General features: G+C 52.2%; 56 protein-coding genes, 8 tRNA genes and 1 rRNA gene (2 of these 65 only partly in view). 8 read left to right on the top strand and 57 right to left on the bottom strand.

Annotated elements, in window-relative coordinates; translation table 11 throughout:
- From M1D70_RS01045 to M1D70_RS01030, 4 genes are all read right to left on the bottom strand, one after another.
- On the bottom strand, positions 1 to 557 hold the 5' portion of the coding sequence (locus tag M1D70_RS01045; RefSeq protein ID WP_175320787.1) for an ABC transporter permease. 205 nt of this gene lie to the left of the window's left edge; 557 of the gene's 762 nt are visible here — the first part of the coding sequence; the start codon lies at positions 555 to 557; its stop codon lies beyond the left edge, outside the window.
- A gap of 45 nt (positions 558 to 602) precedes the next feature.
- The gene (locus tag M1D70_RS01040; protein WP_009593648.1) at positions 603 to 1,451 is read right to left on the bottom strand and encodes an ABC transporter permease; all 849 of its coding nucleotides are present in this window, start codon (positions 1,449 to 1,451) and stop codon (positions 603 to 605) included.
- Entirely contained in the window at positions 1,448 to 2,419 is a 972-nt protein-coding gene (locus M1D70_RS01035; RefSeq protein WP_009593655.1) for an ABC transporter ATP-binding protein, read from the bottom strand. Before M1D70_RS01035 ends, M1D70_RS01040 begins: the two co-directional genes overlap by 4 nt.
- Positions 2,420 to 2,825: 406 nt before the next feature.
- Entirely contained in the window at positions 2,826 to 3,587 is a 762-nt protein-coding gene (locus M1D70_RS01030; RefSeq protein WP_009593657.1) for an SIMPL domain-containing protein, read from the bottom strand.
- 311 nt (positions 3,588 to 3,898) lie between these two features.
- On the opposite strand from M1D70_RS01030, the gene M1D70_RS01025 reads away from it, so the two are divergent.
- Both M1D70_RS01025 and M1D70_RS01020 read left to right on the top strand, forming a co-directional pair.
- Positions 3,899 to 5,299 (top strand): amino acid ABC transporter substrate-binding protein/permease, encoded by a 1,401-nt coding sequence (locus M1D70_RS01025; protein ID WP_456290374.1) that lies wholly within the window; start codon positions 3,899 to 3,901, stop codon positions 5,297 to 5,299.
- Positions 5,292 to 6,020, top strand: coding sequence for an amino acid ABC transporter ATP-binding protein (locus tag M1D70_RS01020; RefSeq protein ID WP_009593636.1), 729 nt, complete (start codon positions 5,292 to 5,294; stop codon positions 6,018 to 6,020). Before M1D70_RS01025 ends, M1D70_RS01020 begins: the two co-directional genes overlap by 8 nt.
- A 1,185-nt stretch (positions 6,021 to 7,205) precedes the next feature.
- On the opposite strand, the gene M1D70_RS01015 is transcribed toward M1D70_RS01020, so the two are convergent.
- From M1D70_RS01015 to M1D70_RS00980, 8 genes are all read right to left on the bottom strand, one after another.
- The gene (locus tag M1D70_RS01015) at positions 7,206 to 8,285 is read right to left on the bottom strand and encodes a sensor histidine kinase (RefSeq protein ID WP_456288887.1); all 1,080 of its coding nucleotides are present in this window, start codon (positions 8,283 to 8,285) and stop codon (positions 7,206 to 7,208) included.
- Positions 8,285 to 8,965, bottom strand: a complete 681-nt coding sequence (locus tag M1D70_RS01010) for a response regulator transcription factor (protein ID WP_009593667.1) — start codon at positions 8,963 to 8,965, stop codon at positions 8,285 to 8,287. The genes M1D70_RS01015 and M1D70_RS01010 overlap by 1 nt, the downstream gene beginning before the upstream one ends.
- 38 nt (positions 8,966 to 9,003) lie before the next feature.
- Entirely contained in the window at positions 9,004 to 10,800 is a 1,797-nt protein-coding gene (locus tag M1D70_RS01005) for an ABC transporter ATP-binding protein (RefSeq protein ID WP_456288886.1), read from the bottom strand.
- Between the two features lie 327 nt (positions 10,801 to 11,127).
- The gene (locus M1D70_RS01000) at positions 11,128 to 11,397 is read right to left on the bottom strand and encodes an HPr family phosphocarrier protein (protein WP_006207570.1); all 270 of its coding nucleotides are present in this window, start codon (positions 11,395 to 11,397) and stop codon (positions 11,128 to 11,130) included.
- A 101-nt stretch (positions 11,398 to 11,498) separates the two neighbouring features.
- Entirely contained in the window at positions 11,499 to 12,428 is a 930-nt protein-coding gene (whiA, locus tag M1D70_RS00995; RefSeq protein ID WP_009593666.1) for a DNA-binding protein WhiA, read from the bottom strand.
- A gap of 5 nt (positions 12,429 to 12,433) precedes the next feature.
- Positions 12,434 to 13,375, bottom strand: coding sequence for a gluconeogenesis factor YvcK family protein (locus M1D70_RS00990; RefSeq protein WP_175320789.1), 942 nt, complete (start codon positions 13,373 to 13,375; stop codon positions 12,434 to 12,436).
- A 57-nt stretch (positions 13,376 to 13,432) separates the two neighbouring features.
- Positions 13,433 to 14,341, bottom strand: coding sequence for an RNase adapter RapZ (gene rapZ / locus M1D70_RS00985; RefSeq protein ID WP_009593644.1), 909 nt, complete (start codon positions 14,339 to 14,341; stop codon positions 13,433 to 13,435).
- A 51-nt stretch (positions 14,342 to 14,392) separates the two neighbouring features.
- Positions 14,393 to 15,343 carry an ROK family glucokinase gene (locus M1D70_RS00980; protein ID WP_009593637.1) on the bottom strand — a complete coding sequence of 317 codons (951 nt, stop codon included), beginning with the start codon at positions 15,341 to 15,343 and terminating at the stop codon, positions 14,393 to 14,395.
- A 310-nt stretch (positions 15,344 to 15,653) separates the two neighbouring features.
- On the opposite strand from M1D70_RS00980, the gene M1D70_RS00975 reads away from it, so the two are divergent.
- Genes M1D70_RS00975 through M1D70_RS00960 form a run of 4 tightly spaced genes read left to right on the top strand, consistent with a single transcriptional unit; the run spans position 15,654 to position 19,118 of the window.
- Positions 15,654 to 16,577, top strand: a complete 924-nt coding sequence (locus M1D70_RS00975) for an ABC transporter ATP-binding protein (protein ID WP_009593643.1) — start codon at positions 15,654 to 15,656, stop codon at positions 16,575 to 16,577.
- A 2-nt stretch (positions 16,578 to 16,579) separates the two neighbouring features.
- Complete coding sequence (locus M1D70_RS00970; protein WP_009593634.1) at positions 16,580 to 17,326, top strand: ABC transporter permease; 747 nt, start codon at positions 16,580 to 16,582, stop codon at positions 17,324 to 17,326.
- A 21-nt stretch (positions 17,327 to 17,347) separates the two neighbouring features.
- Positions 17,348 to 18,574 carry a sensor histidine kinase gene (locus M1D70_RS00965; protein WP_456288885.1) on the top strand — a complete coding sequence of 409 codons (1,227 nt, stop codon included), beginning with the start codon at positions 17,348 to 17,350 and terminating at the stop codon, positions 18,572 to 18,574.
- Positions 18,507 to 19,118 carry a response regulator transcription factor gene (locus tag M1D70_RS00960; protein WP_012818423.1) on the top strand — a complete coding sequence of 204 codons (612 nt, stop codon included), beginning with the start codon at positions 18,507 to 18,509 and terminating at the stop codon, positions 19,116 to 19,118. The genes M1D70_RS00965 and M1D70_RS00960 overlap by 68 nt, the downstream gene beginning before the upstream one ends.
- A 124-nt stretch (positions 19,119 to 19,242) precedes the next feature.
- Here the strand turns inward: M1D70_RS00960 and M1D70_RS00955 are convergent, their stop codons facing one another.
- The 17 genes from M1D70_RS00955 to M1D70_RS00875 form a co-directional block, all read right to left on the bottom strand.
- Entirely contained in the window at positions 19,243 to 20,256 is a 1,014-nt protein-coding gene (locus M1D70_RS00955; protein ID WP_009593650.1) for a serine hydrolase domain-containing protein, read from the bottom strand.
- Between the two features lie 121 nt (positions 20,257 to 20,377).
- Positions 20,378 to 20,746, bottom strand: coding sequence for a LytR/AlgR family response regulator transcription factor (locus M1D70_RS00950; RefSeq protein WP_009593629.1), 369 nt, complete (start codon positions 20,744 to 20,746; stop codon positions 20,378 to 20,380).
- A gap of 28 nt (positions 20,747 to 20,774) precedes the next feature.
- Entirely contained in the window at positions 20,775 to 23,858 is a 3,084-nt protein-coding gene (locus M1D70_RS00945; protein WP_456288884.1) for a hybrid sensor histidine kinase/response regulator, read from the bottom strand.
- A gap of 219 nt (positions 23,859 to 24,077) precedes the next feature.
- The gene (locus tag M1D70_RS00940; protein ID WP_456288883.1) at positions 24,078 to 24,275 is read right to left on the bottom strand and encodes a hypothetical protein; all 198 of its coding nucleotides are present in this window, start codon (positions 24,273 to 24,275) and stop codon (positions 24,078 to 24,080) included.
- A 308-nt stretch (positions 24,276 to 24,583) separates the two neighbouring features.
- Positions 24,584 to 24,760 (bottom strand): hypothetical protein, encoded by a 177-nt coding sequence (locus tag M1D70_RS00935; RefSeq protein ID WP_009595674.1) that lies wholly within the window; start codon positions 24,758 to 24,760, stop codon positions 24,584 to 24,586.
- Between the two features lie 104 nt (positions 24,761 to 24,864).
- Positions 24,865 to 25,614, bottom strand: a complete 750-nt coding sequence (locus M1D70_RS00930) for a DUF3891 family protein (protein WP_456288882.1) — start codon at positions 25,612 to 25,614, stop codon at positions 24,865 to 24,867.
- Between the two features lie 25 nt (positions 25,615 to 25,639).
- Positions 25,640 to 25,843 (bottom strand): DUF4177 domain-containing protein, encoded by a 204-nt coding sequence (locus M1D70_RS00925; protein ID WP_009595662.1) that lies wholly within the window; start codon positions 25,841 to 25,843, stop codon positions 25,640 to 25,642.
- A 71-nt stretch (positions 25,844 to 25,914) separates the two neighbouring features.
- Entirely contained in the window at positions 25,915 to 26,376 is a 462-nt protein-coding gene (locus M1D70_RS00920) for an NUDIX domain-containing protein (protein ID WP_433937975.1), read from the bottom strand.
- Between the two features lie 188 nt (positions 26,377 to 26,564).
- Positions 26,565 to 27,008: a hypothetical protein gene (locus M1D70_RS00915; RefSeq protein WP_456288881.1), complete on the bottom strand. Its 444-nt coding sequence runs from the start codon at positions 27,006 to 27,008 to the stop codon at positions 26,565 to 26,567.
- A gap of 79 nt (positions 27,009 to 27,087) precedes the next feature.
- Positions 27,088 to 27,774, bottom strand: a complete 687-nt coding sequence (locus tag M1D70_RS00910; RefSeq protein ID WP_456288880.1) for a hypothetical protein — start codon at positions 27,772 to 27,774, stop codon at positions 27,088 to 27,090.
- A 35-nt stretch (positions 27,775 to 27,809) separates the two neighbouring features.
- Positions 27,810 to 28,916 (bottom strand): VanZ family protein, encoded by a 1,107-nt coding sequence (locus M1D70_RS00905; RefSeq protein WP_456290373.1) that lies wholly within the window; start codon positions 28,914 to 28,916, stop codon positions 27,810 to 27,812.
- 296 nt (positions 28,917 to 29,212) lie between these two features.
- Positions 29,213 to 29,626, bottom strand: coding sequence for a hypothetical protein (locus tag M1D70_RS00900; RefSeq protein WP_009595658.1), 414 nt, complete (start codon positions 29,624 to 29,626; stop codon positions 29,213 to 29,215).
- Between the two features lie 92 nt (positions 29,627 to 29,718).
- Complete coding sequence (locus M1D70_RS00895) at positions 29,719 to 29,865, bottom strand: hypothetical protein (RefSeq protein WP_175320826.1); 147 nt, start codon at positions 29,863 to 29,865, stop codon at positions 29,719 to 29,721.
- On the bottom strand, positions 29,862 to 30,431 hold the full coding sequence (locus M1D70_RS00890; RefSeq protein ID WP_456288879.1) for a GNAT family N-acetyltransferase: 570 nt from the start codon (positions 30,429 to 30,431) through the stop codon (positions 29,862 to 29,864). The genes M1D70_RS00895 and M1D70_RS00890 overlap by 4 nt, the downstream gene beginning before the upstream one ends.
- Before the next feature lie 44 nt (positions 30,432 to 30,475).
- Positions 30,476 to 30,970, bottom strand: coding sequence for a GNAT family N-acetyltransferase (locus M1D70_RS00885; RefSeq protein ID WP_009595660.1), 495 nt, complete (start codon positions 30,968 to 30,970; stop codon positions 30,476 to 30,478).
- Between the two features lie 273 nt (positions 30,971 to 31,243).
- On the bottom strand, positions 31,244 to 31,585 hold the full coding sequence (locus M1D70_RS00880) for a DUF2642 domain-containing protein (protein ID WP_456288878.1): 342 nt from the start codon (positions 31,583 to 31,585) through the stop codon (positions 31,244 to 31,246).
- Positions 31,586 to 31,708: 123 nt separating this feature from the next.
- Positions 31,709 to 32,527: a methyltransferase domain-containing protein gene (locus M1D70_RS00875; RefSeq protein WP_456288877.1), complete on the bottom strand. Its 819-nt coding sequence runs from the start codon at positions 32,525 to 32,527 to the stop codon at positions 31,709 to 31,711.
- A 187-nt stretch (positions 32,528 to 32,714) separates the two neighbouring features.
- Between M1D70_RS00875 and M1D70_RS00870 the strand changes: the two genes are divergently transcribed.
- Complete coding sequence (locus M1D70_RS00870) at positions 32,715 to 33,170, top strand: GNAT family N-acetyltransferase (protein WP_456288876.1); 456 nt, start codon at positions 32,715 to 32,717, stop codon at positions 33,168 to 33,170.
- 87 nt (positions 33,171 to 33,257) lie between these two features.
- Positions 33,258 to 33,740: a spore coat protein gene (locus M1D70_RS00865; RefSeq protein ID WP_036674125.1), complete on the top strand. Its 483-nt coding sequence runs from the start codon at positions 33,258 to 33,260 to the stop codon at positions 33,738 to 33,740.
- Between the two features lie 128 nt (positions 33,741 to 33,868).
- On the opposite strand, the gene trxB is transcribed toward M1D70_RS00865, so the two are convergent.
- From trxB to M1D70_RS00725, 28 genes are all read right to left on the bottom strand, one after another.
- Positions 33,869 to 34,822: a thioredoxin-disulfide reductase gene (gene trxB / locus M1D70_RS00860; protein WP_009595659.1), complete on the bottom strand. Its 954-nt coding sequence runs from the start codon at positions 34,820 to 34,822 to the stop codon at positions 33,869 to 33,871.
- 121 nt (positions 34,823 to 34,943) lie between these two features.
- Positions 34,944 to 36,626, bottom strand: coding sequence for a tetratricopeptide repeat protein (locus tag M1D70_RS00855; protein WP_456288875.1), 1,683 nt, complete (start codon positions 36,624 to 36,626; stop codon positions 34,944 to 34,946).
- 143 nt (positions 36,627 to 36,769) lie between these two features.
- On the bottom strand, positions 36,770 to 37,720 hold the full coding sequence (locus M1D70_RS00850) for a ribose-phosphate diphosphokinase (RefSeq protein WP_012818404.1): 951 nt from the start codon (positions 37,718 to 37,720) through the stop codon (positions 36,770 to 36,772).
- A 168-nt stretch (positions 37,721 to 37,888) separates the two neighbouring features.
- Entirely contained in the window at positions 37,889 to 38,728 is an 840-nt protein-coding gene (gene hisJ / locus M1D70_RS00845) for a histidinol-phosphatase HisJ (RefSeq protein WP_009595673.1), read from the bottom strand.
- A gap of 11 nt (positions 38,729 to 38,739) precedes the next feature.
- The gene (gene hisIE, locus M1D70_RS00840) at positions 38,740 to 39,441 is read right to left on the bottom strand and encodes a bifunctional phosphoribosyl-AMP cyclohydrolase/phosphoribosyl-ATP diphosphatase HisIE (RefSeq protein ID WP_456288874.1); all 702 of its coding nucleotides are present in this window, start codon (positions 39,439 to 39,441) and stop codon (positions 38,740 to 38,742) included.
- Positions 39,438 to 40,196, bottom strand: coding sequence for an imidazole glycerol phosphate synthase subunit HisF (gene hisF, locus M1D70_RS00835; RefSeq protein WP_009595653.1), 759 nt, complete (start codon positions 40,194 to 40,196; stop codon positions 39,438 to 39,440). The genes hisIE and hisF overlap by 4 nt, the downstream gene beginning before the upstream one ends.
- Before the next feature lie 70 nt (positions 40,197 to 40,266).
- A complete protein-coding gene (gene hisA, locus M1D70_RS00830; protein WP_175320827.1) occupies positions 40,267 to 40,998 on the bottom strand; it encodes a 1-(5-phosphoribosyl)-5-[(5-phosphoribosylamino)methylideneamino]imidazole-4-carboxamide isomerase in 732 nt (243 codons plus the stop codon).
- Positions 40,999 to 41,035: 37 nt separating this feature from the next.
- The gene (hisH, locus tag M1D70_RS00825) at positions 41,036 to 41,644 is read right to left on the bottom strand and encodes an imidazole glycerol phosphate synthase subunit HisH (protein ID WP_456288872.1); all 609 of its coding nucleotides are present in this window, start codon (positions 41,642 to 41,644) and stop codon (positions 41,036 to 41,038) included.
- A 3-nt stretch (positions 41,645 to 41,647) separates the two neighbouring features.
- Entirely contained in the window at positions 41,648 to 42,253 is a 606-nt protein-coding gene (gene hisB / locus M1D70_RS00820; protein ID WP_009595657.1) for an imidazoleglycerol-phosphate dehydratase HisB, read from the bottom strand.
- 65 nt (positions 42,254 to 42,318) lie between these two features.
- On the bottom strand, positions 42,319 to 43,602 hold the full coding sequence (gene hisD / locus M1D70_RS00815) for a histidinol dehydrogenase (RefSeq protein ID WP_036674134.1): 1,284 nt from the start codon (positions 43,600 to 43,602) through the stop codon (positions 42,319 to 42,321).
- A 113-nt stretch (positions 43,603 to 43,715) separates the two neighbouring features.
- Positions 43,716 to 44,363: an ATP phosphoribosyltransferase gene (gene hisG / locus M1D70_RS00810; RefSeq protein WP_456288870.1), complete on the bottom strand. Its 648-nt coding sequence runs from the start codon at positions 44,361 to 44,363 to the stop codon at positions 43,716 to 43,718.
- Between the two features lie 53 nt (positions 44,364 to 44,416).
- A complete protein-coding gene (locus M1D70_RS00805) occupies positions 44,417 to 45,610 on the bottom strand; it encodes an ATP phosphoribosyltransferase regulatory subunit (RefSeq protein WP_456288869.1) in 1,194 nt (397 codons plus the stop codon).
- A 347-nt stretch (positions 45,611 to 45,957) separates the two neighbouring features.
- The gene (locus tag M1D70_RS00800) at positions 45,958 to 47,184 is read right to left on the bottom strand and encodes an acyltransferase (RefSeq protein WP_009595671.1); all 1,227 of its coding nucleotides are present in this window, start codon (positions 47,182 to 47,184) and stop codon (positions 45,958 to 45,960) included.
- A gap of 180 nt (positions 47,185 to 47,364) precedes the next feature.
- A complete protein-coding gene (locus tag M1D70_RS00795) occupies positions 47,365 to 47,871 on the bottom strand; it encodes an acyltransferase (RefSeq protein WP_009595646.1) in 507 nt (168 codons plus the stop codon).
- Between the two features lie 13 nt (positions 47,872 to 47,884).
- Complete coding sequence (gene ppaX, locus M1D70_RS00790; RefSeq protein ID WP_009595649.1) at positions 47,885 to 48,535, bottom strand: pyrophosphatase PpaX; 651 nt, start codon at positions 48,533 to 48,535, stop codon at positions 47,885 to 47,887.
- Positions 48,536 to 48,542: 7 nt separating this feature from the next.
- Positions 48,543 to 49,682: a prolipoprotein diacylglyceryl transferase gene (gene lgt, locus M1D70_RS00785; protein WP_456290372.1), complete on the bottom strand. Its 1,140-nt coding sequence runs from the start codon at positions 49,680 to 49,682 to the stop codon at positions 48,543 to 48,545.
- 21 nt (positions 49,683 to 49,703) lie between these two features.
- Positions 49,704 to 50,642, bottom strand: coding sequence for an HPr(Ser) kinase/phosphatase (gene hprK, locus M1D70_RS00780; RefSeq protein ID WP_009595669.1), 939 nt, complete (start codon positions 50,640 to 50,642; stop codon positions 49,704 to 49,706).
- A 525-nt stretch (positions 50,643 to 51,167) separates the two neighbouring features.
- Entirely contained in the window at positions 51,168 to 52,292 is a 1,125-nt protein-coding gene (locus M1D70_RS00775; RefSeq protein ID WP_012818391.1) for an ABC transporter ATP-binding protein, read from the bottom strand.
- Between the two features lie 108 nt (positions 52,293 to 52,400).
- Positions 52,401 to 53,615 carry a PucR family transcriptional regulator gene (locus M1D70_RS00770; protein ID WP_456290371.1) on the bottom strand — a complete coding sequence of 405 codons (1,215 nt, stop codon included), beginning with the start codon at positions 53,613 to 53,615 and terminating at the stop codon, positions 52,401 to 52,403.
- Positions 53,616 to 53,767: 152 nt separating this feature from the next.
- Positions 53,768 to 53,840, bottom strand: a tRNA-Lys gene (locus tag M1D70_RS00765).
- A gap of 7 nt (positions 53,841 to 53,847) precedes the next feature.
- A tRNA-Tyr gene (locus M1D70_RS00760) sits at positions 53,848 to 53,933 on the bottom strand.
- A 12-nt stretch (positions 53,934 to 53,945) separates the two neighbouring features.
- Positions 53,946 to 54,018 (bottom strand) — tRNA-Phe (locus M1D70_RS00755).
- A 206-nt stretch (positions 54,019 to 54,224) separates the two neighbouring features.
- Positions 54,225 to 54,301: transfer RNA gene (locus tag M1D70_RS00750), tRNA-Asp, on the bottom strand.
- 13 nt (positions 54,302 to 54,314) lie between these two features.
- Positions 54,315 to 54,390: transfer RNA gene (locus tag M1D70_RS00745), tRNA-Thr, on the bottom strand.
- Positions 54,391 to 54,415: 25 nt separating this feature from the next.
- A tRNA-Val gene (locus M1D70_RS00740) sits at positions 54,416 to 54,491 on the bottom strand.
- A 9-nt stretch (positions 54,492 to 54,500) separates the two neighbouring features.
- Positions 54,501 to 54,577 (bottom strand) — tRNA-Met (locus M1D70_RS00735).
- 32 nt (positions 54,578 to 54,609) lie between these two features.
- Positions 54,610 to 54,701: transfer RNA gene (locus M1D70_RS00730), tRNA-Ser, on the bottom strand.
- A gap of 82 nt (positions 54,702 to 54,783) precedes the next feature.
- A 23S ribosomal RNA gene (locus M1D70_RS00725) occupies positions 54,784 to 57,671 on the bottom strand; it runs 41 nt beyond the window's last position.

The raw sequence follows: 57,671 nt of genomic DNA, 5'->3' as shown, positions 1-57,671 counted from the left end.
TCGTCCAGCGACAGCGTGAAAGCAATCAATGCGCCGGAGATAATGCCCGGTGCAATCTGCGGCAGCGTGACGTGCCGGAATGTTTGCCAAGGCGTGGCGCCCAAATCCTGGGCAGCCTCGTCGAGCTGTTTGCCCATCCCCGACAGTCGGGCCGTTACCACAACATACACATACGACAAGCTGAACGTGATATGGGCGATGATCACCGTTGTCTTGCCAAGCGGCATGTTCAGTTGACTGAACAGCACCAGCAGCGACAGCCCCATAATAATATCCGGGATGATGACCGGCAGATACAGCAGGCCATTCATGCCGCTGCGGCCTTTACGCCCCAAATTCCGAAGCGAGAGCGCCGCTGCGGTCCCGAGCAGGGTGGAAACGATCGTCGAGATGACGGCCACCGTCAAACTGTTCATCAGCGCTTCCATCACGTGCCGATTCTGGAATAGCGACACATACCAATCCATCGTAAAGCCTTCCCAATTGCCGCTAAGCCGCGTATCGTTAAAGGAATAGATGATAATCATGACGATGGGTACATAGATGAAAGCCATCATAAGGAAAGAGTGAATCCCGAGCAGCGGGTGATTCTTCTTTTTCACTTATCTCCCCTCCCCTACGCGTTGATGGCGGGCTTGCATCGCCCGGTTAAAGAGCAGGATCAGCACCAGGGACGTAATCACAAAAATAACCGATAACGCCGCTCCAAAGGGCCAGTTGCGCGCACCCAGGAACTGCTGCTGAATGATATTGCTGATCATGGAGGACTTGGCGCCTCCCAATATATCCGTAACGACAAACATCCCCGAAGTCGATACATAGACCAGAACCGCACCCGTCATGATGCCAGACTTGCTCTGAGGCAAGGTAATATGACGGAATGCCTTCCATCTGGAAGCGCCCAGATCGCTAGCCGCATCCAGCAGACGTTTGTCCATCTGCTCCAAGGCCACGTAAATCGGCAGCACCATGAACGGAATGAAGTTATACACCATCCCGAGCAGTACGGCGCCGTACGTATACAGCATCTGAATCGGCTCGTCGATCCATCCCGCCCACAGCAGCAGGCTGTTTACCACGCCTTGCGTCCGGAGCAGCAGAACCCACGCATAGGTTCGAATCAAAAAGTTGATCCAGAACGGAACCGTGATCAGAATCAATCCCCAGGTTTGGATACGCGGGGAAGCGTTGGCTATATAATAGGCCAAAGGATAGCTGACTAACAAGCAGATCACCGTAGTCAGCAGCGACAGTACCAAGGTATCCCAGTAGATGCCCAAATATAATGGATCAAAAAAAGTCTTGTATCCTTCCAGACTGAAGGAAAACACGACATTCCCGAGCGAATCCCGCGAGAGAAAGGAAATGCCGACCACGATCAGCATCGGAACGATCAGGAACAGGGATAACCACAGCAGCACCGGAGTCAACAGGAACCTTGATTTCCTCATGGTCCGATGATCACCTCATCCTTGGCGTTCCAGTTCACCCCAACCCGTTCGCCAACCTCCCACGGATGGTCATCCGAGATATCGAGGGCAATCGTGACCTTCATCGGCTCATCGTCCAATTGGACCAGCAGCTTATGAACGCTGCCGAGGTACTGCACATCCTCAATCACGCCGCTCTTCTTGGCACCCGATTCCCGCTGGGGAATGAGTTTCTCCGGCCGTACGGCAAAAAGCCCCTCAGGCGAGGAGAAGACGTTATTCTCCCCTACAAACGTGGCGGCAAACAGCGTTTGCGGTCTCGCATAGATCTCGCGCGGCGTGCCGATTTGCTCTACCCGTCCATGGTTCATGATGACGATCCGGTCGGACAGCATCATGGCTTCCTCTTGGTCGTGCGTTACATATACAAACGTTATCCCGAGCGTCCGCTGCAAATGCTTGAGCTCGGACTGCAGGTTCTTCCGCAGCTGCAAATCCAGCGCGCCGAGCGGTTCATCCAGCAGCAGCACCTTCGGCTTGTTGGCGATGGCGCGCGCAATGGCCACGCGCTGCTGCTGTCCGCCGGACAACTGGTGCGGGAAGCGTTCCCGCAAGGCGGTCAGCTGCGTCATCGCGACAGCCTCGTCCACGCGCTCCTTGATGAGCTGACGCGGCATTTTTTTCATTTTCAGTCCAAAAGCGATATTGTCTTCTACGGTCATATGCGGAAACAGAGCATAGTGTTGGAATACCAAATTCAAATCCCGCTTGTTCGCAGGCATATCCGTCACATTCTGACCCGCCAGCCATACCTGTCCTTCGGTCGGCTGCTCGAATCCTGCTATCATTCGGAGAATCGTCGTTTTGCCGCAGCCGCTGGGGCCCAGCAAAGTCAGGAATTCCCCTTCTTTAATGGAGAGCGACAGCGGATGCACGACCGCTTGTCCCTGAAAATGCTTCTCGATCTGGACAAGTTCAATCACATGCATCAACCCCTTCTTCAAAATGTGACCTGTTCGTTCCATGTGTACATCCTATTACCAGTATGCACAAAAACGTTCTCCACTAAGAAGAAACGGTCCTACTGCCTGTTGTGCTCAGGTTGGCAGAATCCGTTTCTTAAGGGTGGAGGCGGTTAGAAGTCTCTACTAAGAAAAAAAAGCCATATCCATGGGTATGGCTTTAAACGTTAGATCAAAGTTCAGTTTTTCGCATATTCACTATACCTCGTTTTCCCCCTATACACAACACTTTTCTGAGTATTTCGACAGGGGAAGGGCCGGATATGGCACCGGAAAATGGTATTTCATTTTTTAAATGACATGCGAAAAAACCGTTCACCCGATAAAGACCGGAATGAACGGTTTTCTCGCATGCTGCGTCGATTACAGCGAACTACTTCAGCTGGTATTGCACGTACAGCTGTGTCGTGATTTTGATCTCGCCCGGCTTCACAGAGGTGTTTGCGCCCGCGTCCGCTGCCGTGGACTGAGCCTCCATTGCCATTTTTTGGAGGCCATAGATGGTATCTACGCCAACGGAACCTTCCACAATGTTCAGCACGATACCGAGCTGACGCTTGGACGCCTTTGCCATCGCTTGTGCCTTCAGGTCTGCATTCGCCATCGCCTTATCAATCACTTGAGCCTCGAACGCATCGCGGTTCTCAACCGAGAAACGGGCGTTGCCAATGGAATTGGCGCCGGCTTCGGATGCTGCATCGAGCAGATCCCCGACCTTGCTCAGATCGCGAAGCGTAACTTCCAGGGAATGATAGGCGGTGTAATTTTTCACTTTACGTCCATTCTCATCGGAGTACGTATAGTTAGGCTGTACGTAGAACTGCTCGGTTTTGATATCCTTGTCGTCGATCTTCCAGGTTTCCTTCAACAGCTTCGTAATCTTATCCATTTTCAGCGCATTGCTCTTCTGTGCGGATTTTGCGGTTTCCGCATATGATTCTGCCCCGATGGAAAGATAAACGATATCTGGCTTCACCGAGATCTCGCCTTTACCAAGTACGGTAAGAAGGTTTTGCTGTGCTGCCTCCGCCGCGTGCACCTCGGTTGCTCCGCTCAACCCGACCCAAGCCGTGCTGCCAGTCAGCAGTGCGCCTGCAATCATGATAGAACCTACTTGTTTGACCCATCTTTTCATCTTTGTCAGCCTCCTTCAATATTGGCATCGCTGCCATGCTTGCCTTACCCTTCTAACGTGAGGGCATTGGTAAATGTTGCATCCGAATCGGAGCGTTTTGATATTTTTCTTGTAATAATTTTTTTACGCCCAATTCATTGGTATTTCTAGGCATGATTGGCTATTTAGCCAAATAAGATACCGAATGAAGCCGGAAGCTGCTGTTTAACATGGAAGCCTTAATGGGTAACTAACTTACACGGTGTTAAGAACAGGAGGTCATTATGAAATCATTGCGTGTATTCTACGTGTTCATGTCACTGCTGCTCCTCATGGCCGTTGGCGTTCCCTATGGGACGGTAAGCGCGGCGGGAGAGCCAGCCTCCGGCAAAACCTATCAGATCGGAACGGACGTTACGTTTGCCCCGTTTGAATTCCAGGATGCGAGCGGCAAATTTGTCGGCATCGATATGGATCTCCTGGATGCGATCGCGAAAGACCAGAACTTCAAATACGAGATCAAGCCGCTCGGCTTCAATGCGGCGGTTCAGGCACTGGAAGCCAATCAGGTCGACGGCGTCATTGCCGGCATGAGTATCACGGATGAACGGAAGCAGAAATTCGATTTTTCCGACCCCTATTTTGATTCGGGCGTTGTCATGGCCATCCGCCAGGACCAGGAATCCATCAAATCCTATGAGGATTTAAAAGGGAAAAAGGTTGCCGTCAAAACCGGTACGGAGGGTTACAGCTTCGCGGAATCCATATCCTCCAAGTACGGCTTCACCATCGTGCCTTTTGACGATTCCGCCCAAATGTATGACGATGTCAAAACCGGCAATTCCGTTGCCTGCTTTGACGATTTTCCCGTCCTCGCTTATGGAGTGGAACAGAACAACGGACTGAAGATCGTTACGGAGATGGAACCCGGTGCCTCCTACGGATTCGCCGTTAGCAAGGGACGGAACCAGGAGCTTCTGGAGAAGTTCAACGCCGGCTTGGTGAATCTGAAGGCAAGTGGAGAGTACGATCGCATTAAGGAAAAATATATCGGGGAGAATGCCGTAAGCGCGGCGAATCAAAGCCGCTGGGGATTGATCGTGGAGTCGCTGCCTTCCCTGCTGAAGGGCCTTGGCAATACGCTGCTGCTGACCATCGTGTCGCTGTTTTTTGCGTTTTTCTTAGGGCTGATCTTCGGTTTCATGAAAGTCGGCCGCAATCGATGGCTCCGGGGCATCGCTACCGTATTCGTAGACATCTTCCGCGGCATACCGCTGCTGGTGCTTGCCTTCTTCATCTACTTCGGCATTCCGCAGGCGTTCGGCTTTACGATGTCGCCGATCGTCGCAGCGGTCCTGACGCTGAGCTTGAATGCCGGCGCTTATGTCACGGAGATTATTCGCGGCGGCATTCAATCCATTGACCCCGGGCAGCTGGAGGCGGCCCGCTCACTCGGACTGCCATACCGCAAAGCCATGATGAAAATCATCATTCCGCAGGCGATCAAAGTGATGATTCCGACCTTTATTAACCAGCTGGTGATCACGCTGAAGGATACGTCCATCCTGTCGGTGATCGGTCTGGTCGAGCTGACCCAATCCGGAAAGATCATCATTGCGAGAACGTTCGCCTCGTTTGATATCTGGCTCGTGGTGGCCATCATGTATCTGGTCGTGATCACAATTCTGACGAAAATTTCGGACCGTCTGGAAAGGAAGGTGCGTCATGGATAAAATCCGCATAGAAGGACTGAAGAAGAGCTTTGGCACGAACGAGGTACTGAAGGGAATCGATATGCAAGTCCAGGAAGGCGAGGTTGTCTGCGTAATCGGGCCATCGGGCTCGGGCAAAAGCACCTTTCTGCGCTGCATCAACCGGCTGGAGGAAATTACGGCTGGCAGGGTCTTCGTCCATGATCAGGATATCAATGACCCTAAAACGAACATCAATAAGGCGCGCGAGAACATCGGCATGGTGTTCCAGCATTTTAATCTCTTTCCGCACTTCAACGTGCTGAAGAACATTACCTTCGCCCCAGTCGAGCTGGGCAAGCAAAACGCCGCCGAGGCACGTGCCACGGCGCTGAAGCTGCTAGACCGAGTAGGCCTCTCCGATAAGGCTGACGCTTTCCCTAGCCAGCTGTCAGGCGGCCAGAAGCAGCGCGTAGCGATCGCCCGGGCTTTGGCGATGAATCCCGACATCATGCTGTTCGACGAGCCGACCTCGGCGCTGGACCCGGAGATGGTCGGCGAGGTGCTCGGCGTCATGAAGGACCTGGCACGCGAGGGCATGACGATGATGATCGTCACGCATGAGATGGGTTTTGCCCGCGAGGTTGCGGACCGGGTCATCTTCATGGACGGCGGGTATATCGTAGAGGAAGGTCCGCCGGAAGAGGTGTTCGGCAGCCCGAAACATGAGCGGACGATCAGCTTTCTGGAGAAGGTGCTGTAACGGTGCAGCTGAACCAGCTTCACCGATCTGTTGCCGTGCGGCTGCATACACCGTGCCTACTACACCTGTGCCGCACGGTGAGTGGCCTCGGAGTGTGCTTGGATGGCTGTCGGCATTTCAAAGAAGCAACCTATGGTCCGGCTGGACCGTTAGAGTGAACCCGCCTGTTATCATCACGGCTACGGCATCTGCATGTTATCGTGTGGCTATGGAATGACATCTGCTTGTTATCGTACACTATGGAATGACATCTGCATGTTATCATTTGGAGCCCACTCGATGGTTATACGATGGCTGCATCCTGCTTTAATGCAGCTAACGGACCGAGAGGACCTTATTCGAGGGAAAATAGGGACTTTTCGAAAATGACCGGACCGAGGATCCGTTATTCCTTCAAAAAGGCGGCATTTGCCTATACAAATTCTTGAATAACGGATCTAGTGTCCGCTATTTCCAAATATGGCCGTGATTTTGGCAAATAAGGTCTATGGTGTCCGATAAATTCCCGAGATTGCCAGGAAAAGCTATATTGCTCTCGTATCATCCCTGTAATGCCTTGGATCACTTGTTGCTTGAGTTGCTTGAGTTGGTTGACTTACTTGTAATGTCTGAATTACTTGTATTACTGGTTTGGCTTATATCGCTTGTTTCTTATATTGCGTGTAATGCTTGTATTGCGTGTACTCCTTATAATGCTTGAGTCACTTTCATTACTTGAATAGCTTGCCCTACCTGTTTTTTTGTATTGCTTGCATTAATTGCTTTTGGTAGGCTTGACTTCCTGTATTCCTATTAATGTTTGAATTGCTCATACGGCTCATATGACTTGTATTGCTACTGCTTGTACGAACGCCTGCTATTTGCACTGTTTTAGCTAATCACATACTCTCCCCGTCAGCGGAAAGCTTGTACATATCGCATCACGTATAACTCAATAAGGAGTAAGGACTTGTTGTCCTTACTCCTTATTGATGGCCTACGACCCGTCCCCTACTAAAAGTGCCCGGATGCCAGCCATATTTCCACGCAGTGACCACCTTTGCTCAGAAAAGACAAATCACTCCCGTTCCATGCCCTCCCCAGTTCCTGAAAGAGAGCAGCAACCATCACCGATTTTCTATGTTATCCAAGCTCGCTCCAGCTGCCTCAAACTTTATATAAATCCAAGCACCAAGCCGCACACGATCACTGCTTCGTTTCACCGGAACTCTTGTATGGCACCACCACGGTAAATGCCGATCCCTTCCCCGGCTCCGATTGGACCGTTATTCTCCCTTGGTGGATATCCACGATCCGCTTCACGATCGACAACCCAAGCCCGCTGCCGCCAGCCGCGCGATTACGCGATTTGTCCGCTTTGTAGAAGCGCTCGAAGATATGCAGCTGATCGGAGTCCGACATCCCGACCCCCGTATCGGTCATGGTAACCTCGGCTCCGTCTTCCCCTGCCTTCAGCACGATGGTGATCATGCCGTCCTCGGGCGTGAACTTGATGCTGTTGTGCAGCAAGTTGGTCCATACTTGACTCAGCAGATCCTCCGTCGCCTCAATCTCGACCTCGGCGAGATCGAGATCCACCTGAATTCGCTTCGCCAGCCACTGCGGCTCATGCGCCAAGACGACCGCGCGCAGCTGCCCGTCGAGCCGGTAACGGGCCCTTTCGAAGGCAGGCTGATCGCCTTCCAGAGACGACAGCTTCAACAGATTGTCACTCAGCTGCGACAAACGGCGGCCCTCTCCCTCGATGATCTCCAGGTAACGGGCTCTCTTCTCCTCGGTGAGACGTGGATTTCGGAGCGCCCTTGCGAACCCCCGAATCGAAGTGAGCGGGGATTGGATTTCATGGGATACGTTGGAAATGAAATCCTGCCGCATCGTCTCCATGCGCCCCAGCTCGCCGGCCATGTCGTTAATGCCGGAAGCAATCATCCTGAACTCCCCGCGCCATTGGTGTTCATCCATCTTCACACTGAAATCCCCTTGGGAGATCCGGCGCATGGCATCCGTTATGGAATTCAGCATGGCCATTTGCCTGTGCTTGAAGAACATCCCTACGACCAGCATGCACAGGAAGAAAATGATGACGCCGACAAACAAGTCGATCAACTGGACAGCATAATCCCATGGCGGCGTTCCCGTCCAGTTGTAAACAAACCGCGTCACGTAGGTCGCCGCCGTCCATGACGCTCCCAAGACCGCGAAGATCAGGATGGTCTGAATCGTTTCCCGAACGATTTTCCACAAGATTTTGAGCGGTCTCCTCATCAGCCCTCACCTGCCTCCAGTCGATACCCCAGGCCGCGTACCGTTCGAATCCTGAACCGGTACTTCTCCTCCGGGAACCGTTCCCGCAGCCGATTCACGTGAACGTCCAGCGTGCGTTCGTTCCCTTCAAAGTCATATCCCCATATCTCTTCGATCAGCCGGTCGCGCGGCAACGTGCTCCCCGGGTAACTGGCCAGCTTGAAGAGCAGCTCGAACTCCTTCAGCGGCAGGGTAAAGACCTCTTCGCCCGCCTTGACCTCATAGGTTCTGCGGTTCATCTGCAGCTTGCCGATGGTCACCGTCTGCGATGCGGCTACCTGATACCGCTTCAGCAGCGCTTTGACGCGAACGACGAGCTCCGCGGGCTCGAAGGGCTTCACCAGATAATCGTCGGTGCCCAGCTCAAAGCCCTTTACGATCTGTCTCGTTTCCCCTTTGGCCGTCAGCATCAGCACCGGAATGCCGGTATTCCTCCGAATCTCCCGGCAGAGCTCCCATCCATCCATATTGGGCATCATGATATCCATCACGACCAGATCGACCGAAACTTGCTCCATCACGGACAGGGCCTCGACGCCATCCGAGGCCTCCATCACCTCTTCCATCCCCGCCTCCTCCAGGAACACCTTGATGAGTTCGCGGATGTTCGGATCGTCGTCCACAACCAATATTTTTGCCATGATGGCCCCCCTTCCTTCTATGGCTCTACATGCTGCTTTTAAGCTTCGATTGCCTCATTCATCTGCAGCTGCTGAACGGCAAACTCCCTGTACATATCATGCTGCCCGATCAATTCATCATGCGTTCCCCGGCCGGTCACCGTTCCTTTTTCTATAAATATGATCTGATCGGCCCCCACCACCGTGGATAACCGGTGCGCGATAATAATCGTCGTCCGTCCAGCCATGAGGTTCTTGAGCGCCTTCTGCACCTCGATCTCGGAACGGCTGTCCAGACTGGAGGTGGCTTCGTCCAGCATCAGGATCTTGGGATCCCGCAGCAGAGCCCTGGCGATGGCAATCCGCTGCCGCTGTCCGCCCGAGAGCTTCACGCCCCGTTCGCCCACATCCGTATCAAAGCCGCTTGGCAGCTCATCAATAAATCCATCGGCATACGCCATTTCTGCCGCTCTTCGGAGCTCAGCGTCACTCACTTCCCGGTCCATTCCGTAACATAAGTTGTCGCGTATGGTTCCGGCAATCATCGGACTTTCCTGCGATACATAGCCGATCAATCCGCGCCAGGAGCGTAAGGAGAAGGTATCTATGGGCGTCTTGCCCAAGCGGATCTGTCCCTTCTGTGGCAGGTAGAAGCGCTCCAGCATGGAGAACAGCGTCGTTTTCCCTCCGCCGCTCGGCCCGACCACGGCCGTGACCGTCCCCGGCTCCATCTGAAAGCTGATATCATGCAGCACAAGCTCATCGGGCTTATACCCGAACGAAAGGTTCTCGATCGACACCCGCTGGTTGGCATCCGCCACCTCGTCACCGGCCGTAATGGATTCTTCGTCTGCATCCAGGGTTTCCAATATTCGCTCCGTCGCTCCCTTCGCCTTCTGCAGCTGGGTAAAAAACGTCGTTAATTGCGTCATCGGCATGACGATCTGAATCAGGTACAGGATGAACGCAACCAGTTCTCCCGCGGTCAGTGCTCCGGTGGATACCTGTAGTCCGCCATACCCGATCACCACCACCAGCAGCATCATCAGCACAAAAGACATCAGCGGTGCGATCCAGGCAGAGACTACGCCTTCCTTGATACCGAAATTCAGCAGGTTGGTGATGCCTTTGTTCCCGTTCTCATACTCTCTATTCTCCGCATTAGAGGCTTTAACCAGCCGAATTTCCGACAGCACCTGGCTGATATTCGCCGTAAACGACGCCGTCTCGTCCTGCATGCCCAGCGATATTTTGTACATCTTCCTGCCGAGCGGGACAAGGATCAGCGCCGCTATCGGAATGACGATAAACATCGTCAGCGTCATTTTCCAGTTTAGATAAAGGAGCACCCCAATGGAACCCACAATGGAGATAATCCCGCTGAAGAATCCGGCCACATGGTCTGATATGAGGCTTTTGATCACTCCTGTATCATTCGTCATCCGGCTGACCGACTCCCCCGACCGGTTATGATCGAAATAGCGGATCGGCAGCACAAGCAGCTTTTTCCACAGCCGCTCCCTCAGGGCAGCCACCATCTTTTGTCCCGTATAGCTTAACAGAAAAATCGAGACCCCGGCAGCAATCGTCTGCACCACAAACGCGATGCCGAGCCCAATGATATGGGACCGATTCATATCCGTCAGCGAGAAGCCATCCACCAGGCTCTTCGTAAACATCGGTATGACAAGCCCGACCAAGGTTGAGATCACATTCAGCAGGATCGCCCCGATCAGCAGCAGCATCGGCGGTTTCGTTTCCTTCAATAACCGGAAGAACGCCTGGGAACCTGCCTTCTTGCTCCCGGCCTGTTCTTCGCGCGTGATTTCCTGTACAGCAGTACCCGTTGAACTCATTGTATTCCCTTCCCTTCCCATCCCTTTATATTGTCTGTAAGAAGAGAATATATCAGCAAGTTAAACTGAAGTTAAACGAAGGCTTACGATTCGGAAAACAACGCAAAATAACCCCACCAAGTGGAGCTTATGCTTCGATGCTTATTCCCAATGCTTTGACGGCGACCCAAAAACGGATTTAAAAAAGGACGGATGTCTCCGCCCCTTCTCTTCCATCCATTCTTATGTACGCGACAAACAGCGAGAATCCAAAGGCAGCGCCTTCGCCTGATAGCAAAAAAAGCCTTGCTGTAACAAGACTTTTCTTAAACTTGAATCACGGTTACCCTATTGGTTCTCGAGTTCCTCTTTGCTCACCAAGTTCACGAGTGAAGTAACCGCTTGCTCAGCGTCAGCTCCCTCAGCACTAATGTAAACTTCCGTTCCTGAGCTGATCGCAAGGCTCATAATTCCCATGATACTTTTGGCATTTACTTTTTTATCATCTTTTTCAACAAAAATTTCAGATGAGTATTTATTCGCTTCCTGAACGAACAGCGCGGCCGGTCTGGCGTGAAGACCCGTCTTTAACCGAACGACTACCGGGTGCTTTGTCATGAAAATTACCCCCTATCTAATAAATCTGCTGCATTGAAAGCGCGATTGACATTTTATAATATTATACCATTTTACCATACAGGACACTAGAAGAAAAAATCTTAAGCATTCCGAATCTTTTCGGCCAATTCATCGATTTTGCGCAGACGGTGATTGACGCCTGATTTGCTGACGGTTCCTTTGAGCAATTCGCCGACTTCCTTCAGGTTCATATCCGGATGAGCCAGCCGAATCTCTGCCACTTCCCGCAGTTTATCGGGCAAATTCTCAAGACCCACTTCTTTTTGGAGCAGCTTGATGTTCTCAATCTGACGGACGGCTGCGCCGATCGTTTTGTTTAGGTTGGCGGTCTCGCAGTTTACGATCCGGTTCACCGAATTGCGCATGTCCCGCATAATCCGGACATCCTCGAACTTGAACAAGGCCTGATGGGCACCGATCAAATTGAGGAATTCGATGATTTTTTCGCCTTCCTTGATGTAGAAGATGAAGCCCTTCTTTCGCTCGATGCAGCGTGCGTTCAGATGAAATTCATTCGCCAGGTCCACCAGGGACTGGCAATGCTCCTCATACATCGAGGCAATTTCCAGATGGTACGAAGACCCCTCCGGGTTGTTCACGGATCCGCCTGCCATGAAGGCACCTCGCAGATAAGCCCGCTTACAGCAATTTTTGCGAACGATCTGCTCGTCGATGCGCGATTGAAACAGAAAGCCTTCGGAAACGATGCGAAGCTCCTTCAGAATCTCCTGAACCTGGGCGGGAATACGAACGATATATACGTTATTCTTCTTCAAACGCATTTTTTTACGCACCAAAAGTTCGGTATGCGCCTGGAAATGCTTCTTAATTAAGGAATAAATACGTCTTGCAATCGCGGCATTTTCCGTCGAAATATCCAGGATTACCTTTTTGTTCGAAAGCTGAACAGAGCCGTTCATCCGAATGAGCGCGGACAGTTCGGCTTTTTCACAGCAGCTCTGGCTTTCGATCATCGTCAGTTCTTTCTTCGTCTGTGCCGCAAAGGACAAGGTACTCACCCCTTTCGTGTAATCCAATCCTGTACCAGCTGAAAAATATGGTTGCTCAGCTTGTCAGCGTCATGCCTTAAGTATGTTCTAAATAGCACAAGCTTATCGGCAATAAGTTTATATCCTCGACTGGTCACCTCATCGCGGTCCAGCAGAACGGGCTTCGCGCCCTTCTGTGCATACTTGTCCTGAACCTGAGGCGGAATCTCACCATCATTAACAATAACATAATCGAACAGATGAAGACCAATATGGTCGTAAACGGCCTGCAAATGATCGCTCACCGTATAATTATCGGTTTCTCCCGGCTGCGTCATCACGTTGCACACAAACATTTTGATCGCTTCGGACGAGACAATGGCTTCGGCAAGCTTGGGAACCAGCAAATTGGGCAAAATACTGGTGTACAGGCTGCCTGGACCGATCAGAATCGCATCGGCCTGTTGAATCGCTTCCAGCGCTTCCGGCAGCGGTTCCACATGTTCCGGCTCCAGGAAGATCCGCTTGATGCGGCGCCCGGCCTCCGGGATTTTGGATTCGCCGGTCACAATCGTGCCGTCCTCCATCTCCGCATGCAGAATGACAGCTTCGCCCGCTGCGGGCAGCACCTGTCCGCGAACAACAAAAACCCGGCTCATCTCCTTGACTGCCGTGACAAAATCACCGTGCAAATCCGTCATGGCAGCCAGGATCAAATTGCCGAGGCTGTGCCCGGCCAGTCCCGAGCCATTCTTGAAACGGTATTTCAATATATCGGATAACAGCGGCTCCACATCCGCGAGTGCCGTCAGTACATTACGAATATCTCCCGGAGGCGGCATCTGCAACTCGCTACGCAGTATGCCGGAGCTACCCCCGTCATCCGCAACGGTGACGATGGCCGTAATATCGAGAGGCTTTTCCTTGAGTCCCCGCAACATGACGGACAGCCCGGTTCCTCCACCCATCACGACGATGCGGGGGCGCTTTCTAGCTTGCACAGCCACATTTATCACTTCCCTTAATTAATGCCGATCCCGCTCAGAATCGCGGTGGCTCACCGATACCGTCTCCGTTTCGCTGACGCCCAGCATTTTGCCGAGATACTCGGCAATCGCTACGGAACGATGCTTCCCGCCGGTACAGCCAATGCCGATGATCACCTGACTCTTGCCTTCCTTGCGGTACTGCGGGATCAAGAAATGCAGCATATCGAGCAGTTTGGTCAGAAAAGCTTGCGTCTCCGGCCATTTCATGACGTATTCGTATACATCGCTGTTTTGGCCGGTATTGGGCCGCAGATGCTCCACATAATGCGGATTGGGCAGAAAACGCACATCAAACACCAGATCGGCGTCAATCGGAATACCGTACTTAAATCCGAAAGACGTAATATTAACCGATAACGTGCTGCTCTCCAAATGCGTGAAGCGAGAGATGATCTTCTCCTTCAAGCGCACAGGCTTCATGTTGCTGGTATCGATGACCTGGGTGGCCGAATTCTTCAGCTCATCCAGCATTTTGCGCTCCAACCTTATACCGTCGAGCGGCATGCCTTCCGGAGCGAGCGGATGGCGGCGACGGCTTTCCTTGTAACGCTGAACAAGCACAGAGTCCGTGGCATCCAGGAACAGAATCTCGCAGTGAATGGTGAAGTGGTCCTTGATGTAATTCAGCGATTCCGATAAAGCGGTGAAAAATTCGCGGCCACGCAGGTCGATGACCAATGCAACCTTGCCGATCTTACCCTTCGATTGATCGATCAGCTCCGCGAATTTCGGAATGAGCACCGGGGGCAGGTTATCAACGCAAAAGAATCCAAGATCCTCCAGACTTTGTACGGCCAAGGTCTTACCTGCTCCCGACATCCCGGTGATGATGATCAGGGTGGCCATGGATGATGTGTTGCTGCCGCGGTCGGCTGCTTCCAGCATCAGCTTTCCCTCCCTTATAAGTTTAGATCAGACGATGTATGGTGAATAATACTACGAACGCAAGTGCAAACCGGCTGCGCCAACAACGCCGGCGTCGTTGCCAAGCTCAGCTGGAACGATCCGTACGCCGCGTTGAAGCGGTTCCGGTGTCAGTTTAGCAAATACGGCACGAACTTCATTAAACAGAATATCCCCGGCTTTGGATACGCCGCCGCCGATGATAAACGCTTCGGGATTTAACACGGCCGCAACGGCTGCCATGGATTTGCCGAGGTAATAAGCTGCGCGATTCACGATGCGAATGGCGACTTCATCGCCCGCTTTCGCAGCATCAAACACTTCCTTCGCCGCAATGCTCTCCACATGCGCAAGGGAAGTGCGATCGCCGCGCTCAACGGCATCCTTCGCCATGCGGATAATACCGGTTGCCGATGAAACCGTCTCCAGGCAGCCCATTTCGCCGCATCCGCATTGAATGGCTTCCAGATCAGGCACGACCGAGATATGCCCAAGCTCGCCGGCCATGCCGCCGAAGCCTTGATAAATTTTGCCGTTTACGATAATACCCCCGCCCACGCCGGTTCCGAGCGTGTAGCATACGCAGTTCTCAACGCCGCGTCCTGCGCCGCTCCAAGCCTCACCCAGGGCAGCCACATTGGCGTCGTTGTCTATTTTGACGGGCTTGCCGAGACGCTCTTCAAGCAGTGCGCGAATCGGTACATCTTTAAATCCTACATTCGGTGCCAGAATGATGATGCCTTCACGTATATTCGTAAACCCGGCGAAACCAGCTCCCACACCAGCAAGTTGATCCCAGCTGTATGGCGATTCTTCCACAATGTGACGCACATATTTCTCAATGTTGTCAATAACCGTGTCAACGCCTTTGGCTGTTTCCGTCGGCCCTTCGTACTTCTGCAGAAGATGCCCTTCTTCGTTACATATTCCAACTTTAATAGCTGTTCCGCCAAGATCGACACCGACGTAGATGTTCTCAGACATGTTTCAAGCCACCTTTTTCCTTCTATATTATAGATTGCTCCTACTGTACCCACTATAATTGAAGGCACTCCTGCGGTCAAGAGAAGACAACCGGACGTGAAACTGGATCCGGCCCTTTAAAATCGCATTTGTAAACGCATACACCATATCCGAAATCGCCCCTGTTTGTTCATAATCTTACTTCCCCTACTCCCCCGAAGAATCCAACATGACAAAAGTCACTCCGAAGTGATGACATCCTTTACTAACGGCAACTCCTTCGCTTTCGTATGATGAGAACAGATCATTTCGATTACGGAGGAGCGATTCCATGACAAACCCAATCCATGAACCTATTGCAGAGCTGCGGCAGGTAACCAAGATGTTCGGGAGCAAAAAAGCCGTCAACCAAGTGTCGTTTACGATAGAAAAAGGATCCATCACAGCCATTCTCGGTCCTAACGGGGCCGGCAAATCAACCGCCATCTCCATGATGCTGGGCCTTAAGGACGCCAGCGAAGGCAAGGTTCTCCTGTTTGGCCAAAGCCCGAAGGACTTGAAGGTCCGAGAGAAAATCGGCGCCATGCTCCAGGAAGTCAGCGTCATGGACGGACTCCGCACACGCGAGATCATCAACCTCATTCGCGGCTATTATCCGAATCCGCTGTCGCTTGACGACATCGCCCTGCTAAGCGGGCTTACTCCCGAGGAGCTTAACAAATGGGCCGTAAAAATGTCCGGCGGCCAAAAACGCAAGCTCAGCTTTGCGCTGGCGATTGCAGGCAATCCCGAGCTGTTATTCTTCGACGAACCGACGGTCGGCCTGGATACCTCGGCACGCCGGTTATTTTGGCAGACGGTGCGCAAGCTGGCCGATCAGGGAAAAACCATCCTGTTCACCACGCACTACCTGCAGGAGGCGGACGATATGGCAGACCGCATTCTGCTGTTCCATCAGGGTCAGGTGGCTGCAGACGGCACGCCGGAAGCGATCAAATCCAAGCTGACCCGAAAGTCTGTCTCCTTTATCGTGGATGCAGACCACCGGCAGGTCAAGGAGCTGCTGCGTGAAGTGCCCGGCGTCACCGATGTGTTTGAGAACAATGGCCGTTTGAACGCCGTCACGGATGATACGGACACGGCGCTGGCTGCCTTGTTCCGAGCCGGGCTCGCCGTACGCGACGTTCGCATCGATCAAGGAAGCCTGGATGAAGCATTCGACCAATTAACGATGGATCAAGGGGAGGCCGTATAATCATGACAACCTGGAAACTGATTACCTTACAATGCAGAATGGAATTGCTTCGGATGGTACGCAATCCGTATTATATTTTCTGGTCGCTGGCGATGCCGATCCTGTTCTATTTCATCTTTACCCGCGTCGTGAATACGGGAGCGGACGATGCCGGACAATGGCAGGCGCATTATCTCATGTCGATGGCATCCTTCAGCGTCATGGGTACCGCCATCATGTCCCTCGGCATACGACTCGTTCAGGAGCGAGTACAGGGCTGGGCCGTATACATGCGTGTAACGCCGCTTCCCGGCAGCGTGTACTTCTTCGGCAAAATGTTCGTGCAGACGGTTATGCATCTGCTCTGCATCATCGTGATTTTCGTAGCCGGCTACCTGATTAACGGCGTCTCCCTCACCTTCGGACAGTGGCTGCTCAGCGGACTATGGATTCTGATCGCATCCGTTCCGTTTCTTGCCATCGGCACCCTGATCGGCTCCATGAAACGGGTCGATACGGCAAGCGGCGTCAGCAACGGCATCTACTTGGGACTGGCCGTTACGGGCGGGATGTGGTTCCCGATCGAAGCGATGCCTTCCATCATGCAGGCCATCGGCAAGTGGATGCCTTCCTACCATTTCGGCGGAGGCGCCTGGTCGATCGTGCGCGGAGAAGCGCCGGGCTTGGACAATTTCATGGTTTTGGCAGGATATTTGGCCGTATTTATGTTACTATCCACCTATATTCGGAAAAAACAACAGGCCGATTAAGGGGATAAGGATGATGGCTTCATGAAAAAATTGAAAGACGCAAAATCCGCAGGGTTCGAGGTGTTTCCAACGCAATTGGGTTTTTTTCCCTACCTATGGCTCATCTATATATCCCTTCCCGTGATCAACATGATGAGCGAGGAAGGCTGGAAGATGGGGATCGGCTTTGCGCTGATCGGCTTGTTTCTTGTCACCTATCGCCAGCTCTACTTCGTCGCGGGCACCCCTCGTTTCTTTGTGTGGCTGGGCATTCAGATGTCCATCATTTTCATTCTCTGCATGTGGTATCACCCGACCTACATGTACATGGGCTTTTTTACGGCCAATTTCATCGGCTGGTATACCGACCGGCGCAAATTCACGATATCCCTTGTGCTGTTTGGCATCATCGAGACGATTCCTTTAATCAAGAACGCAAGCATGCTGGGAAAGGATCTGCTCTTTATGATTCCTTTTTTTCTCATCATGCTGTTTTCGCCCTTCGGCATCCGCTCGCTGAACCGGCGACAGGAGTTGGAGAGGGAGCTCGCCCAGGCTAACGAGCAAATCCGCAATCTGATTAAAGGCGAAGAGCGGATGCGTATTGCCAGGGATCTTCACGACACCTTGGGTCATACCCTGTCTCTCATCACGTTGAAGAGCCAGCTTGTGGAGAAGCTGGCGGCGAAGGATCCCGCGAAGGCCCAACTGGAAGCCCGGGAGATCCAGAATACCTCCCGGGCCGCGCTGCGCCAGGTGCGTGAGCTGGTATCCGATATGCGAACCGCCACCCTACCGGAAGAATTGGTGGAAGCCCAGATCATTCTGGAGAGTGCCGATATCCAGTTCAACTGCACCGGTAATCCGAAGCTGGAAGGCATATCCGACTTGGCCCACAATATCCTGAGCCTCTGCTTGCGAGAGGCCGTAACCAATGTGGTGAAGCACAGCCAGGCAAGCCAGTGCCGGATTGACATTGAATCCCTGGATAATGAATGGCGGCTGTTGGTGGCGGACAACGGAATCGGTCTTAAAGGCAAAGAAGAGGGGCCATCCGGTACCGACAGCAATGGCTTGAAGGGGATGGCGGAACGTCTGTCCCTCATCGGGGGCACCGTTGAGGCCGTCTCCGACCCGCAAGGCACGAAAGTGAGCATTCGCGTTCCGATCATCATCAAGAACCGGAAGGAGGACACCACCCATGAGCATCAAAGTGCTGATAGCCGAGGACCAGCGAATGCTGCGCGGCGCTCTGGCTTCCTTGCTTGATTTTGAAGACGATATCGATGTGATCGGTCAAGCCGGCGACGGCGAGGAGGCCCTATCTCAGATTGCCATCCATCAACCGGATGTTTGCTTGCTGGATATCGAAATGCCTGTGCGCAGCGGCCTTGAGGTGGCGGAGGAAGTAAAGCGGCGCGGGTATGCCAGCCGGGTCATCATCCTGACTACGTTCGCCAGGCCCGGTTATTTCGAGCGAGCCGTACAGGCCGGGGTCCAGGGATACCTGCTCAAAGACGAACCCAGCGAACGGCTGGCGGAAGCCATCCGGAGAGTGATGGGTGGGCGCAGGGAAGTTTCCCCTGAACTCGTATTCGGGACGTTGTCCGGTGCGGGTGCCAACCCGCTTACCGAACGCGAACGGGAAGTGCTGCGGCTGGCCGCAGACGGAAACAGCTCCAATGATATCGCAGCGAAGCTGCACTTGTCCTACGGAACGGTCCGCAACTATATGTCCGAGATTCTAAGCAAGCTGAATGCCAAGAACCGTATCGAGGCCATCTCGTTGGCGGAAGAGAAGGGATGGATATAGGCCGGGGCCCCTGGAGGCATTTGCGAGGCGCGGCCGGTATGGCTTAATACGGTTTGTAAACGACCGTCCCATAGAGAAACAGCCTCGGGCGAGTTCATTGCCCGGGGCTGTTTTTACCACTGTATCAATTGAATAAAGCTTCCTCTATGGTCTGCATCATTTCATAAGCGCCGTCGCTGGCATTGGATGCCACGACCAACGTATGTCCGGTGTCCGGATAATACGCGGATCGGAAATTCACGCCCGGGTCGTAGCCCATAACATGATATTTGTACACATTTCCATTCTTCTCGGTGATCCACACGCCAAGCCCATATTTCAGGTCACTGTCCGGGTCGTGCGAATGGGCAGCCAGCAGCTGCTCCGTCATCGATGCCGAGAGCAGAGTATTGGACAAGAGTCCATTCCATAGCTTTGCCATGTCCGGAGCCGTCACATACGCCCCGCCATCGGCATAACCCTGAATCGGAATGGCATACTGATTCGTTCTCCACGTACCGTCCTCCTCATCGATATACCCGTAAGCCGTATTCGCGGGCAGGCGATCCAGCGGGAAATATCCCGAATCGTTCATGCCGCAAGGCTCAAAAACAAACTGCTGGACATAATTGCGAAACGACAGGCCGGCATGCTGTTCAACGATCAGGCCAAGCAACACAAAGCCTGCATTGTTATAGTGGAATCTCTCGCCGGTTTGAAATTTCATCGGCTCATTCTGGAACAAAGGGAGAAAGTCCCTTCCACTCCGGAGCGTATACATCGGCACGGCCTTCCACAGATCCTCAAAGTCATCCATGACCTCTTCATCAAAGTAATCCGGAATACCCGAGGTGTGGCTCAGTAGATGAAACACCGTAATCTCCGGGCTAACATGGGGCAGGCGAATATCCAGACACTCGCTCAGTTTGCTGTCCAGCGACAGCTTGCCTTGTTCAATAAGCTGGCAAACCGCAATCGCGGTGAACAGCTTGCAGCCTGAAGCGATGCCGAACCTGGTGTCCCCTTGATTCGGGATGCGGTCGGCCCGATTGGAATAGCCGAAGGCGGCATTCCATATGATGTTGCGATTTTGATCCGTTAAGAGCACCGTTCCTGAAAAATGGCTGTTGGCAGCCCATTCCTCCATTTTATGTATCATCGGTTGATCCCATCCTTTATCTAGGATAGGCATATTTTAACATGAATAAGTAAAGGGGATCCCGGTACAAGACCAGTTTAACGAAAAAATACCCTGAATTCCGGAATTGCGTTCCCGCCCATCAGAGGGAACTCCGCTCATGCCTACACTGCTCCAGCTGCGTAACCGTGAGGCTGAAACGTTCCGGATCCACCGGCTTCAATAAATAATGGCGGGCATCCCACTCAGGCGAATCCGCGGCTTCGGCCGTCACATAGACGATACGAACGTTTGGTTCAAGCTGTACCAGTCTTTCACCTGCTTCCAGCCCGGTCATTCCAGGCATATCGATGTCCAAAAATACAACATCCGCCTTGCAGGATCGCCACTGCTCTATTGCATCCTGAGCCCGGGTGAACATACCTGCCACCTGCAGGCGCCCATCACGTTCAATGAGCCGCTGCATATGCATCAGCGCCGGATTCTCATCATCAATCACGATGGCTTTCATGTCGTCAATCCCCCCTATTCGTTGTTCGTTACATCACTTGACGAGAAGGCACTTCAAAGCTTACAGAAGTACCGTCCCCAGGCTGACTCTCGATTTGAAGGCCTTTGCCGTACAGCGTGAGCAATCGGGCGTGTATGTTTCGAAGCCCCACGCCTCCACCCGAATCGGACGCTGCGGAGAGCAAGGCGTTAACCTTCTCCTCGCTCATGCCGACGCCGTTATCCGAAACGGAAATGGTGATCTGCCCTTCGCGTTCATGAATTGAAATATGGACCGTTCCCCCGGATACCCGCTTCGTAATCCCATGCCGCACCGCGTTTTCCACGATCGGCTGTATACTGAGCGGCGGTACCAAGGCATCTAATGGCGCATGAACATCATATTCAACGGTTAAACGATCCTCGAACCGCGCCTGTTCCAGGAACAAGTAGGACTGTAATAAGGCCATTTCCTTCTGCAGCGGGCCAAGCTGGTCGCGGTTCTGGAAGTCAAAGCTGCCACGCAGATAATGGCTCAGCTCGATCAGCAGCCGCGTCGCTTTGTCCGGATCCGTATACAGCACGGCCAGAATGGTATTCAGCGCGTTCGACATGAAATGCGGCTTGATCTGGGCTTGGAGGAAAGCCATCTCCGCCGAAATGGTCTGCCGAACGGACCGCCGGAGCTCCAGCAGATTCCGGACCCTCGCTCGCAGCTCATCGGCTTCCACCGGCTTTCTCAGAAAATCGTTCGCCCCCGCCTGCAGGCCTGTTCGAACATCGTCGGGCAAGCTTCGGGCTGTCAGCATGAGCATGGGCAGCTCGAAGAGCGTGAATTGCTGCCGGACCGTCATGCACAGCTGCAATCCGGACATCCCCGGCATCATCCAGTCCGTGATGACCAAATCGATCCCTTGCCCCGACCGGATGTGCTCCAGTGCCTGGGCTCCGTTACCTGCGCTAATCAAATGGTAATTCTCTGCCGATAGCAGGCTGCGAAGCACCTGCAGATTAACCGGATCATCGTCAACCAGCAGCACGGTAGACCCCTTCGAATGCTGCCCAGGCTCATCCTGCTCGGGAACGCGTTCCTTTGCCGCGGCGACCAGGACTTCCCCCGTTCCTCCGAAGCCGGCCAATGTTGCCTGCGGGGGGATTTGCGTAGACGGCAGCGTAAAATGAAAGGCTGAACCCGCACCAGGCATAGACTCGGCCCAAATTTCACCTCCGCCCAGCTCTACCAGTTTTTTCGTAATGCTCAGTCCGATGCCCGTGCCGCTATATTCCCGATCGGATGCATATCCTATCTGATCGTAGGATTTGAACACATCGATCAGCCGCTCCGGTGAGATGCCGATCCCCGTATCCGTCACCGATACCCGCACATGACCGTTCAGCGCATGAGCGGTTACCTGTACCGTTCCCGTCTCCGTGAATTTCACCGCATTCCCAAGCAGGTTATACAGAATTTGCCGCAATCGATCCTCATCGGTATCCAGCCATGGCAGATTGTCCGGCCATTCCTGCTTCAGGGAGAGCGGTTTGCCCGCGGCAAGGTGCGTCACCACTTCGAGCACGGATTGGGTAACGGCTTTCAGGTCGACCGGCTGCCGCTTAAGCACAATCTCCCCATTTTTCAGTTTGCTAAAATCGAGAATATCATTCACGAGCGTGGATAACCGCTTGCCGGTGGACACAATCATGGACAGCTCCCTGGACTGTCGATCGCTTACGGAGCCTGAACTTCCGTCCATCAGGGACTGGGCAATATTCACGATGCCATGCAGAGGGGTTCGAAGTTCATGCGATGTATTCGCCATAAATTCGTCCTTCAAACCATCCAAGGTCAGTAATCTTCGGGAAAGCTGGTCTACGTCGGTAAACGCCCTGGAGAAGCGCTGAGCAAGCAGCATCGCCTGCGTTACCACAAACAGCAGCATCTCAAGCGGAACGATGGCCAGGCTGTTGTAAACTCCCATTAAGCTGAGCACATGGACGGCAATCACCACCATAATGCTCAGAATGCCGATCACCATAAATTCCGTATCCGCAGACCTTCGCCAAATTCCCCTTCCCATCACGAACGTGATATAACCAATGATAAATACCGAGAACATATAAATGACCGGCTCCATTTTCGAGAAGACAACCGTCGGCAATGCAAGCCCAATTCCAACGGCTATCATCGTTGCCGCATTGCTTAAACGCAGGGCCCATCGGTGAATAAGGCCCTGAACGGCTTCCGCTATATAACGCAGCAAAAAGTAATAAACGAAGGCGGAAAAAACCAGCTGAATCCGGATGAACCATTCATATGAAAGATCGGGCCATACCGAAGACAACAGCTTCTGGCCGTGCGTAGCCACGTAGATCATCGAGGACAGACAGAAGAGCCCCAGATACAGGAGCGATTTCTCGTTCCGCTGCATTCGATACAGCAGCAAGAAATACATAGCAGGAATCAGGAAGCCCGCGAGGGTCATCAGATCGACAAACACGGCGGTTTCACGGCTCTTCATCACCGATTTCATGTCGCCAAATATCAGCGGAGAGAAGATGCCCCCTGAAGAATAAATATAGTTGGTTACCTGCACGATGATTTCAACTTCGTTCCCGTTAACCTGGGCATAACCGACGTATGGAATATTATTGGGGGTGCTCCCCTCTCCGGACATTCCGGGGGAGCCGCTGGCCCCGATTTCCTGACCGCTCATAAAGATCCGGTTAGCCGTCCGTATGTTGCCGGTATGAAGGCCATAGATGCCTTCCTTTTCCTTTAATCGAACAACCAGCCTAAACGTTCCGACACCCTCAGGCCCGGACTCGCCGTTCTCCGTAACATAACGGTTCCACTTGCCTGGTATCGATACGACGCTTGTGGGAGACGGCTTCTTCTCATTCGGTGTTCCGGGTCCAAAGCTCTCCGGGGTTAACAGCTGTCCCCGATAGAACTCCCACTCCCCGTTGAGCGGGACTCCGCCTTCCTTCGAAAAGTCCCACGCTGTTAAATCAAGTCTTCCTTGGAAAGCTTCAGGACTTACATTCGGGGTCGCGATAAACCGAACGATAAACCATATGGGCAAGAGTATAACCAATGCCAACCCCGTAAACATCACGCGCCGTTTTTTGTTCATGACTGTCCTACTTCTCTATATAGAGTTTAGGATTCTGCCAACATAGAGCTGCAAAGCTACCCAATATATCGGCATTTGGAACCAAGATTGAAGAATCCCCTATAAACTATTCTCTGCAAGCATGAAAAAAACCCTCTCGCCAACCGTGCCGAATTCATCATTTATGAATCCCGATCACGACTTGCTAGAAGGGCTGACTTATACAATTTATATATTGGACTAATATTTCGCCCACATCGTCAGCAGAATCACCGGTACCGCAAAAATAAGTAAACCGACCCCGATCATTGCGGCGACCTGCAGCATAAAGGCTTGTTTGGATGGACCGTACGGCTGCGGTATTCCGCATTGAACGCAACGATTGGAGGCAGCATATACCTTACCGCCGCAGCTGACACAAATCCCATGATTCCTCATGAATAACGCTCCTTTACTTGTTAAAACAACATCGACATCAAGACATTTCTATATCGGTTAACATGCTGTGATGAATAGAAGCCCGGCCAACCGCCATAAAAGCAATCATGGATGCCGGATTATATTTGTGAATATTATCACATAAATACGGTCACAAGTAAAGGCATGAATCGTTCATGATCCATGTTATCGGAATCCCCTTCTGCGGAAAAAATCAAAACCTGGAACCGGCACAAAACCAGGAAGCCTGCGGCTCCCTGATGTATGCTTCTTTCCTGAAATCTAATCGGGACCACCCTGCGAAGGGGTTATTTGTTCTTGGCATGCAATACCAAGTTTCCTACTCCACCAATCGCAAACAACAAGGAAACGATTCCGAATCCCCATTGCCATGAGCTTCGATCCGTTATGAAAACAACCACCAAGAACGCTATCGCGGCCAAAAAATTAAGCAGTGCCACGATCAAAAATTCCTTTTTCTTCATTGTTCATCCTCTACATTCCTACAGAATCAAGTCTGTCCAGTCTACGTGCTGCTGTCGTGATCATATCATATTTTGGGCTGCGAAGTATGATTGCTTATTCAGGCTCACCGTATAAATGTTATCGTCTGCTCGGTCCACGGCGCACCATCAAAAGCCTTCGCCACTCCCTGAGCATCAATCTCCGCCTTCAGCACGTATTTCCATTTCACCGTAGCCGACCATGCTCCTTCGAACAGAAACGGACTCAATCTGATCTCATGTTCGCTGGCCCAGGCCGCCACGACTCTTTCCCCATCGATCGTCATATCGAAACCCTCTTTGAACCATGGATGCTCCTGATCCTTGGAAACACCCGGGGCATTCATGTTCACATAGAGCGAGATGTCATCGCACAGCTGCAGCAGCCCAAACTGCCTGTGAATCACGGCTTCGCCCGGAAACGAATAATGATCACGCAGCCGTTTTTGCCGATCCAGCTCATCATGATAGAATTCCACCAGCGGCGCTTCGGTGGCGTTTTTCATAAATGAAGCGAAATGAAGGCTGCAAAGATACCCTGCATAAGGACTCATCGCTTCGATCTCATCAACGCCCTTGGTATACATTAGCATCTTCGGCATGACCGGATAATCGATAAAAGTGAACGGAGTCCGGCTTGCATCATTCCAGATCGGCGTATCATCCATTCGAAGCCAGGCGCGGTCATGCTCGGTTATAGCCAGCAGCACTTCTTCCCTTACCGTCTCATCCATAAACAGCTCTCTCCGAAAGCCCCGGGCCACATCGCCCGAGAAGCGGCCATGGTCGTCCTGGGTCGTCATCACAAAAGCATCTTCCGTCTCGCGAATGATCATCCGATCATCTCCCCTCGATTCGTCCTTACCCCAGATACGCTTTTCGTTTCATCACGGCAATGATATCTCTGGACTGGCCTTGATGTACGCTCGTATCGAAGCACGAGATCAATTCCCAGCCGTCAATCCCGTAGCTGTTAAGTAAATCCTCGAATTCCTCCTCGTTCACTTTACCCCCAAGGAATCCTCCGGTTTTGTATTTCAGCGTTTTGTATTCCCATTGATCCATAAGTCGGCATCCCCCATCATCCCATTGATTTTGACAACAAACCTCGAGACCTTCCAACCGGCAGACATCAATCAGTTCGTATCTCCGACATAACAAACCGCTGAGCGTCCCGCTTTATCCATAAGCGGCTTGACCAGCGAGCGGGGGTAGATTCGAATCCCATCCAATGAAGACAAATCGATCCATTCTACGCCCACCTGATATTCATCCGGGTTATGTCCTTGAAACAGATCCCCCTCATCCGCCAAACGGCACTCAAAGTAAAACTCCACTTGGTGCACGTCGGAATCCCATTCCGCGAACTCGTGGTTGGACCCTATGTATTCACGGACATGCAGCAGATCTTCAACTTCCACCCTGCGCCCGATTTCCTCCAGGCACTCTCTAACCACGGCTTGCACCAAGGTTTCGCCCTTCTCTTGCCCGCCGCCTGGGAACAGATAGAAGTCCCCCCATTGGTCTACATTCTTCGTTAAAAGAATTTGGTCATCTCGGACAATCATCGCTTTGGCCGAGTTTCGAATCGGTTTCATGAGCAATCTCCTTATCGTAACGTTTCTTTCTATTTTCTATTGTAGCAAAAATAAATCCTCTATAGGCGAACCCACTATCTGCATATTGGTAGAAACCGATAACAAGCCGGTATACCATGAGCATGCTCAAAGAATACCGGCTTGTTTGCGCTTGAAGCATAACTCTCGGTCTGGCTCTTTTTGCTTTGCTAGCGCCTATATGAGCCATCCTTCCGCTTCTTTAATACGACGACCGCCACGCACCCAACGATCAACAGGATCAGCCCTGCGGCAATCCAATCCTTGAACATCCACGAAACACGGGCACCCCCGTACTCGCCCTCATAATGAGCCATAAGATAGCCGGCCTGCGTCTCAACCGCTATGGCGGTTTCGGGGGCGATTCCCTGGACCGCATAGTATTTCGTTCCCTTCGGGTACACATTGGAGAAGTTACCGCCGTAAGACCCTTCCCGATCCGTATGGTAGGTGACCTTTCCCACCACGTCTCCAAGCGCAGACGCTTCAACGGGATTTTCCGACATGACATAGATCTTCCCGTCATTCACGACAAACGAATATGCCCATGAGGCAAGCGCAACGGGCGATGAACACATAACCAACAGCAGAAGCGTAATCAGCGGTATTTTCAAATACCTTTCCGTGCGATGAAAATTCGGCATGGTCCACCTCGGATATCAGCGTCATGTACCTTTCGTTCGTAACGGGAGGCTATTTCACCTGCTTGCTCCTGCCATCGACGATCAGCTCGATGTTCGGCTTGTTCGTCCCTCCCGACATACTGTAGGAAGGGTCCGGCCGGTCCAAGAAACCCTCAAAGGATTCATGGACCTGGACCTTCCCTCGCGGCCGAACCGCAACCACCTTTGACTCGAAATCAATCACCCTTCCGCCAACATCCACGCTTAGCGGGCGTACCGTAACCTGCCGCTCGGTGCCGTAACTGTAAATTTGAATCTGGCAGCGTGCCAGAATAACCTCGTTCTCTGTACGATATTCGCAGTTGCTGTCTTTTTTGGAATAGGCGACGGTGGATATGCCGCTCGAATTGAAATTGGCCACAAACATGACGGACTCCGATACGAAGGGAAAAACGACGATCCATGCAACACAACCGATCATCACCCGGCTCATGATCTTCGGATAAAGCGGGCGATAAATGCTCGTTACCCGCAGAATGCCGATCGTCAATAAGATAAGACCTGCGATAACGGGCAGATGAAGACCATAGTTGCCTTGCTTAGTCCATGGCGGGATCCCTGCCCAGCGGAACAGATCATCCCCGAATGAATAGCCCAGATGCTGATTGGAAATGAAGAACAAACCCAGGATAATGGCAGAAATGGAGAGGATTTTGCCTTTCAGTTGTATCTCCTCCTCGATGAATCCATTTTCCACATTATAACAAATAAGAAGACCCGTGGTAACCTGCTTTAGTCCGCCTTATGCACGGGTTTATTCTCTACGATAGCGAGCCTTGTTCCACTCTTGGCTTCATGCAGCAGCTTCCGGTCGCGATGGATGAGACATAACAGCACGTGAAGGAACACAGCGCCGTCCAGCAGCAATATCCCCAGCGCGTACATCGCAAGCAGGACATGAGAGCCGGTGACATTCACCGTAATGAACAAGGCATGGAACCCGCCCCATACCACATACAGCAGGCCGTTGCGGACAATCACTTCCTTCAGCTTCAGATGTTCGCCCGCTCCGCGGATCTGGACCCGGACGACCCATTTCCCCAGCGTCTGCCCCTGCATCATATAAGGCAGCACGATATAATATAAAATCACGGCAAAGAAGTATGCACCCCTCACGTTCATCACGGTCAGCATGCCAATGATCGGCAGCATGACCGCTGCATCCATGCCAAAAGCAATGGCCCGGCGCGTATAACTGACCCGCTTCTGCGACAGATCCACCTTCTCATCCAGACGATCCAGGCGGGGCAGGTGATTTTTCATCCAATCCGCCATCACGAGGCCCATCATTCCGCCCAGGGTATTCATCAGCAGATCGTCCACGTCAAACAATCGGTACGGGTGATCATAGAAGCCGTAAATGCCGGTCACCTGGGTTACCTCGAAGAACAACGACAAGCCGAACGAGGCCGCCAGACACGCAACCCAGGACGCTCTCGCATAATAACGGAGGAACATGCCGAACGGTACCACAAGAATGACGTTAAACACGACCTGCAAGAAGGCTCTTTCCTTCAACAAATGCGTGTAAGTCGACGGCACGCCCCATACCACCTTGGTCTCCTTTAAGATGTCCTGTATAAAATTCAGCGGCATCCACTGCATAACCGAGGCGACATCCATCGGAGCATTATGCCGCGAGGCGGGCAAAGGAAGGAGCACAAGATACACTGCGTTCATCATGTACAGCAGGAATAAATACAGCAGAAATCCCCGGAATTTATTAAAATAACCATATTTGCGATACTGCACGATCAGAAAGGGAACTGCGCACAGCAAAGCCGCTATGGGAAAGGTTAAAAATGCATAGGATATCGGAAATAGATAGGCTTCCAGCATGCTCTCGTTCACTCCCTCCGTGATGTTCTACTTATAAAGTACAGGACCAAGTTTAAATGACGGGGATCCCTTCGTTTAAAATGCGTTTAAAAAAACATATCCGCATCAAGGCCGACATGCCTGTCACCCTCGCGCTTCGCAAACCGAATAACCCACACCATCAGTGTGGGCAGGGTCACCATATACAAACGCAAACGCATTGGATTCAATGTCATTGGAATAACATGGTCGTTATTCCCGCCTTACGCGTTTATGTCGACGGGAGTCGGCCCCAGTCCTGCTTCCATGAAGTCCCGTTATTCCTTCCGTTTGCGGACGGCTTTTCCAAAGCTAATCTTTCGCGGAAGTCCCAGCTTGAATTCTTCACGGTGCCCATTCCACTCTATCTGGATCGTTAGATCCTTGTTCGGGTTCATCATATCGAGCAGACGCGCCAAATCCAGCGCACCCTTGGTCTCCTTCATGGCAGCATGGTCGGTCCCCACGACGATTCCGCCCTCCTGGAAGCGGCCCGTCATGTCCTCAAGCCGATAGTTAATCTGCCCATGTTCCAGAAGCTCCTTCCCCGAGTACTGAAGCTTCAGCTTTCCGCCAAGCGCATCCTGAAACACGGTAAGCTTCGCATTGACCTTATCCTGATGGGAAACGACATAAGTCGCTTTCCAAGACTCACCCTTACCTATCAAGGTCATGGTTTTATTTCGATTCACGGGACACCCCTCCTCACGCGGAACGACCAGCTATCTCGATTAGGCTTATATACATGATAACGAGCAAAAGAATGAAATGGTTTTTCAACTTTTCAAATAATGGAGGATTTCGAGTAAATCGCTAATCTCCCATCCTTGGCAAAATCCCGATCATAATAGGAATCCCGCTTCCAGATGCCCTTCATGCCGATCAGCCGGCTTGCCGTGACGTCGTTGTCCGGATGGTACCATGGAATCATCGACTCGGACCGGATCTGCCGCGCTCCGCCCGATACTCCATAATCCAGCAGTCCCGCAGCTCTCCTTCATGCCGTTCATGCTTCTCCAGCAGCCTGACCTTCCGAAAGCCGCACTTCTCGTAACAAGCGATGGCCCGTTCATTCCAAGCCTGCGGGTCCATCACGATCCGGTCGGCCTGCCTCTGAAACACGAGGTAATCCATCATGGAAGTCACGAGCTTCGTACCGATGCCTCGATTCCAATAATCCGGCTCCCCGATGAATTGATCCGTGGCGAATGTTCTGCCGACCGCATCGTTCCCGTCATACCCATACTCGTCTAACGTATCTTCATCGAGAAGATAGAACTGGATATACCCGATCGGCTTCCCCTCATATTCGATAATGCAGCGAGTCTCATCATCATCCACATAGAAATGCTCCCGCACCCGCTCCACGTCGTGAGGATTGTCCCGTCCCTCGTAATACTGCAGCACATCCGGATTGGACAGCCAAGAAGCTAAGGAACATTCATCTTTCTCCTCCAGCTCGCGAACCGTAATAGGCCCTGCCTCATATACCAGCATCGTTATTCCTCCATCCTTCTCATTGGATCATCTCATTGTTCGTTTCAGATTACATCCGCAACCATCGTGATAGAGGTTCCGCACATGCCCGCCTCCTGAAATCCGAAGCGCTCATACAATTTCATAGCTGCGGCATTCTCCGGAGCGACGCTTAACGATACCTTTCGAATCCCCCGCTCCTTCATTCCTCTGAACAATTCCTTCATCAGGGCGGTTCCTAGCCCTTGCCCGCGGGATTCGGGAATCAGCGCCATGCCCAGCTCCGGAATGTCGTCGCTCACGTAACCGAACCCTTTGTTCCCTTCATCAAAATACCGGATGGTAATCGAGCCTGCCGGTTTGCCCGCTGCATTCACGGCAATGTAGCCCAGATCACCCGCGCGCCCCCAGTCCTCCACGTATTTTTTCATAAACGGCTCTTCGAGAATGTCCCGGCTAAAAGGCTCCCCTCCCTCGGGCACATACAGGGACTCGTACAGCATCTCCCGTAAAAAGGATGCGTCCTCCCGGCCTGCGACTCGAATATGATATGAATTCATGTACATCTCCCTTTCTGCCTAGATTATTACCGTCAGCGCGTTCAGAACGGCGGTCTTTCCGCATCAAAATCGGACTGTCCGTGATGATCCAGAAAATTTCCATCGTACCTCCATACCGACCCATCCAATCGTTCGGCCTCAATTACAATCGAATAAAAAGACGTCCCCATGGGAACGCCTTCGGATCTGTATTGTATGAATTGGCGATTCACCGGTCTAATCCTTCCCTATCAGCCGGTATTTTTTCGTTTAAACTATTTGGATCCCTGTTTATCAGAATGGAACTCCCTCGAAGTACACCACCTCGGCCAGCCGAATATGCAGTGCTTTGTTGTCCCCGATCGTCAGTTGGACATGGTCGACCACCACACCGGATAAAATCCCCTCTACTTTCCCCGCAGTGGTCATGATGACCACCTTGGCTCCTTTATGCCGGAGCAGATGGTCAATAAATACCGGTTCAACCAACGTAGCATAGTGCATCGGCTGCGGGATTGCCGGGGTCCGGCGCGCGTAATACGGCGGTATAGGCTGGAGTGGAGGGTAGGCATAGTATCCCTGTGCATAACCTGCAGACGGCGCCGGATAACCTGCTGTGTTGACATGGTTGTTCAATGTAAGACCTCCCTTGCGATATGAATCCTACATCTTTATGTATGACCGGAAAGGGGCCGCTATGTTATCCCCCTCATATTTGTATAAAAAAGCAAGGATGTCTTTGATCTCAATCGCCACCCGTTACGCCTTCTGAGCAATCAACTTACTCATCGCATGCCGGTGCGGTATACCCGATGAGTTGCAATCAAAAATGACCTCCGGGCAGCTGTGAATCAACCAATCGTGATAATGCAGCATAAGCTCTCCGGACTTCCAGTCATAAGCATAAGGCTCATCCTCGGGAGGAGGCGCAATGAACGGCTTCTGCACGAATACATTCAGGCAGTGGAGTCCCTCTGCCGAGGTGAATTTTTTGTAATTGGAAAAAATCTCCTCGCGATACTCGGGTCGGATGTAATGCAGCACGCCGCTGGAATACAGCACGTCAAACTCCGAATCCAGACGGTAATCCGATATATCCGCCTTGAATACGTTCACGTGTACCCCGATGTGATCGGCCAATCGCTTCGTTTTCTCGATCCCCGCATCCGAAATGTCGAATGCCGTTACCTCATACCCGTTGCGGGCAAAAAACACGGCATCCTTCCCTTCCCCGCACCCGATATCCAGCAGCCTTAATCTTTTTGTCGGCGGGATCATTTCAAGCACCTGATAACAGGCTGCGTTCGGTTCCGTGCCCCAATAGTACTCCGGCGTTTTGTACTCTTCTTCATAGATGCTGATCGGCTTGCCCGTCGAAGAATAACCAAACAGCTTATCGATGCTGACGTCCAGCAGCCGGGACAGCTCCGGAAGCAGCGCGATATCGGGCATGGTCTGCCCGGTCTCCCATTTGGATACCGCCTGGAAGGTAACGCCCAGCTTGTGCGCCAATCCTTCTTGGGTAAGTCTCCGTTCTTTACGGTAACGATTAATATTTTTGGCCAACATGTCTCTCATATGGATCACGCTCCTATATAACCACATTGTAGGGACGTTGCGCGGGGCATACAATAACCTGGTCATTGAATCCCGGAAGAATTCAACCGCCCGTTGAAATCATCCAATTCCAGCAATTTGACGATGCAGGCGTGGTACAATAAACCTGTTTATAACACCACTATCGATATCATAAGGGAGAACGCTCGTGAACATTAGAAAGCTGAATACTCATGAAGAAACGCCCCCTATGGACCTGCTCCTTCTTGCGGATCCATCGATAAGGCTTGTCGAAGAATACGTAAACCGCGGTCACTGCTATGTCGCTGAAGAAAGCTCACAACCCATCGGGGTCTACGTCCTGCTGCCCACCAGACCCGATACCATCGAGCTGGTGAACGTTGCCGTAAGCGAGAATCTGCACGGCCGGGGCTATGGCAAACAGCTCGTGAATCATGCCGTTGATCAGGCCCGGGAGCTCGGATATGCCACGATTGAAGTAGGAACAGGGAGCACCGGGGTGGCACAGCTGGCGCTGTACCAGAAATGCGGATTTCGAATGACAGGCATCGACCGGGACTTTTTTGTCCGTCATTATGATGAAGAAATCTACGAGAACGGCATGCTGCTGCGGGACATGGTCCGGATGTCCTTAGATTTGTAAGGTGAGATTCGGGCTGTGCTATGCACCGTTCCTCCATTCGGTGAATAGGCTATCGCATATTGATTTTTGGAGGAGAACCTATTGAACATGAGTCACAATCCGAGACATCTCGCTTGGCACGAAACACTGGAGATTCATGAATTAACTGCCTTTCAGGCGAATCACTTGATGGCGTTCAAGATGTCAGTGCATGATATCAAAGACCCGGAGCTCCATGGACTGTATATGGAAGCGATCCAAGGGGTTGAACAGAACCTGAAGGAGCTTCTGCCTTATTATTCGGAAGCGCCCACGGGAACCCGCAGTCTCTCCGGTGCCGATTTGACGGCGTATTACGCAGGTCATCTGCTGGGGTTTGCCAAAACCTCGGTCCGCAGCTACGCCATTGCTATTACCGAGGCGGCAACTCCAAGCGTAAGAGAAACACTTCAGAAGCAGTTGAACAAAGCCATTGAACTGCACGGAAAAATCTTCTACTTCATGTATGCGCGCGGCCTGTATCCGTCATACAATTTGAAGCAGCTGCTGGAGAATGACGTGAAAAATGCGAACAAAGCGCTGAACTTGTAGCTCAGCAAAAAAAAGCCCCTGGCTAAACAGGTACGGATTTTACGAGATGTTTTCTCGCAAACCCGTCCGCTGTACAGCTCTGGGGCTTCTTCTTTTCAACAGATAATCCCTTAGGCAAGGAATTGGAATTACTTATTCAGCGTCTCGCTCCAATCATGGACCATGTGGCCCTCGAGATATTTCTCGCAGTCCATAGCGGCCATACAGCCTGTTCCTGCAGCCGTGATGGCTTGGCGATAACGCGTATCCTGAACGTCGCCGCAGGCGAATACGCCCGGGATATTCGTTTCGGTCGTTCCCGGTTTAACCAGGATGTAGCCGGTCGGATCGGTTGTGATCTGATTGCCGAGGAAGCCTGTGTTCGGCGTATGCCCGATGGCTACGAACACGCCTTCCGCTTCGATCAGTTCTTCCTGGCCCGTTTCGTTGTTGCGGACCTTCAGCCCTTTAACTCCGGTATCGCTGGTTACCACCTCAACCGGCGTGCGGTCCAAAGCCCATTGGATCTTCTCGTTCTCACGCGCGCGCTCCTGCATGATCTTGGACGCACGCAGCTCGGTGCGGCGGTTCACCACCGTTACGCTGGAAGCGAAACGCGTCAGGAAGCTGGCCTCCTCCATTGCAGAGTCGCCGCCGCCGATGACAATGATTTTTTTCCCGCGGAAGAAGAACCCGTCGCAAGTGGCGCATGTACTAACGCCCCGTCCAACGTTCTCCTGCTCTCCCGGAATTCCGAGATACTTCGCGGAAGCTCCCGTCGAGATAATCACGGACTCGGCCAGAAGCTCGCCCATGCCCTCGACATTCACCTTGAACGGACGCTCGGAGAAATCAACGGACTCGACCCAGGCACTCTTGAACTCTGCACCGAAGCGCTCCGCTTGTTGACGCATATTATCCATCAGCTCGGGACCCATGATGCCTTGCGGGAATCCAGGGAAGTTCTCGACCTCTGTCGTTGTCGTCAGCTGGCCTCCCGGTTGCATTCCCTCGATCACGAGCGGCTTCAAGTTTGCGCGTGCCAAGTAGATGGCTGCCGTCAATCCGGCAGGTCCTGTTCCGATTACGATTGATTTGTACATAGATACGGCCTCCTTTAAGGTGTCGATTTCTGTTGCATGCATTATCCTATTCAGGACTTACGGAATCTTCATGTACCATCATGTACCAAGGTCTCCTAAGTATCCGAATATGGGCTCTTACTTAAATATTTTCCGTAAATGGCCGGAAACTATCATCCGGTTGTCCTTTCGTTTCACATACGCTATCCATTTGACGTGCATAACGGCTCACGGTGGATGAGGAAATCCCGTAACGGACAGCCACCTGTTCATAAGTCAGGGTACGTCCGCGTTTCTTGGCCGTCAGATATTCCAATGCCGCTGCCCAGCCCTCGACATTCCGAATGTTCGGAATATCCGGGTACAGCCGGCTCAGGAATTCGGACCAGAGATTTTCCATCTCTTTTTTCCAAAAGGCGTCAACCCGCATGTCCATGGTTTGCTCGGCCTTCTCCAGCACCGCCTTCCAGGAAGGCAGCCAATCCGGCAGCACCTCGCGGGTCTTGCCCCCGGATAAATCGCGATCGTCGCGGCGCTCCTTCAACCGATTGCTTGCGGCCTCCATCTGCTGGAGGACCAGGCGGGCGGCACCCTTCAGCTCCGCGTCCTCTCCCGGTTCCTGCAGGAACGATTGCAGCGCATGCTGCACCTCTTCATCGGCGATCAATTCCAGCGTCCGGATCACCTGCAGCTTGGTCTGGGGATCGCCATGCCGGAGCGCCCAGAAGAACGATGAACGAATCAGCGGATTCTGCTTCGCTTCCTCGGTCAGTTTATCGCCGTCATGCTCCCAGCGTTTGAACTGCTCTTCGAACGGAAGGTGATAGTGGTAACTCACTTTCATCTGATCGGTACCGGTTTCTTTACGCTTCTGCAGCTGGGCCAAATAGAAATCCGGAATCACCGAATCTCCGTCCAGCTTCAGCGCCTGCCGCCAATATTTCTCGGCCTTGTCGTAATAACCGCTGTTGCAGGCCGCAACGGCCGTATAATGATACAGGCTTGGATCTCCGCTAAACTCATCCTCTTTCAGCAATCGGCGAAAATGACCGTAGGCAATTTCGTGCTGCCCCAATATGCCCATCGTCGTCGCAAGCTTAAACACATGTTCCAGATGAAAAGGAACCGTTACCGTTAGCATGTCCATCAAACGGTCGCGCTGCTCCTGATTTCCCTCATGCTGAAAGAAGATGGCCAGATTGCATAAACCGTGCAGATTGCCCGGCTCCTGATCCAGCACCTCGCCAATGGTGCGCTTCGCGGTATCGAAACGCCCCATATAGTAGTAAGCCAGGGCCAAATTGTTGCGCGCAGCTAGAAAATCCGGATTATCCTTGACGATTTCCTCCAACAGCTTGACCGCTTGGGCGAATTTCCCTTCCTCCAGCAGTGCCCGGGCATGCTCATGCTCGACCACGCCTTCGCGGCTCTTGATCCGGTTCAGCTTGGCAGGACGATTCAGCTCGTAATGGAGCAGTTCCATCATTTCCTCGGCCTCATCCAGAAATTGACCGTTAGGATCTTCCTCCAGATAAGTGACAAGCGCTTCTTCCGCCTTCTCAAACTGCTCCATATTGGCATAATTGTTCGCCATATAGAAATAGCATTCCGTCATCAACGGGTCAACCTGCTCCAGAATATGAGCCAGCACATCGTTGGAAGCTTTATAATCTCCCGTCTCTGATAATATACCCGCCATATTGCAATGATTCACCGGATTATCGGGTTCATATTCTACAGCTTTGCGAAAATATTTCAGAGCCTTGTCATATTGGTAACGATCAAGCGAACGAACCGCGCGATCGAAGAAGAAATTAGCATTCATTTCGATAGATATAACATTGTGGGGGTCACTGGACCCATATGGATGACCATTCACGAAAAGCAAGGCACCTCCTTTAACTTGCTCCTCTATCCACAACAGTATAACACAAGTTACGACGTCATTTGCAGAAAAAAGACACCAGTTTACACACCGGCGTCTTTGAATAAAGTGGCGATCGATCCGCCCTCGATGATAATGTGAGTGGCCTGGGCCAGCATAGGCGCAACAGACAGCACCTTTAACCGCATCTTGCAGTGATGGTCCGGGAGCACGATGGAGTCCGTGACCACGATCTCCTCGATATGAGCATGGTCGAGACGGTCAAGTGCTTCACCGGAGAACAGGCCATGGGTCGCGCACACAATGGCATCATTGGCTCCCCGTTCCTTTAAGCTTTCCACCACCTGCACGATGGTGGTTCCCGTATCAATCAGGTCTTCGATAATAATCGGCGTGCGTCCCGCCACGTCTCCAATAACATGGGTAATCACCGCTTCGTTATGGGCAGGACGCTGCTTGACCATCATGGCAAACGGCGATCCCAGGCGGCTCGAAAGCTTCTCGGCCGTCTTCGCCCGCCCGGCATCGGGAGAAACGATAACCGGATTCTCAATATTCTTGGACTTCAGATACTCCGTAATCAAATCCAGCGCAGTCAGATGGTCCACCGGTATATTGAAGAACCCCTGAATGGCAGGCGCATGCAGATCAATGGTTATCACGCGGTTGGCACCGGCCGTGGTCAGCACGTCGGCTACCATTTTGGCCGATATCGGCTCTCGCGGCGCTGCCTTTCGTTCCTGTCTGGCATAACCGTAATAAGGAACAATGATGTTGATCGTTCTGGCGGAAGCACGCTTGGCGGCATCAATCATCACGAGCAGCTCTACGAACATTTCGTTGATAGGGTGAGAAAAGGACTGCAGCAGAAAAACATCGCAATTGCGGATGCTTTCTTCATAGTGGACATAAACCTCGCCGCTTTGAAAGCGGGAAATCTTGATCTTTCCCAATTCAACGCCCAACTGCTGGCTGATGCTGGCGGCAAGCGCCGGATTGGAAGTTCCGGCGAACAATCGTAATGAACGATACATGAGGACCTCCTGACGAGAGTGGTTAATAATGTCGGCGGATGCAACGATGGATTGAAAGCGTTATCGTCAAATCAGGCCGTTCCCGCCTCCCAAAACCCGTCGATAGGGTTTCCTGGAGGGGAAAACAGCCGTCTGCATTGAACTGTTTGCAATTAGTGCTTGTCTTTATTATACATCGTTTCCTTCCACATTCCAAAGGACCATCTCCCGCTTCCGGTTACGGAAGGTCGCAAGCTCCCGAACGCCAAGCTCTGACAGCAGTGCCCGTGCCTGATCCAGATGCTCGCCGAGCTTCATGGGCTGATGAGCATCCGACCCTAAAGTCAACGGAATGCCCAGCTTGATCGCTTCCTCCAGCATTCGCCGGCTTGGAAACATCTCCTCGCAGGCCTTTGATAAACCTGAGGCGTTCAGCTCCATCGCCTTCCCGCTCCGGGCCACGGCCGCAAGCGCTGCTTGCTCCAATGCGATCACGTCCGGCTTCTGTTCGGGGCCCGGCCCATAACCGAACCGCTTGATCACGTCCAGATGGCCCATGATATCGTAGAAGCCGGTTGCGGCAGCCTTCTGCACCGCATCATAATATTGTCGATAGACTTCAAGCGGATCCTTGCCCTCCCAGCCCTGGGTCTGGCGGTAATCCGTGATGTCCCATTCGCCAAGAAAATGAACGGACCCGATGACATAATCCCACGGATAGTCCTTCACGATCCGCTCGATCTGTTCTTCGTAGCCCTCGATATAATCGCCTTCGAGTCCGATCCGAATGTCAATCTGCCCTTTGTAGCGCTCCTTCAGCTGCAGGCATTCCTCCACGTAACGCGGCAGCTCGTCCATCGGCATGGCCATCTCCGGATAGTACGCCTCCGGATTCACGTGTATCAAAGGCATATGGTCCGATAATCCCAATTGATCCATCCCGAGTTCGATGGCGCGCCGTACATACTCCTCCAGCTGCCCCTCGGCATGTCCGCACCGGGCATGGTGGGTATGGTAATCAATATGCATCGGTAAGCCTCCTAATCGCGGCGCGGCCGTTCATGCCGGCGGCTCAGCTCATCCATGATCTCATCCAGCGGGAGCTTCCGCTCCTGAAGGAGTACCAGCAGGTGATAGATCAGATCGCTGACTTCAAGCTTCAGCTCGGCGTTGTCTTTATTTTTGGCGGCGATGATCGTTTCGGAAGCTTCTTCGCCCACCTTCTTAAGGATTTTGTCCACGCCTTTATCGAACAGGTAGGTTGTATAGGCCCCTTCCGGCCGCTCCACCTCACGCTGGGCAATGACTTCTTCCAGCTCGGCAAGTACCGCGAAGCGCTCGCCGGATACCGCTGTACCTTGATTAGCTAGCTCTCTCTTCTGCCCTTGAGCGGTAATCTCATTGTGGAAGCAGGTCGTTTGTCCGGTATGACAAGCAGGTCCATTCGGATTCACCTGCAGCAAGAGGGTGTCTCCGTCGCAATCGTATGTCATCGATACCACGGTCTGTACATTCCCGGAAGTTGCCCCCTTATGCCACAGCTCTCCGCGCGAACGGCTCCAGAACCAAGTCTCGCCGCTCTCCAGCGTCAATCGCAGCGATTCCCGGTTCATATAAGCCATCATCAGCACCTGCTTGCTCTCTGCATCCTGTATAATCGCCGGCACCAGGCCCGCGGCATCCCAACGGATATGCTCGCTGACCTGCTCCAGGGATAAATCTTTCAACATATCTTCGCTCACCGTATATCCACTCCTTTTTGGCTAAGCTGCAACTTAAGATGAGGGATCGAGATCTCTTTATAGTGAAAAATCGTGGCGGCAAGACCCGCATCCGCCTTGCCCTGAGTGAATACGTCATAGAAGTGATCTTCTTTGCCGGCGCCGCCGGACGCGATGACCGGGATCTGCACGGTAGAGGCTACGGCCGATGTCAGCGGCAGATCGAAGCCGTCCTTCGTTCCGTCCGCATCCATGCTGGTCAACAGAATCTCGCCCGCACCCAAGCTTTCCGCCTGCTTCACCCAATCAAGCGCCTTGATGCCGGAAGGCGTACGTCCGCCGTGCGTGTACACTTCCCATTCTCCCCACGCATCGTTGTACTTAGCGTCGATCGCCACGACGATGCATTGGGACCCAAATTTGCGCGCCCCGGCGGAGATGAGCTCCGGCTGCTTGACCGCTGCCGTATTTATCCCGATCTTATCCGCCCCCGCCCGCAGAATCCGCTTCATGTCCTCCACGGAGGAGATGCCTCCGCCTACGGTAAAAGGAATGGCGATCTCCCCTGCCGTTCTCCGAACGACTTCTTCCATCGTTGCCCGGCCTTCGACCGAAGCCGATATATCCAAAAAGACAAGCTCATCTGCGCCTTCCCGGTCGTAGAGCGCGGCCAATTCCACGGGATCGCCCGCATCGCGGAGATTCACAAAGTTTACGCCCTTCACCACCCGGCCGTCCTTCACGTCCAGGCAAGGTATGATCCGTTTTGCCAGCATGCCTTTCCCCTCTTCCCCTATATGAACTCTATCGATCCATGATGATTCGAACAGACACTGGTTTAAATCCTCATTGGATTCGCGTAATAGCCTCTTTTAGATCAATATTGCCTGTATACAGCGCCTTGCCTACGATCGCTCCGCCTACACCGTCGCCGCTGTGCGCGCTGAGCGCCAGCAGATCATCCAGCTTCGTCACGCCGCCCGAAGCGATAACCGAGCGGCCGCTGGCTTTGGCCAGCGAGACAATCGCCTCTACGTTTGGTCCCTGCATCATTCCGTCGCGGGAAATGTCGGTGAAGATGAAGGTTTCCGCTCCCTTGGCTGCTAATTCTTTTGCCAACACCTCAGCTTGAACCTCCGACGTTTCCAGCCAGCCTCTCGTTGCGACGTATCCGTTGCGAGCGTCGATGCCGATGGCCACCTTATCCCCGTATTTGCCCAGCACCTCTTCCGTAAAGACGCGGTCTTCGATCGCTGCCGTCCCGATGATAACCCGGCTGACGCCGAGCGACAGCAGCCGCTCCACATCCGCCAGCGTGCGCAAGCCTCCGCCTACTTGAACCGGAACCTGAACGCTGGATGCAATCTTCCCGATGATGTCGTCATTCACCGGCTGACCTGCCTTCGCGCCGTCTAAATCCACGAGATGAATAAATGTGCCGCCCTGCTCTTCCCACGATTTGGCTACCTCGAGCGGATTGTCGTTGTATACCGTTTCTTGATTATAATCGCCTTGGACCAGCCTGACGCATTTGCCGCCGCGAATATCGATTGCCGGATATATGATAAAAGAGGACATCCCCATTCCCACTTTCCAATTGGTCTATTCGTTCACCTTACGTTAAAGCCAAAAAATTGCGAAGCAGGCTCATGCCAAGCTCCCCGCTCTTCTCGGGATGGAACTGCATGCCGTACACCGAACCGCGGCCCACGATGGCCGTTACTGGCTGACCGTAATCGGTAACCGCCAGCAAATCAGCCTGAACCTCAGGAAGAACATGATACGAGTGGACAAAATACACATGACCTTCCTCAAGTCCCGCAAACAGCGGGTGCTCCCGCTTCTTGAACTGCAATGAATTCCAGCCCATATGCGGCACCTTGTAGTCCCCACCCGCAAATCGTACAACCGACCCGGGGAGTATATCCAGCCCTTCATACTTGCCATGCTCCTCGCTCCGGCTGAACAGGAGCTGCATGCCGAGACAGATCCCCAGCAGCGGTTTTCCCGACTCTGCAGCTTCCTTCATGACCGAGTCCAGCGAGGCTTCGCGGAGCTGCTCCATGGCATCTCCGAACGCGCCGACTCCGGGCAGAATGATGCCATTCGCCGCCAGAAGCTCCTCCCGCTCTCCGGTTACGAGCGGCTGATACCCAAGCCGCTCTACCGCTTTGCTCACGCTGTGCAGATTGCCCATGCCGTAATCCACGATTGCAATGGCCATCGTTTAGAGCACTCCCTTCGTGGACGGTACGCCGGTCACCCGCGGATCCACGGTGGTCGCCTCATCCAATGCACGGCCGAGCGCCTTAAACACCGCTTCAATCATATGATGGGTATTGTGTCCGTAATGAACGATGACATGCAGCGTGATCCGGGCTTCCAGCGCCAATTTCCATAGAAATTCATGGACAAGCTCGGTATGAAAAGAGCCTACCTGCTGCGAAGGATACTCCGCCCGGTACTCAAAATGCGGGCGGTTGCTGATATCCACAATAACTTGAGCAAGCGCCTCATCCATCGGCACAAACACGCTGGCATAACGTTTGATGCCTTTTTTATCGCCCAGTGCTTCGCGGAACGTCTGCCCTAAGCAGATCCCGATATCCTCCACCGTGTGGTGGTCATCGATCTCGATATCGCCCTTTGCCTTGACGCGAAGATCAAACTGGCCATGCTTTGTGAACAAATCAAGCATATGATTAAGAAAAGGTACATCGGTCTCCAATTCCGAAATCCCGGTCCCATCGACATTGAAATCCAGGGCAATGTCGGTCTCATTGGTTTTGCGGCTCACGCCGGCTGATCTTGCTGCTGCATCCAAACTGCTCACGTGGATTGCCTCCTCTATACGGAATATTTATGATGAACAAATGATGCTTGTTCTGGTCTGATTTCTTATCGTTCTTGTTCAAGCCGGATTTCGATCGCCCGGGCATGGCCCTCAAGCCCTTCGCGCCGGGCCAGCTCCATGATCTGCTCGCCGTCGCGCAGCAGCGCTTCTTTACTGTAGTAGATCAAACTCGATTTCTTAATGAAATCGTCCAGATCCACTGGTGATGCGAACCGTGCCGTCCCATTCGTCGGAATGATATGGTTCGGTCCTGCAAAATAATCGCCTACCGGCTCTGAGCTGTACGGTCCTAGGAAGATCGCGCCTGCGTTCTCGATCTGGCCCACGATCGCCATCGGCTCCTCCGTCACGATTTCCAGATGCTCCGGCGCTAAACGGTTAATGACTTCAATCCCTTCCTGGAGGGATTCCGTGACGATCACCGCGCCGTAGCTGTCCACGGAAGCACGGGCGATGTCCCGCCGCGGCAGCAGCTCAAGCTGCCGCTCTACTTCGGCGGCAACAGCCTCGCCCAGCTTTCGGGAAGGCGTCACGAGAATGGCCGATGCCATCTCGTCATGCTCAGCTTGGGAAAGCAGATCCGCTGCAATATACGAAGCATCTGCATGTTCATCGGCCAATACCGCAATCTCGCTTGGACCGGCCAGGCTGTCAATATTGACTGCGCCGTACACTTCACGTTTGGCCAGGGCAACGTAAATATTGCCGGGCCCGCAAATCTTATCGACGGGGGAAATGGTCTCCGTGCCGTAGGCCAATGCCGCAATGGCTTGTGCTCCTCCTACGCGGTAGATTTCCGTAACGCCTGCCTCGGCTGCAGCCACCAGAATATAGGGATTGATTCCATCCTTCCCGCCGGTTGCCGGGGGAGTGACCATGACGATTTCGGGTACGCCTGCCACTTGGGCCGGGATCACGTTCATCAGCACGGATGAAGGATAGGCTGCCTTTCCACCGGGCACATAGACACCGACGCGTTTCAACGGACGAACAATTTGTCCTAAGATGCTACCGTCCGGCTGTAGATCCATCCAGGAATTCCGCTTCTGCTTCACATGAAATGCGCGAATGTTGTCTGCCGCCGCTTGTATCGCCTTCACGAACGAAGGCTCCACATGATCATAAGCTGCCTTGAGCTCCTCATCCGTTACGCGAAGCTGACCTGCGGTCAGACGGACACGGTCCAATAGCTCGGTATGCCGCAGCAAGGCGGCATCTCCTTCGGACCGAATATCCCGCACAATAGCCTTCACGACTTCATTCTGCTCTGGTGTGCCGTAATCATTGTCCCGTTTCAGCTCAAAGTCCCGTGCTGATACTACCTTCACCTTAATCTCCCCCAATCCCGCTGCTTGCATCATGCTGCATGCATAGCGTTTGTTGATAAATGAAGGATGATCGAGCCGATCATCCAATCTCACCGATTTTTATATCTATAAGCTTATTGCCGTATATTCGTACTCTCAGACATAATGACCGTTTGCAGCCGGTCGCACAAGGCCTGAATTTCATCATTCTTCATCCGATAACTAACGCGATTGGCAATCAGGCGGCTTGTAATTTCAAAAATGCTGGTCATCTCTACAAGTCCGTTCTCCTTGAGCGTTTGGCCCGTTTCCACCATATCGACGATCCGGTCTGCCAAACCGATGAGCGGTGCAAGCTCGATGGAACCGTTCAGTTTAACCACTTCAACCTGCTGGCCCTGCTCTCGGAAATACTGTGAAGCCACGTTCGGATATTTGGTGGCAACCCGCTGTCGTATGCCCGGCTTCCAGTCCGGCAAGCCGATGACCGACATCCTGCACCGCGCAATGCCGAGATCAAGCAGCTCATAAACGTCCTTGTTCTCTTCCATTAGCACGTCCTTGCCGACGATACCGATATCCGCCACGCCGTATTCCACATAAGTCGGCACATCCACCGGCTTCGCCAGGATAAATTCCATTCCTGCCTCCGGCAAGGGAATGACCAGCTTGCGCGTTTCATCCACGTCGAGGGGTATCGGAAGTCCGGCTGAACGGAACAGCGCGGATGCTTTTTTATATATGCGCCCTTTGGGCATCGCTACTTTCAACGTTTCCGCCACGTTCGAATCCTCCTGACCTTAAACTTATATGATAATCGTTATAGATCCGCTTCCTATCGAAGGGTTATGACCTCTCGGTATCCTCTATGGAGCAGACTGCCGGACACAACGGGTACCTCGGCATCTCGGACATTGGCCGAATCCGGTAGGATCGAAGTGATGACGGAATGTCCCTGCGCCCGAAGTTCTGAGGCTTTAGCCAATCCTTCCTTTCGATAAGAAGCCGTGTACCGGATGAGAATGGGCAATTCCTCGACAATCTCCTCTCCTTGCACCCCATCGAGAATGCGATTGGTCTTGAGTGCAAAGCCTGTTGCCGGAACGGCACGGCCAAACTGCCGAAGCAGCTTGTCATAACGACCGCCGCTTGCGACGGGAGAGCCCAGCTCGGCAGCATAACCCTCGAACGTCATTCCCGTGTAATAGGAGAAGTCTCCGAGCATCGTCAAATCAAACAGAACATGTCTGGAGACGTCGTAAGCCTCGAGCACTTCCCATACCTTGCTCAGATGCTCGATAGAAGCTCTCGCGAGTTCGTTGCTGCTAATCTCGAGAGCTTGCCCGGCAATCTCCCTGCCCCCGCGCAGCTTCAGGATTCCCTCCAACTGGTCCTGCTGTACCTCCGTCAGGCTCAGGCTGGCAATGGTGTTGCGGTATCCAACGTAGTCGCGGTTCAGCAAATCCTGCTTCAGGCTCTCCTGATCCTCCGTCCGTTCCGGCAGCACTTCTTGAAGTAAGCCATTCAGATAACCCATATGACCCATCGCGATTTTGAATTTCTCCACGCCTGCCGCCTTCAGGGATTCGATGGCCAGCGCAATCACTTCGGCATCGGCCTCCGGCGTATCATCGCCTACAAGCTCGACGCCGGTCTGAAAGAATTCCGCTTCCCGCCCCGCTTCCTCCTCAATGGCGCGAAATACATTGGCATGGTAAGACAAACGTACCGGAAGCGGTTCATCCTTCAGCAGCGAGGACATAACCCGCGCTATGGGGGCGGTCAGATCGGAACGCAGCACCATTGTCGTTCCGCGTTTATTCAATAGTTTAAACAGCTTCTGGTCCGACGTAGAGCTTGCCACGCCTACCGTATCGTAATATTCCATCGTTGGTGTCATAATCTGCCGGTAACCCCAGCGGTCCATGCATGCAAGCACTTCGCGTTCAATCCGCCGCAGCTTGGCGACCGCATGAGGAAGATAATCACGAACACCTGCCGGTTTCTCGAAGCCTTTCGGTTTAGACATGACGCTCCACCTCAAATTCAGTAAAAGTCTTTAATATGGTAAAGTGGTACCTTGCTAATAAATTAAAGGATATTGGCTATATTACCATGAATACTGCCTGATCGTCAATGCATACGCATGCGTTCTACTATGTATCGTTCTCTGTCGGTACGCACCTTACGCATTAATAGATCCGTCTAACTTCTGGGTATAATTGTAACACAAGAACGGACCAGCGTGGCTTGCTTGTCTATTGGCTGAACCTGCATTGATCCGGATGGCCTCAATACAAAAAAAGCCGCCCGGGTGCCCGGACGGCTTTGCTTCATGATGATGGATAAGAAGTATATGCATTAGGCCTGATGCTCCTACAGATCGACCGATTTCTTGCTGTCGCCTGTAACGGTATCTTTTCTTTGCGATGGTGTCGTAGGTGCTTTGGAGGTTGGCTTCAATGATCGAGGAACGCTGCCCAGCAGCATCCACGACCCTGGAATCCACCGGAACACCGTCTGCACCACTAACGCACTGACGATCAAAGCCGTTACCATCCCGCCGTATATCCAGATTAGATAATCATCGGTTACGGGATTCAGCTTCGGATCGAATTCCCGATACAGGAACAGCCAGAGCGGGTGCACGAGATAGATCGCGAAAGACAGCTCGCCAATCCGCGTCAGCACTTTCACAATGAGTTTCCAGCCGCTGCTATACAGCCAGCTCGCCAGCTGCATCAGCACAATCGCGGAGAACACGGTGTGCAGATTCCATAACAGCTCGTATAATAGGGAATCATATTTAGCGCCATGCAATCTCTGATTGTACCAAATCTGCACATGCGTCAGCGCCATCGCGAGCCAGCCGGCCCATAACACGATTGTGCCTGCTCTTTGACCAGTGGTTTGCTTTTTCCAAGAAGACGTCAGCCAGCCCTTGAATTTGTCGTAATTCATCGCCAGGTAAGCGCCGAGCATATAGTAGGCTAAATACGAAATGGCCAAGCTTCCTTTAAACGTGTACTGCAGCTCGTATTTGTTCCAGATGATGAAGCCCCATTGCAGCAGGAATCCAATCGGCACCGCCCACCTTACGAGAAACCGGGAGGATTTGAACAGCTTGAGGAAGATCGGAAACAGAATATAGAACTGCAAACTGATAAATACAAAGTATAAGTGCGTATAGTTCTGCCCTCGAACCAAGCGTTCAAAGAATAGCGGCATCTGTGCCCATAGATCAAACGAGCTGTTCAGCAGCCCGTTCTGATACATCCTCACAAAGAAGTAGATGATCGAGAACAACACATACGGAAGCAAAATGTACAAGAGCCGCCGTTTATAGAAGTTTTTGATCAAGTCCTTGGTCAGCGGCCGGTCCGCATAGTTATAGAACAGCACAAAGCTGCTTAGGAATATAAACGAGGGGGTACCGTATTTAAAGAAAATATTCAAGAAATTAATAATATAATAGAATCGCGAATCAATCGCATCCACCGTTGCAAATGAAGTCGCATGAACGTGAAGCACGCCCAGGATGGCCAGCGCACGATAAATATCGAGCTGCGGCAGCCTTTCCTTTTTGTTCAGCGTTGCACCCATGTCAGGCGTCGCCTCCTTGTTTTCGAGTTTGTTGATAGAGTCAATGTATGCGAATGGACGGGCAAAAAAGTCCCTCAAGGCCATCATACCCCGGGGACTATTGTTCGCTTTGTGTCAGGTTATCCTTTACTCATTCTACAACAATTCAGCAAGCTTGAGAACCTGACTTGTCACATTACCTCAAATTGACTCGCTTTCCGTCGATGTCCTCTTCAGCTCTCGCAATGGATTCCCGCCTACAAAAACACCAGGTGCCACGTCTTTATGTACGACAGATCCTGCAGCAACGACCGCGCCGTCTCCGATCGTTACGCCTGGCAAAATCGTGGTATTCGCGCCGATGAGCACGTTCTCCCCGATCCGCACTTCACCCAAACGATATTCCTTTATTAAATACTCGTGAGCCAGAATGGTCGTGTTGTAGCCGATGACCGAATTCTCGCCGATGGTTATTTTCTCCGGAAAAAACACATCCACCATGACCATCAATCCAAACGCGGTATGCCTCCCCACTTTCATCCCGAGCATATGGCGATAGATCCAATTCTTCATAGGCAGGATAGGACAATAGCGGGCGATCTGGATAAAAATGAAGTTCTTGACGCCCTTGAACGGGCTCACGGTGCGGTAGATTTGCCATAACGCGTTGGGGCCTTCTACAGGATAACGGGTAATCTTTCTGGCCATGCTGCCAAAACTCCTATTCCTCTTGAAGTCCTACGATTTCAAACAGATCTCTCATATCCTTCAATATAAAATCCGGCCCGTACTCCATCAGCTTTTGCTCACCCTTGAGGGACCAAGCTACAGCGGCGGCCTTCACGCCCGCCGCCTTGGCAGACTGAATGTCCACCGGACTGTCTCCGATCATCAAAGTGGTGGCCGGATTGGCCCCCAGCTGCTCCATCGCCGTCAGGACGGGCTCCGGATGCGGTTTCGGATGCTCCACATCGTTCACCGTAACAATCGCCGACATGAAGCGCTCCAGATCGTACTTCTCCAGCGTCATCATGGTGGAAGGGCGGATCTTCGTGGTTACGATCCCGAGCGAAAGCCCGTGACGATGAAGACGCTCCACGACTTCGTTCACATGCGGGAATGGTTTGACCATGTCATCATGATGGATCGTGTTGAAAGAGCGATAGGCTTTGACAAGCGGACTGACATCCTCGACGCCCCCTGAGAAAGCCTGCAGCTGCTGTTCCAGCGTGGTTCCCATATGCGGAATGATCTGCTCTCTGGTCAACGGTCCCGGGGCCTGCGCCTCGAAAACATGCATAAACGATGAGATAATCAATTCATTCGTGTCGATAATGGTGCCGTCCAAATCAAACAGTACGGTTTCGATCATGCTGCAACTACTCCTTTTTGTCCTCCGTATCCGGTTTTATTGTCGGAGTGTCTTCTTCTTCCCGTGATGAGGATTTGACGTCTGTCTCCTCTGCTTGGGTAACAACGTCTTTATCCGCCATTCCCTCCGGTTCTGCGGCCTGTTTATGCTGTTTAGCAGGAGCCGGCGCAGGGGATTTGACGGTTTTGTTCGTTTGAAGATCGGCTTCCGGCGTTGGACCTGCTCCGGTCTTCGTCGACACGATCGGGTCCAAATAGCGCACATTGGCGCGGCCCGTTACACGGCGCACAATGATCAGTACGATGCCTCCGATGACAATCAATACGGACAGCAGCTGGGAGATCCGAATGTTGCCATAAGCCGGGTCAAGGTGACCCAGTTCAAATCCCATCCAAGTCATCGGTGCCCATAACGTATTGTTAATGAAATCGGCAAGTCCGGCGGCGCCTTGAAAAGCCAAGCTGTCCGTCCGCACCGCTTCAATAAAGAACCGGCCGATGGAATACCAGATGAAGTATCCGATGAAGAGTTCGCCTGCCCGCAGAAATTTCTGTCTGCGAATGATAAGCAGTATGACGATACCCAACAGGTTCCACAGCGATTCATATAAGAAGGTAGGGTGATGGAATACGCCCTGTACATTCATTTGATTCACGATAAAATCAGGCAAATGCAGCTGTCCTCGCAGGAAAGACTCGCTGACAGGACCGCCATAGGCCTCCTGGTTAACGAAGTTCCCCCAGCGTCCAATAATCTGGCCGGCCAACAAGGACGGCGCACAGATATCGGCAATTCGCCAGAAGTTGTAGCCTTTTCGGCGAACATAGATCAACGCACAGATAATGGCGCCGATCAAGGCGCCGAATATGGCAATCCCGCCATTCCATATTTTGAACACATCCAGGAAGTTATCCTTATAGTCTTCCCATTTAAAAGCTACATAATAAATACGAGCACCGATGATAGCGGAAGGAACCCCAAGCAAGAGCAAATCCATGAAAAATTCCTGCGGAATACCAAAACGCTTCCCCTCGCGAATGGCCAGCAGCAGACCTGCCAAGGCACCGAGGCCCAAAATCAAGCCATACCAATGAACACGCAACGATCCGATGGAGAACGCCACCGGATCGATGAGCAAAGTTTGCATCACTTATAACCCTCCCTAGTCCTAGTCCAAATCGTCCATATCTTCAGCAATCGTTGCCGTCAGCTTGTTCGTAAACTGCAGTGCAGCATTTAGTCCCATTTGCTTCAATCTGTAGTTCATAGCTGCCACTTCAATAATAACCGCAAGGTTACGTCCTGGACGAACCGGAATGGTGACCAGAGGGATATCCGTCTCTATAATTCGTGTTGTCTCTTCATCTAATCCCAGACGATCATACTGTTTATCCTGCTGCCAGGCCTCCAATCGAACGACAAGCGTAATCCGTTTATTATTCCGAACGGCGCCTGCACCGAATAACGTCATAACATTAATAATACCGACCCCGCGAATCTCCAGTAGATGGCGAATCAGTTCAGGCGCTGTTCCATGCAGCTGAAAATCCGACGTCTGGCGAATCTCCACCGCGTCGTCCGCGATTAAGCGGTGTCCGCGTTTGACGAGCTCCAGAGCCGTTTCGCTTTTCCCGATACCGCTCGAGCCCGTGATCAGCATCCCTACGCCGTAAACATCGCACAATACCCCGTGGATAGTCGTCGTTGGCGCAAGTCTGCGTTCCAGGAAACTCGTGAATCGGCTTGTCAGGATGGTCGTCGCCATGCTGCTGCGCAGCACGGGCAAACCTCTTTCATTGCCGAGCTCTACCAGCTCTTCCGGCACTTCCAGGGAACGCGTAACCACGATGCAAGGCGTTTCTTCCGTACACAGGCTGCGCATGCGTTCTTTCCGCTCTTCCGGCTTCAGCATTCCAAAGAAAGCCAGCTCCGTGCGCCCCATAAGCTGAACCCGTTCCCGCGGATGGTATTCAAAATAACCGGCCATTTCCAATCCCGGTCGATTCAGATCGTCCGTTGTAATCTGACGTTTCAAGCCTTCCTCACCTGCGATGACCTCCAGCTGAAACTGCTGGACCAGCTCGGATACCTTCACTTTCTTGGCCATGGTCTTACCCCTCTTCTTCCAGTGTATGTTGACATCACAAACGCAACCGGCATGCAGCACGGCTCGTTTTGGATGATATATTTCATGATCGGTTACTTTGCTTATTAAATTGGACGTCTCAAGCCTAGCCGGCGGTCGGTCATGCTTCATGGAATACGCCCAACAACCCATACGTCCAATGCTTATGTATGCCTTGCTTTGTGCTTATCTTATCGAAAAAAGCCAATGAATGCAATTCTAACCGGCTATCCGATACCAGGACATTGGACTTATCCAGGAGTGAAGCGACGCTGCTACGGCATATTGCGACTAAAAAACAGATGTTCTATTACTAAAGATAACTCTCTTTCTATATCGACAATTGGTTGTCTGCTTTACACACTTTTAGCCTAGGACCACTTCTACCGTCTGCTAGAACTGCCTCAACCCTTCGATAAGGGCAGAAACTGTCTAGTTTTATGTCTTTTTCTCCTAAAAAAACCGCCCCTTGAGGGGCGGTTTTCAAGAGATCTCGATTGCTGAAGACTAGTCTTCGAGCAATACGTTCAATTCAGACTCTTTATCAAAGATATGAACTTTGTTCATGTCGAGTGCCAATTTCACATTGTCGCCTTCGCGAGTAGTCGAACGTCCGTCTACACGGCCGATAACTGTGTCGGTGCCCAAGCCGCTGAGGTACAAGAGCATTTCGTGACCAAGGTTCTCGGTTACGTCCACTTTCGCTGTGAAGATTGTGTTCGGGGAAGCTTCCAGGAATACTGGCTCTTCATGAATATCTTCCGGACGAACACCCATGATTACTTCTTTGCCAATCATGGATTTATTTTTGAGCAATTGTGCTTTACCGCCTGGAACTTGAACGTTCAAGCCCTGGGAAGTGAAGTATACGCCACCGTTTTGCTCGGACAATTTACCGTTGATGAAGTTCATGGTTGGGGAACCAATGAAACCAGCAACGAACAGGTTGTTTGGATTGTTGTACAGCTGTTCTGGGGAATCCGCTTGTTGAATGATGCCATCCTGCATAACAACGATACGGTCACCCATCGTCATAGCTTCTGTTTGGTCATGCGTTACATAGATACAAGTGGTTTCAAGACGCTTCACCAGCTTAGTAATTTCAGCACGCATCTGACCGCGGAGTTTCGCATCCAAGTTGGAAAGCGGCTCATCCATCAAGAAGACTTGCGGATCACGGACAATCGCACGGCCCAAGGCAACACGCTGACGCTGACCACCGGAGAGAGCTTTCGGTTTACGCTCGAGCAAATGCTCGATATCCAGGATTTTCGCTGCTTCACGTACACGCTTATCGATTTCGTCTTTCTTCACTTTACGGAGTTTCAAACCGAATGCCATGTTCTGATATACGTTCATATGCGGATACAAGGCGTAGGATTGGAATACCATTGCGATGTCACGATCTTTAGGTGCTACATCGTTAACAACGCGGTCGCCAATGTAAAGTTTACCCTCGGAAATTTCCTCAAGACCTGCGATCATACGAAGTGTCGTAGACTTACCGCAACCGGAAGGACCTACCAATACCAAGAATTCTTTATCTTTAATATCCAAATTAACGTCAATTACAGTTGCTTTATCCGCACCTGCATACTTTTTGTAAATATGCTCTAAGCGTACACCAGCCATGTGCATTTGCCCCCTCATATGAATGTTATGAAATCGAATACAATTAATTTATAATCTTATATTACCCCATAGGCACCTGACTTGCTATACACAATCTGCACAAAAAACCTATTTCCTTTTCGTCACTTTATACAATAGAAGCGTTATTTTCACCAATACCGCATCACTGAAGCTGCGAACGTCAAGCCCCGTCTCCTGTTTGATCTTATCCAGTCGGTACAGCAGCGTATTTCGGTGAATATACAGGTGTTTGGCCGTCTCGCTCACATTGCAGTCCAATTCAAAAAAAGACTCCAGCGTCGACAAGGTCTCACTGTCCTCGAATAAGTCGGTATGTCCGGCAGCGTACTCACGCAGGAATTGATTCCGTTGATACTCAGGAATGCTGTAAACCAGGCGCTCCAGATGAAGACCGGTCGACAGATGAATATGCTCCTTGACCTGAAAAGTACGCCCGATGGTCATGGTCTCTCGCAGCATGCCAACCGTCTGCGGCAAAGCTTGAAGCGCATTGACTGCCGGGATTGCCGAAATATGAAAATCGCCCACCCATTCCGTTGAAATGAGCTCGTACAGCCCCATACAGAATAAGGACAGCAAGTCCTGATCGGCTTCTGAGGATGCTTCCTCTTTATCATCCGTCGTTATGCCGCCCAGCAGCTCCTGATTGGCAAGGATAATCCATTCCTTATCCAGCAGCGGCACAAGAATGATATCCCCGTCAAAATAACTGCGCAACAACCGCAGCAGCGCTTTATAACTTGGCGTGGGAGCATGCTCGCTCTCATGAATGAGGAGAAAGGGGACCATTTCCTCCGTCAAGCTTGTCCGAATCAGCATCTCATCCGGTAGCTCAGCATGCAGCTCGCCGGCTTGAAGGCGCTCTTTCAACCAACCGCCCAACTGCTGGGCGCGCCGTTCTTCTTCAACCTTGGCTGCATTCTTTGACATCGAGCCTGAAGGCGCTTCCTGAAGGCTCGTCAATAAAAGAGCGACAAGCCCAATCTCCGACTCCGTCAAAGCATTGGAATCCGCCACCAGGACCCGGCTCGGATCCTGTTGATTAACGGGAAACCAGATCTCACCAAGCTCCTTATGCACATAGGCACCATCAATCATTCGTGTTGTGTTTGAGCTTACGCTTTCTCCACGGCGAATTGAACTTGTAGTTCTTTCTTCACGACCAAACCGGTCACCGAATCGCGAGGTGATCGCCATCGATTCCGTGAGCCATAGCGATTCCTGCTCATTCAATGTTTTTAAGCCGAGTGAGGTACCCAAGGTCTGCTCCAGTTTCTGAACGATATGCTCCATCTCCACCATTGATGACTCCACCACTTTATCGTTTTTTCTTATTTTAGCATATCATCCTGCACAAACGACAATTCCTTCTCTTTAAGTCCGTGCGCCTTGGGAAATAGTTCGGTAAAAACAACACAAAAAGAGCCGTCAACAACGTTGACGACCCTTTCGGATGAGCCATGAAGGACTCGAACCTTCGACACCCTGATTAAAAGTCAGGTGCTCTACCAACTGAGCTAATGGCTCTTATTACTGGTGGAGGATGATGGATTCGAACCACCGAACTCGGACGAGAACAGATTTACAGTCTGCTGCGTTTGGCCACTTCGCTAATCCTCCAAAATATAAAGGTGGCTCGGGACGGAATCGAACCGCCGACACGAGGATTTTCAGTCCTCTGCTCTACCGACTGAGCTACCGAGCCAAACATGAATAACATTAAAATAAAGTGCGGAGTGCAACACTTCCCACTTTAATCTGTGGAAAACCGACCATTTTTATTCCTTAGGAGTAATAATGGCGGAACTGACGGGATACTCTCTCTTCGTTCGAGACTGCGAAGTCTGTGCTAACGAGGATATGCTCCGACGAACCCGTTTATGGATTCTCATCCCTGAAGCTTGTAAATAATGGCGGAACTGACGGGATTCGAACCCGCGATCTCCTGCGTGACAGGCAGGCATGTTAGGCCTCTACACCACAGTTCCGCATTATTAAAGATGGTGCCGGCGAGAGGACTTGAACCCCCAACCTACTGATTACAAGTCAGTTGCTCTACCAATTGAGCTACACCGGCATGGCAAGGTAATAAAAATAATACATGGTGGAGGCTGAGGGGATCGAACCCCCGACCCTCTGCTTGTAAGGCAGATGCTCTCCCAGCTGAGCTAAGCCTCCAGGTATGTATGGTAGCGGCGGAGGGGATCGAACCCCCGACCTCACGGGTATGAACCGTACGCTCTAGCCAGCTGAGCTACACCGCCATATAAACCTTATTGCGTCCAAGTTATTCAAATGGCGGAGAGAGAGGGATTCGAACCCTCGCACCGCTTACGCAGTCTAACCCCTTAGCAGAGGGTCCCCTTATAGCCACTTGGGTATCTCTCCATCATAACTTGTATGCAGTTACAGAGATTGATTCCCTGAAAACTAGATACGAAACGAAATTTGCAGCACATTGAAATATATTTTGGATAAGCCCTCGACCGATTAGTATTGGTCAGCTCCATGCATTGCTGCACTTCCACCTCCAACCTATCTACCTCGTCGTCTTCAAGGGGTCTTACTAATTGGGAAATCTCATCTTGAGGGGGGCTTCACGCTTAGATGCTTTCAGCGCTTATCCCGTCCGTACGTAGCTACCCAGCCATGCTCCTGGCGGAACAACTGGTGCACCAGCGGTACGTCCATCCCGGTCCTCTCGTACTAAGGACAGCTCCTCTCAAATTTCCTACGCCCACGACAGATAGGGACCGAACTGTCTCACGACGTTCTGAACCCAGCTCGCGTACCGCTTTAATGGGCGAACAGCCCAACCCTTGGGACCTACTTCAGCCCCAGGATGCGATGAGCCGACATCGAGGTGCCAAACCTCCCCGTCGATGTGGACTCTTGGGGGAGATAAGCCTGTTATCCCCAGGGTAGCTTTTATCCGTTGAGCGATGGCCCTTCCATGCGGTACCACCGGATCACTAAGCCCGACTTTCGTCCCTGCTCGACTTGTAGGTCTCGCAGTCAAGCTCCCTTATGCCTTTGCACTCTTCGAATGATTTCCAACCATTCTGAGGGAACCTTGGGGCGCCTCCGTTACTCTTTAGGAGGCGACCGCCCCAGTCAAACTGCCCGCCTGACACTGTCCCCGTACCGGATTACGGTACCAGGTTAGAACCTAGATACGATCAGGGTGGTATCCCAACGTCGCCTCCACACAAGCTGGCGCTCATGCTTCAAAGGCTCCCACCTATCCTGTACAGATCGTACCCAAATCCAATATCAAGCTGCAGTAAAGCTCCATGGGGTCTTTCCGTCTTGTCGCGGGTAACCTGCATCTTCACAGGTATTAAAATTTCACCGGATCTCTCGTTGAGACAGCGCCCAAGTCGTTACGCCATTCGTGCGGGTCAGAATTTACCTGACAAGGAATTTCGCTACCTTAGGACCGTTATAGTTACGGCCGCCGTTTACTGGGGCTTCGGTTCACAGCTTCGGGACTAATCCCTAACCGCTCCCCTTAACCTTCCAGCACCGGGCAGGCGTCAGCCCGTATACTTCGCCTTACGGCTTCGCACAGACCTGTGTTTTTGCTAAACAGTCGCTTGGGCCTTTTCACTGCGGCCCCCTCGTGCTATTCACACTACCGGGGCACCCCTTCTCCCGAAGTTACGGGGTCATTTTGCCGAGTTCCTTAACGAGAGTTCTTCCGCGCGCCTTAGAATTCTCTTCTCGCCTACCTGTGTCGGTTTGCGGTACGGGCACCTTCACCTGACTAGAGGCTTTTCTTGGCAGTGTGAGATCATGACCTTCGCTACTGTAATTTTCACTCCCCATCACAGCCCAGCCTTATCGATGTGCGGATTTGCCTACACATCAGCCTCACTGCTTGGACGGACATCCATCAGTCCGCGTCACTACCCTCCTGCGTCACCCCATCGTTCATAACGGTTTACGGTGGTACAGGAATTTCAACCTGTTGTCCTTCGATTACGCCTTTCGGCCTCACCTTAGGTCCCGACTTACCCTGAGCGGACGAGCCTTCCTCAGGAAACCTTGGGCTTTCGGCGGATCAGATTCTCACTGATCTTTTCGTTACTCATACCGGCATTCTCACTTGTATGCTGTCCAGCGCTCCTTACGGTACACCTTCAACCTACATACAACGCTCCCCTACCCCTGATGCAAAGCATCAAGCCATAGCTTCGGTGGTGTGTTTAGCCCCGTTACATTTTCGGCGCAGAGTCACTCGACCAGTGAGCTATTACGCACTCTTTAAATGGTGGCTGCTTCTAAGCCAACATCCTGGTTGTCTGTGCAACTCCACATCCTTTCCCACTTAACACACACTTGGGGACCTTAGCTGATGGTCTGGGCTGTTTCCCTTTTGACAATGGATCTTAGCACTCACTGTCTGACTCCCGGATATAAGTCTATGGCATTCGGAGTTTGACTGAGCTTGGTAACCCTTGCGGGCCCCGCACCCAATCAGTGCTCTACCTCCACGACTCTTCATTCCGAGGCTAGCCCTAAAGCTATTTCGGGGAGAACCAGCTATCTCCGAGTTCGATTGGAATTTCTCCGCTACCCCCACCTCATCCCCGCATTTTTCAACATACGTGGGTTCGGGCCTCCAGTGCGTGTTACCGCACCTTCACCCTGGACAGGGGTAGATCACACGGTTTCGGGTCTACGTCCACATACTACATCGCCCTATTCAGACTCGCTTTCGCTGCGGCTACGGCTTCTCGCCTTAACCTTGCATGGGAACGTAACTCGCCGGTTCATTCTACAAAAGGCACGCCATCACCCATAGATCGGGCTCTGACTTCTTGTAAGCACACGGTTTCAGGTTCTATTTCACTCCCCTTCCGGGGTGCTTTTCACCTTTCCCTCACGGTACTGCTTCACTATCGGTCGCTAGGGAGTATTTAGCCTTAGCAGATGGTCCTGCTGGATTCATACGGGGTTTCACGTGCCCCGCACTACTCGGGATCCGTCTCGGAGGGAATATACTTTCGGCTACAGGGCTTTTACCTCTTATAGCGGGCCTTTCCAGACCTCTTCGCCTAATATGTTCCTTTGTAACTCCATGTGAGACGTCCCACAACCCCAGAGAGCAAGCTCTCTGGTTTAGGCTGTTCCGCGTTCGCTCGCCGCTACTGACGGAATCACTCTTGTTTTCTCTTCCTCCAGGTACTTAGATGTTTCAGTTCCCTGGGTGTGCCTCCTCGCATCCTATGTATTCAGATACGGGTAACTGACTATTACATCAGCTGGGTTTCCCCATTCGGACATCCCCGGATCGAAGCTTGCTTACAGCTCCCCGAGGCAGTATCGTTGTTCGCCACGTCCTTCTTCGGCTCC

The organism is Paenibacillus sp. AK002 (genome assembly GCF_053903045.1).
Note: the sequence above shows the minus strand (reverse complement) of the source record. Positions and strands in the feature narration are given on the sequence as shown.

What these genes read in the sequence shown, in the direction of transcription:
- M1D70_RS01040 (WP_009593648.1), bottom strand. Translation starts at nt 1,451, where the DNA reads ATGAGGAAATCAAGGTTCCTGTTGACTCCGGTGCTGCTGTGGTTATCC.
- M1D70_RS01035 (WP_009593655.1), bottom strand. Translation starts at nt 2,419, where the DNA reads ATGCATGTGATTGAACTTGTCCAGATCGAGAAGCATTTTCAGGGACAA.
- M1D70_RS01030 (WP_009593657.1), bottom strand. Translation starts at nt 3,587, where the DNA reads ATGAAAAGATGGGTCAAACAAGTAGGTTCTATCATGATTGCAGGCGCA.
- M1D70_RS01025 (WP_456290374.1), top strand. Translation starts at nt 3,899, where the DNA reads ATGGCCGTTGGCGTTCCCTATGGGACGGTAAGCGCGGCGGGAGAGCCA.
- M1D70_RS01020 (WP_009593636.1), top strand. Translation starts at nt 5,292, where the DNA reads ATGGATAAAATCCGCATAGAAGGACTGAAGAAGAGCTTTGGCACGAAC.
- M1D70_RS01015 (WP_456288887.1), bottom strand. Translation starts at nt 8,285, where the DNA reads ATGAGGAGACCGCTCAAAATCTTGTGGAAAATCGTTCGGGAAACGATT.
- M1D70_RS01010 (WP_009593667.1), bottom strand. Translation starts at nt 8,965, where the DNA reads ATGGCAAAAATATTGGTTGTGGACGACGATCCGAACATCCGCGAACTC.
- M1D70_RS01005 (WP_456288886.1), bottom strand. Translation starts at nt 10,800, where the DNA reads ATGAGTTCAACGGGTACTGCTGTACAGGAAATCACGCGCGAAGAACAG.
- M1D70_RS01000 (WP_006207570.1), bottom strand. Translation starts at nt 11,397, where the DNA reads ATGACAAAGCACCCGGTAGTCGTTCGGTTAAAGACGGGTCTTCACGCC.
- M1D70_RS00990 (WP_175320789.1), bottom strand. Translation starts at nt 13,375, where the DNA reads ATGGGTGGAGGAACCGGGCTGTCCGTCATGTTGCGGGGACTCAAGGAA.
- rapZ (WP_009593644.1), bottom strand. Translation starts at nt 14,341, where the DNA reads ATGCTGGAAGCAGCCGACCGCGGCAGCAACACATCATCCATGGCCACC.
- M1D70_RS00980 (WP_009593637.1), bottom strand. Translation starts at nt 15,343, where the DNA reads ATGTCTGAGAACATCTACGTCGGTGTCGATCTTGGCGGAACAGCTATT.
- M1D70_RS00975 (WP_009593643.1), top strand. Translation starts at nt 15,654, where the DNA reads ATGACAAACCCAATCCATGAACCTATTGCAGAGCTGCGGCAGGTAACC.
- M1D70_RS00970 (WP_009593634.1), top strand. Translation starts at nt 16,580, where the DNA reads ATGACAACCTGGAAACTGATTACCTTACAATGCAGAATGGAATTGCTT.
- M1D70_RS00965 (WP_456288885.1), top strand. Translation starts at nt 17,348, where the DNA reads ATGAAAAAATTGAAAGACGCAAAATCCGCAGGGTTCGAGGTGTTTCCA.
- M1D70_RS00960 (WP_012818423.1), top strand. Translation starts at nt 18,507, where the DNA reads ATGAGCATCAAAGTGCTGATAGCCGAGGACCAGCGAATGCTGCGCGGC.
- M1D70_RS00955 (WP_009593650.1), bottom strand. Translation starts at nt 20,256, where the DNA reads ATGATACATAAAATGGAGGAATGGGCTGCCAACAGCCATTTTTCAGGA.
- M1D70_RS00950 (WP_009593629.1), bottom strand. Translation starts at nt 20,746, where the DNA reads ATGAAAGCCATCGTGATTGATGATGAGAATCCGGCGCTGATGCATATG.
- M1D70_RS00945 (WP_456288884.1), bottom strand. Translation starts at nt 23,858, where the DNA reads ATGAACAAAAAACGGCGCGTGATGTTTACGGGGTTGGCATTGGTTATA.
- M1D70_RS00940 (WP_456288883.1), bottom strand. Translation starts at nt 24,275, where the DNA reads ATGAGGAATCATGGGATTTGTGTCAGCTGCGGCGGTAAGGTATATGCT.
- M1D70_RS00935 (WP_009595674.1), bottom strand. Translation starts at nt 24,760, where the DNA reads ATGAAGAAAAAGGAATTTTTGATCGTGGCACTGCTTAATTTTTTGGCC.
- M1D70_RS00930 (WP_456288882.1), bottom strand. Translation starts at nt 25,614, where the DNA reads ATGATCATTCGCGAGACGGAAGATGCTTTTGTGATGACGACCCAGGAC.
- M1D70_RS00925 (WP_009595662.1), bottom strand. Translation starts at nt 25,843, where the DNA reads ATGGATCAATGGGAATACAAAACGCTGAAATACAAAACCGGAGGATTC.
- M1D70_RS00920 (WP_433937975.1), bottom strand. Translation starts at nt 26,376, where the DNA reads ATGAAACCGATTCGAAACTCGGCCAAAGCGATGATTGTCCGAGATGAC.
- M1D70_RS00905 (WP_456290373.1), bottom strand. Translation starts at nt 28,916, where the DNA reads ATGCTGGAAGCCTATCTATTTCCGATATCCTATGCATTTTTAACCTTT.
- M1D70_RS00895 (WP_175320826.1), bottom strand. Translation starts at nt 29,865, where the DNA reads ATGATTCCATGGTACCATCCGGACAACGACGTCACGGCAAGCCGGCTG.
- M1D70_RS00890 (WP_456288879.1), bottom strand. Translation starts at nt 30,431, where the DNA reads ATGCTGGTATATGAGGCAGGGCCTATTACGGTTCGCGAGCTGGAGGAG.
- M1D70_RS00885 (WP_009595660.1), bottom strand. Translation starts at nt 30,970, where the DNA reads ATGAATTCATATCATATTCGAGTCGCAGGCCGGGAGGACGCATCCTTT.
- M1D70_RS00875 (WP_456288877.1), bottom strand. Translation starts at nt 32,527, where the DNA reads ATGAGAGACATGTTGGCCAAAAATATTAATCGTTACCGTAAAGAACGG.
- M1D70_RS00865 (WP_036674125.1), top strand. Translation starts at nt 33,258, where the DNA reads ATGAGTCACAATCCGAGACATCTCGCTTGGCACGAAACACTGGAGATT.
- trxB (WP_009595659.1), bottom strand. Translation starts at nt 34,822, where the DNA reads ATGTACAAATCAATCGTAATCGGAACAGGACCTGCCGGATTGACGGCA.
- M1D70_RS00855 (WP_456288875.1), bottom strand. Translation starts at nt 36,626, where the DNA reads ATGAATGCTAATTTCTTCTTCGATCGCGCGGTTCGTTCGCTTGATCGT.
- M1D70_RS00850 (WP_012818404.1), bottom strand. Translation starts at nt 37,720, where the DNA reads ATGTATCGTTCATTACGATTGTTCGCCGGAACTTCCAATCCGGCGCTT.
- hisJ (WP_009595673.1), bottom strand. Translation starts at nt 38,728, where the DNA reads ATGCATATTGATTACCATACCCACCATGCCCGGTGCGGACATGCCGAG.
- hisF (WP_009595653.1), bottom strand. Translation starts at nt 40,196, where the DNA reads ATGCTGGCAAAACGGATCATACCTTGCCTGGACGTGAAGGACGGCCGG.
- hisA (WP_175320827.1), bottom strand. Translation starts at nt 40,998, where the DNA reads ATGTCCTCTTTTATCATATATCCGGCAATCGATATTCGCGGCGGCAAA.
- hisH (WP_456288872.1), bottom strand. Translation starts at nt 41,644, where the DNA reads ATGGCCATTGCAATCGTGGATTACGGCATGGGCAATCTGCACAGCGTG.
- M1D70_RS00805 (WP_456288869.1), bottom strand. Translation starts at nt 45,610, where the DNA reads ATGTCTAAACCGAAAGGCTTCGAGAAACCGGCAGGTGTTCGTGATTAT.
- M1D70_RS00800 (WP_009595671.1), bottom strand. Translation starts at nt 47,184, where the DNA reads ATGGGTGCAACGCTGAACAAAAAGGAAAGGCTGCCGCAGCTCGATATT.
- M1D70_RS00795 (WP_009595646.1), bottom strand. Translation starts at nt 47,871, where the DNA reads ATGGCCAGAAAGATTACCCGTTATCCTGTAGAAGGCCCCAACGCGTTA.
- ppaX (WP_009595649.1), bottom strand. Translation starts at nt 48,535, where the DNA reads ATGATCGAAACCGTACTGTTTGATTTGGACGGCACCATTATCGACACG.
- lgt (WP_456290372.1), bottom strand. Translation starts at nt 49,682, where the DNA reads ATGCAAACTTTGCTCATCGATCCGGTGGCGTTCTCCATCGGATCGTTG.
- hprK (WP_009595669.1), bottom strand. Translation starts at nt 50,642, where the DNA reads ATGGCCAAGAAAGTGAAGGTATCCGAGCTGGTCCAGCAGTTTCAGCTG.
- M1D70_RS00775 (WP_012818391.1), bottom strand. Translation starts at nt 52,292, where the DNA reads ATGGCTGGTGTACGCTTAGAGCATATTTACAAAAAGTATGCAGGTGCG.
- M1D70_RS00770 (WP_456290371.1), bottom strand. Translation starts at nt 53,615, where the DNA reads ATGGTGGAGATGGAGCATATCGTTCAGAAACTGGAGCAGACCTTGGGT.